The sequence below is a fragment of the Ignavibacteriales bacterium genome, assembly GCA_026390575.1.
Taxonomy (GTDB): Bacteria; Bacteroidota; Ignavibacteria; order UBA10030; family UBA10030; genus Fen-1298.
Genome location: JAPLFR010000016.1, coordinates 576,437 through 634,107, shown reverse-complemented (window position 1 = coordinate 634,107; position 57,671 = coordinate 576,437). Strand labels below are relative to the sequence as shown.

Annotated in this window: 52 protein-coding genes (2 of these 52 running past the window's edge); 14 read left to right on the top strand and 38 right to left on the bottom strand. The window is 43.2% G+C overall.

What is annotated here, in order from left to right; genetic code table 11:
* The 3 genes in view from pyrF to NTX44_15610 are tightly spaced (at most 5 nt apart) and all read right to left on the bottom strand, a layout consistent with a single transcriptional unit that may run on beyond the window.
* Positions 1–460 carry the 5' portion of an orotidine-5'-phosphate decarboxylase gene (gene pyrF, locus NTX44_15620; protein ID MCX6123041.1) on the bottom strand. 362 nt of this gene lie to the left of the window's left edge, so the window shows 460 of its 822 coding nt (coding positions 1–460); the start codon lies at positions 458–460; its stop codon lies off the left edge, out of view.
* A gap of 5 nt (positions 461–465) precedes the next feature.
* Positions 466–852: a DUF1634 domain-containing protein gene (locus NTX44_15615; protein ID MCX6123040.1), complete on the bottom strand. Its 387-nt coding sequence runs from the start codon at positions 850–852 to the stop codon at positions 466–468.
* 4 nt (positions 853–856) lie between these two features.
* Positions 857–1,669 carry a sulfite exporter TauE/SafE family protein gene (locus NTX44_15610; GenBank protein MCX6123039.1) on the bottom strand — a complete coding sequence of 271 codons (813 nt, stop codon included), beginning with the start codon at positions 1,667–1,669 and terminating at the stop codon, positions 857–859.
* Between the two features lie 250 nt (positions 1,670–1,919).
* On the opposite strand from NTX44_15610, the gene NTX44_15605 reads away from it, so the two are divergent.
* From NTX44_15605 to NTX44_15580, 6 genes are all read left to right on the top strand, one after another.
* The gene (locus tag NTX44_15605; GenBank protein ID MCX6123038.1) at positions 1,920–2,693 is read left to right on the top strand and encodes a class I SAM-dependent methyltransferase; all 774 of its coding nucleotides are present in this window, start codon (positions 1,920–1,922) and stop codon (positions 2,691–2,693) included.
* A gap of 15 nt (positions 2,694–2,708) precedes the next feature.
* Positions 2,709–4,010, top strand: a complete 1,302-nt coding sequence (locus NTX44_15600) for a CBS domain-containing protein (protein MCX6123037.1) — start codon at positions 2,709–2,711, stop codon at positions 4,008–4,010.
* Between the two features lies 1 nt (position 4,011).
* Complete coding sequence (locus NTX44_15595) at positions 4,012–5,268, top strand: Nramp family divalent metal transporter (protein ID MCX6123036.1); 1,257 nt, start codon at positions 4,012–4,014, stop codon at positions 5,266–5,268.
* 66 nt (positions 5,269–5,334) lie between these two features.
* The gene (locus NTX44_15590; GenBank protein ID MCX6123035.1) at positions 5,335–6,762 is read left to right on the top strand and encodes a M64 family metallo-endopeptidase; all 1,428 of its coding nucleotides are present in this window, start codon (positions 5,335–5,337) and stop codon (positions 6,760–6,762) included.
* A 42-nt stretch (positions 6,763–6,804) separates the two neighbouring features.
* The gene (locus tag NTX44_15585; GenBank protein MCX6123034.1) at positions 6,805–7,596 is read left to right on the top strand and encodes an SDR family oxidoreductase; all 792 of its coding nucleotides are present in this window, start codon (positions 6,805–6,807) and stop codon (positions 7,594–7,596) included.
* 152 nt (positions 7,597–7,748) lie between these two features.
* Positions 7,749–8,639, top strand: a complete 891-nt coding sequence (locus NTX44_15580; GenBank protein ID MCX6123033.1) for a DMT family transporter — start codon at positions 7,749–7,751, stop codon at positions 8,637–8,639.
* Here the strand turns inward: NTX44_15580 and NTX44_15575 are convergent.
* On the bottom strand, positions 8,625–10,358 hold the full coding sequence (locus tag NTX44_15575) for a PAS domain S-box protein (GenBank protein ID MCX6123032.1): 1,734 nt from the start codon (positions 10,356–10,358) through the stop codon (positions 8,625–8,627). The two genes, NTX44_15580 and NTX44_15575, sit on opposite strands and share 15 nt — an antisense overlap.
* A 264-nt stretch (positions 10,359–10,622) precedes the next feature.
* Positions 10,623–12,104 (bottom strand): tetratricopeptide repeat protein, encoded by a 1,482-nt coding sequence (locus NTX44_15570; protein MCX6123031.1) that lies wholly within the window; start codon positions 12,102–12,104, stop codon positions 10,623–10,625.
* 127 nt (positions 12,105–12,231) lie between these two features.
* Between NTX44_15570 and NTX44_15565 the strand changes: the two genes are divergently transcribed.
* On the top strand, positions 12,232–12,915 hold the full coding sequence (locus tag NTX44_15565; protein MCX6123030.1) for a phosphoribosylanthranilate isomerase: 684 nt from the start codon (positions 12,232–12,234) through the stop codon (positions 12,913–12,915).
* 7 nt (positions 12,916–12,922) lie between these two features.
* On the top strand, positions 12,923–14,596 hold the full coding sequence (ettA, locus tag NTX44_15560) for an energy-dependent translational throttle protein EttA (GenBank protein ID MCX6123029.1): 1,674 nt from the start codon (positions 12,923–12,925) through the stop codon (positions 14,594–14,596).
* A 96-nt stretch (positions 14,597–14,692) separates the two neighbouring features.
* Here the strand turns inward: ettA and NTX44_15555 are convergent, their stop codons facing one another.
* The 10 genes from NTX44_15555 to NTX44_15510 form a co-directional block, all read right to left on the bottom strand.
* Positions 14,693–15,076 carry a MerR family transcriptional regulator gene (locus tag NTX44_15555; GenBank protein ID MCX6123028.1) on the bottom strand — a complete coding sequence of 128 codons (384 nt, stop codon included), beginning with the start codon at positions 15,074–15,076 and terminating at the stop codon, positions 14,693–14,695.
* 131 nt (positions 15,077–15,207) lie between these two features.
* A complete protein-coding gene (gene hpnD / locus NTX44_15550) occupies positions 15,208–16,092 on the bottom strand; it encodes a presqualene diphosphate synthase HpnD (GenBank protein ID MCX6123027.1) in 885 nt (294 codons plus the stop codon).
* A 9-nt stretch (positions 16,093–16,101) separates the two neighbouring features.
* On the bottom strand, positions 16,102–16,980 hold the full coding sequence (hpnC, locus tag NTX44_15545; protein MCX6123026.1) for a squalene synthase HpnC: 879 nt from the start codon (positions 16,978–16,980) through the stop codon (positions 16,102–16,104).
* A 72-nt stretch (positions 16,981–17,052) separates the two neighbouring features.
* A complete protein-coding gene (locus tag NTX44_15540) occupies positions 17,053–18,999 on the bottom strand; it encodes an adenylate/guanylate cyclase domain-containing protein (GenBank protein ID MCX6123025.1) in 1,947 nt (648 codons plus the stop codon).
* A 22-nt stretch (positions 19,000–19,021) separates the two neighbouring features.
* The gene (locus NTX44_15535; GenBank protein MCX6123024.1) at positions 19,022–19,717 is read right to left on the bottom strand and encodes a DUF4384 domain-containing protein; all 696 of its coding nucleotides are present in this window, start codon (positions 19,715–19,717) and stop codon (positions 19,022–19,024) included.
* Positions 19,718–19,741: 24 nt separating this feature from the next.
* Positions 19,742–22,144, bottom strand: a complete 2,403-nt coding sequence (locus NTX44_15530; protein MCX6123023.1) for a caspase family protein — start codon at positions 22,142–22,144, stop codon at positions 19,742–19,744.
* Between the two features lie 275 nt (positions 22,145–22,419).
* On the bottom strand, positions 22,420–22,695 hold the full coding sequence (locus NTX44_15525) for a hypothetical protein (GenBank protein MCX6123022.1): 276 nt from the start codon (positions 22,693–22,695) through the stop codon (positions 22,420–22,422).
* 3 nt (positions 22,696–22,698) lie between these two features.
* Positions 22,699–24,024, bottom strand: a complete 1,326-nt coding sequence (locus NTX44_15520) for a replication-associated recombination protein A (GenBank protein MCX6123021.1) — start codon at positions 24,022–24,024, stop codon at positions 22,699–22,701.
* A gap of 108 nt (positions 24,025–24,132) precedes the next feature.
* Positions 24,133–24,477 carry a septum formation initiator family protein gene (locus NTX44_15515; protein MCX6123020.1) on the bottom strand — a complete coding sequence of 115 codons (345 nt, stop codon included), beginning with the start codon at positions 24,475–24,477 and terminating at the stop codon, positions 24,133–24,135.
* Between the two features lie 11 nt (positions 24,478–24,488).
* Positions 24,489–25,673, bottom strand: coding sequence for a D-alanine--D-alanine ligase (locus NTX44_15510; protein MCX6123019.1), 1,185 nt, complete (start codon positions 25,671–25,673; stop codon positions 24,489–24,491).
* 136 nt (positions 25,674–25,809) lie between these two features.
* On the opposite strand from NTX44_15510, the gene NTX44_15505 reads away from it, so the two are divergent.
* The 5 genes from NTX44_15505 (at position 25,810) to NTX44_15485 (ending at position 31,125) form a co-directional block, all read left to right on the top strand.
* Positions 25,810–26,169: a hypothetical protein gene (locus tag NTX44_15505; protein ID MCX6123018.1), complete on the top strand. Its 360-nt coding sequence runs from the start codon at positions 25,810–25,812 to the stop codon at positions 26,167–26,169.
* 294 nt (positions 26,170–26,463) lie between these two features.
* Positions 26,464–27,990, top strand: coding sequence for an amino acid permease (locus tag NTX44_15500; GenBank protein MCX6123017.1), 1,527 nt, complete (start codon positions 26,464–26,466; stop codon positions 27,988–27,990).
* A 174-nt stretch (positions 27,991–28,164) separates the two neighbouring features.
* Positions 28,165–28,683, top strand: coding sequence for an ATP-binding protein (locus NTX44_15495; GenBank protein ID MCX6123016.1), 519 nt, complete (start codon positions 28,165–28,167; stop codon positions 28,681–28,683).
* Between the two features lie 108 nt (positions 28,684–28,791).
* Positions 28,792–29,634 carry a hypothetical protein gene (locus NTX44_15490; GenBank protein MCX6123015.1) on the top strand — a complete coding sequence of 281 codons (843 nt, stop codon included), beginning with the start codon at positions 28,792–28,794 and terminating at the stop codon, positions 29,632–29,634.
* 18 nt (positions 29,635–29,652) lie between these two features.
* Positions 29,653–31,125, top strand: a complete 1,473-nt coding sequence (locus NTX44_15485) for an amino acid permease (GenBank protein MCX6123014.1) — start codon at positions 29,653–29,655, stop codon at positions 31,123–31,125.
* A gap of 122 nt (positions 31,126–31,247) precedes the next feature.
* On the opposite strand, the gene NTX44_15480 is transcribed toward NTX44_15485, so the two are convergent.
* The 11 genes from NTX44_15480 to argC form a co-directional block, all read right to left on the bottom strand.
* Complete coding sequence (locus NTX44_15480; protein MCX6123013.1) at positions 31,248–32,003, bottom strand: LytTR family DNA-binding domain-containing protein; 756 nt, start codon at positions 32,001–32,003, stop codon at positions 31,248–31,250.
* Entirely contained in the window at positions 32,003–33,061 is a 1,059-nt protein-coding gene (locus NTX44_15475; GenBank protein MCX6123012.1) for a histidine kinase, read from the bottom strand. The genes NTX44_15480 and NTX44_15475 overlap by 1 nt, the downstream gene beginning before the upstream one ends.
* A 90-nt stretch (positions 33,062–33,151) precedes the next feature.
* Complete coding sequence (locus NTX44_15470; GenBank protein MCX6123011.1) at positions 33,152–33,997, bottom strand: hypothetical protein; 846 nt, start codon at positions 33,995–33,997, stop codon at positions 33,152–33,154.
* A gap of 408 nt (positions 33,998–34,405) precedes the next feature.
* Positions 34,406–35,797 carry an argininosuccinate lyase gene (gene argH, locus NTX44_15465; protein ID MCX6123010.1) on the bottom strand — a complete coding sequence of 464 codons (1,392 nt, stop codon included), beginning with the start codon at positions 35,795–35,797 and terminating at the stop codon, positions 34,406–34,408.
* A 126-nt stretch (positions 35,798–35,923) separates the two neighbouring features.
* A complete protein-coding gene (locus NTX44_15460; GenBank protein MCX6123009.1) occupies positions 35,924–37,747 on the bottom strand; it encodes an N-acetylmuramoyl-L-alanine amidase in 1,824 nt (607 codons plus the stop codon).
* 135 nt (positions 37,748–37,882) lie between these two features.
* The gene (locus tag NTX44_15455; GenBank protein MCX6123008.1) at positions 37,883–39,100 is read right to left on the bottom strand and encodes an argininosuccinate synthase; all 1,218 of its coding nucleotides are present in this window, start codon (positions 39,098–39,100) and stop codon (positions 37,883–37,885) included.
* A gap of 191 nt (positions 39,101–39,291) precedes the next feature.
* The gene (locus NTX44_15450) at positions 39,292–39,630 is read right to left on the bottom strand and encodes a hypothetical protein (protein MCX6123007.1); all 339 of its coding nucleotides are present in this window, start codon (positions 39,628–39,630) and stop codon (positions 39,292–39,294) included.
* A 40-nt stretch (positions 39,631–39,670) separates the two neighbouring features.
* Positions 39,671–40,126 (bottom strand): hypothetical protein, encoded by a 456-nt coding sequence (locus NTX44_15445; GenBank protein MCX6123006.1) that lies wholly within the window; start codon positions 40,124–40,126, stop codon positions 39,671–39,673.
* Between the two features lie 11 nt (positions 40,127–40,137).
* A complete protein-coding gene (gene argB, locus NTX44_15440; GenBank protein MCX6123005.1) occupies positions 40,138–40,986 on the bottom strand; it encodes an acetylglutamate kinase in 849 nt (282 codons plus the stop codon).
* Between the two features lie 56 nt (positions 40,987–41,042).
* On the bottom strand, positions 41,043–42,260 hold the full coding sequence (argJ, locus tag NTX44_15435; GenBank protein ID MCX6123004.1) for a bifunctional glutamate N-acetyltransferase/amino-acid acetyltransferase ArgJ: 1,218 nt from the start codon (positions 42,258–42,260) through the stop codon (positions 41,043–41,045).
* A complete protein-coding gene (gene argC / locus NTX44_15430; GenBank protein MCX6123003.1) occupies positions 42,260–43,276 on the bottom strand; it encodes an N-acetyl-gamma-glutamyl-phosphate reductase in 1,017 nt (338 codons plus the stop codon). Before argC ends, argJ begins: the two co-directional genes overlap by 1 nt.
* A gap of 149 nt (positions 43,277–43,425) precedes the next feature.
* Here argC and ychF point away from each other — a divergent pair, with 149 nt between their 5' ends.
* The gene (gene ychF / locus NTX44_15425) at positions 43,426–44,523 is read left to right on the top strand and encodes a redox-regulated ATPase YchF (GenBank protein MCX6123002.1); all 1,098 of its coding nucleotides are present in this window, start codon (positions 43,426–43,428) and stop codon (positions 44,521–44,523) included.
* A gap of 139 nt (positions 44,524–44,662) precedes the next feature.
* On the opposite strand, the gene NTX44_15420 is transcribed toward ychF, so the two are convergent.
* From NTX44_15420 to NTX44_15365, 12 genes are all read right to left on the bottom strand, one after another.
* Positions 44,663–45,574: a phosphatase PAP2 family protein gene (locus NTX44_15420; protein MCX6123001.1), complete on the bottom strand. Its 912-nt coding sequence runs from the start codon at positions 45,572–45,574 to the stop codon at positions 44,663–44,665.
* Between the two features lie 9 nt (positions 45,575–45,583).
* Positions 45,584–46,381 (bottom strand): phosphatase PAP2 family protein, encoded by a 798-nt coding sequence (locus NTX44_15415; protein MCX6123000.1) that lies wholly within the window; start codon positions 46,379–46,381, stop codon positions 45,584–45,586.
* Positions 46,382–46,492: 111 nt separating this feature from the next.
* The gene (locus tag NTX44_15410; protein ID MCX6122999.1) at positions 46,493–49,009 is read right to left on the bottom strand and encodes a carboxypeptidase-like regulatory domain-containing protein; all 2,517 of its coding nucleotides are present in this window, start codon (positions 49,007–49,009) and stop codon (positions 46,493–46,495) included.
* Positions 49,010–49,345: 336 nt separating this feature from the next.
* Entirely contained in the window at positions 49,346–50,059 is a 714-nt protein-coding gene (locus NTX44_15405) for a type 1 glutamine amidotransferase (protein ID MCX6122998.1), read from the bottom strand.
* 16 nt (positions 50,060–50,075) lie between these two features.
* A complete protein-coding gene (locus tag NTX44_15400; protein ID MCX6122997.1) occupies positions 50,076–50,513 on the bottom strand; it encodes a thioesterase family protein in 438 nt (145 codons plus the stop codon).
* A gap of 128 nt (positions 50,514–50,641) precedes the next feature.
* Positions 50,642–52,300, bottom strand: a complete 1,659-nt coding sequence (locus NTX44_15395) for an AMP-binding protein (GenBank protein MCX6122996.1) — start codon at positions 52,298–52,300, stop codon at positions 50,642–50,644.
* Positions 52,301–52,323: 23 nt separating this feature from the next.
* Positions 52,324–52,878 carry a cupin domain-containing protein gene (locus NTX44_15390; GenBank protein MCX6122995.1) on the bottom strand — a complete coding sequence of 185 codons (555 nt, stop codon included), beginning with the start codon at positions 52,876–52,878 and terminating at the stop codon, positions 52,324–52,326.
* A gap of 224 nt (positions 52,879–53,102) precedes the next feature.
* Positions 53,103–53,714: a GrpB family protein gene (locus tag NTX44_15385; protein ID MCX6122994.1), complete on the bottom strand. Its 612-nt coding sequence runs from the start codon at positions 53,712–53,714 to the stop codon at positions 53,103–53,105.
* 20 nt (positions 53,715–53,734) lie between these two features.
* Entirely contained in the window at positions 53,735–55,045 is a 1,311-nt protein-coding gene (locus NTX44_15380) for an asparagine synthetase B (GenBank protein MCX6122993.1), read from the bottom strand.
* A 151-nt stretch (positions 55,046–55,196) separates the two neighbouring features.
* Positions 55,197–56,462 (bottom strand): M48 family metallopeptidase, encoded by a 1,266-nt coding sequence (locus NTX44_15375; GenBank protein MCX6122992.1) that lies wholly within the window; start codon positions 56,460–56,462, stop codon positions 55,197–55,199.
* Between the two features lie 4 nt (positions 56,463–56,466).
* Positions 56,467–57,453, bottom strand: coding sequence for a M48 family metallopeptidase (locus tag NTX44_15370; GenBank protein MCX6122991.1), 987 nt, complete (start codon positions 57,451–57,453; stop codon positions 56,467–56,469).
* 72 nt (positions 57,454–57,525) lie between these two features.
* On the bottom strand, positions 57,526–57,671 hold the 3' portion of the coding sequence (locus tag NTX44_15365; GenBank protein MCX6122990.1) for a LemA family protein. The gene runs 418 nt beyond the window's last position; only the last 146 of its 564 coding nucleotides appear in the window; its start codon lies beyond the right edge, outside the window; its stop codon occupies positions 57,526–57,528.

The following is a 57,671-nucleotide window of genomic DNA, read 5'->3' as shown; positions in this document are numbered from 1 at the left end:
AATCCTTAGAACCAGCATTGGAAGTAAGCGCAAGAATAAAAACTCCTTTTTCTGGATCCGCGAGAAAAGGTGCAATAGAATCAAACCCCATGTACGGATTTACTGTCGCCGAATCAAAGCCGAAATCACTAAAAAGCGATTGAGCATATCGCTCTGCTGTATTTCCAATATCACCACGCTTTCCATCACCGATAGTAAGAACAGATTTAGGAATGATCTTCAGGGTCTCTCGCAACGCAGTAATTCCACTTTCACCCGTCGCTTCGTAGAAGGCAAGATTCGGCTTATATGCGCAGACGAGGTCATGTGTCGCTTCAATAATCCGGCGATTGAACTCCAGCACAGGATTCCTCATAGATTGTATATGCGCTGGAATTTTATTCTCATCTACATCAAGACCGATGCATAAAAGAGAATTTTGATTAATTTGAACTTCGCGCAGACGCTGTGTAAACGACATCGATTTTAACCTTTCAAAAAAATTGAATATACAATTTCTCCTATCAACATCAAAAGAACAATGGATGAGACAAACACAAAGCGCCAATCTCGTTCGACGGCGAAACCGAAAACTGCAGTGATGACGCGAAGAATTGGCGTAAACATAAGTAACACAAGCCCGGCAAACATTACAGTTACCGGATCAAATGTATTAGAAAACATCTGCTCCGCCAAATTGCTCAACGAAGGATTTGTGGAAAGGGGAACGATTAACGATGGAGAAATTGTTGCAAGGAGCAATCCAAAAATCATTAAACTAGCGCTCACCCAAACACCAAGCCGAAGAACGCGGCTTGTCCAGCGTTCAGCAGCGTGATGTGAATCGTTTGATATGAAATTAATGTCTGGCATATCTCTATCTTAAATATAATTGAATAGAAATCCCCAACAAAGCTAGCGCAAATACCCATGTCAGTACTTTGCTTTGAATTTTACGGCTTATGCGCACACCTGTCATAGAACCGGCAAGGACACCAAGTGCAGCTGTAGAAGCGACAAATGGATTTAGATGTCCATGTGCAAAATAAATGAACGCACTAGCTGCTGCGGTCACGCCAATCATAAAATTGCTTGTGGCTGTTGCTGCTTTCATTGGAATACCGGAAAGAATATGCATCGCAGGTACTTTGAAAATCCCTCCGCCAACGCCAAGCAAACCAGAAACATTACCTGCAACGAGCGAAATCAGCATCGCAACAGGCACTTTCTTTACCGTATAATGGACAGTCGTCCCAGTGGCATCATCGGTAAAAGTACCGGGAAGAATACCATCGGTATGGAGTATCTCTTGGCCGTTATGTTGACGTATCCGCCAAAGCATTATGATTGCAACGAAAAATAGTAATCCTGAAAAGAGTTTTGCAAGGATGGTTGCGCTTAAATAGTTTGCTGTAATCCCTCCAAGTATTGCACCGGTGACCGTAGCGATTTCCAGAAGCATTCCGAGCCGCATATGAACTGTGCGGCGTTCAAGGTTCATTGCGGCGCCAGCGCTCGATGTGGCAATAACAGCAATAATACTGGTCGCAATCGCTTGGTGCATCGGAATATTGAGAACCATCACCAGAAATGGAATAAGCAGCACCCCGCCGCCGAGTCCGAGCAGTGCGCCAAAAGTGCCGGCAATGAATCCACCAGCGAAAAGAAAAATAAAAGAGAGTATTGACAAGAGAATTTCCTGCAGTACGTGTGTGTCAGACACTTCGATGGTACGAAAAAGAAAGATGAGTTTCAAATGAGTAAGCAGTGTGTTGTCGGTGTTCGGGAATCAGTCTATGAGTTAAAGAAAAAAGGAATATTTTTCGTGATTAAGTGTTTATTTCTAAAAAAGAATTCTTATTTTAATCGGAGATGATAAACTCTTTTAGTTTAAACATCGGACAATGCAAATTCTTCATGGAAATTCGGGAGTTTATGACATGAAACAATGGTACGAAATATTATTTCAGAATTATGCCCGAACCTATGACAAAGAGACGTTCACACAGGGGACTATTCAAGAAGTTGATTTTATTGAAGGAGAACTTCACGGTGATCGGACAAAACGGATTCTGGATATCGGCTGCGGTACGGGAAGACATTCTATAGAATTAGCGAAACGCGGATACAAAGTTACCGGAATCGATTTTTCCGAATCCCAGCTGAGACGAGCTCGAGAGAAAGCATTAGAAGCACAGACCGTTGTGGAGTTTATTCATACAGATGCACGAGATCTCAAGCTCTCCCATGAATTTGATGTTGCCATTATGTTGTGTGAAGGTGGATTTCCATTGATGGAAACCGACGAGATGAACTTTGCTATCTTGCAAGGAGCGGCGAGAGCATTGAAATCCGGCGGTACATTTATTTTGACAACACTCAATGCACTTTTTCCGCTGGCTCATTCTATTGAAGAATTTCTGAATTCAAACACCGTTGAAGGAACGAGCAGCGGACACGTATTCAATGCAATGACATTGCGTGATAGTTCTAGATTCGAAGTTACAGACGATGACGGTCAGGTGCTGACCCTTCAATGCAATGAGCGTTATTATATGCCATCAGAAATTACGTGGATGTTGAAATCACTTCATTTTTCAACGATTGAAATTTTTGGATGCCAAGTAGGAAATTTCAGCCGTACCATGCCGCTGACACCAAATGATTATGAAATGCTTATTATAGCAAAAATTGTACGAGAGAAGTTAATATAACGTGGAAAACTATTTATGGCTCTTGAGGTAGTAAAATTTTCCTATCTTAGCGAATTTGTTAATTTACCGGTACTAAGAATCAGTGATAACAAACGAATCGGTAAGTTAGTAGACCTTGCTGCCACGACCATGCAGGTTTATCCGCGTGTCACAGGACTCATGGTGCGAACACATCGCGGTAAACAGCCAATCTACATTCCATGGAGCAATGTCAAACGCATGGTGTTTAAAGAACACATTGCAGTGGAGTACCCCGCAAATGGTGGTGAGCAGCAAGTAAAAGCAGCAGAAAATGAAATTCTTATCTGTAAAACATTTTTAGACAAGCAAATCATTTCGACAGAAGGATATAAAATCGTTCGTGTGAACGATCTGCAATTGCTCATCGAAGACAAGGCGAAAGAAAGTACCAACCTCTGGGTAGTACATATCGACATCGGCTTGAAAGGAATTTTGCGCAGAATTGGAATTCTGCACGTGGTAAACGGCGCCTTCCGCTGGGTAACGGACCGCGATATCAAAGATGAGTTTGTTTCATGGAAGTATGTACAGCCTACTGCCACGTCTTCTGTCTACGCGTCAGTACAATTAAAGACGGATGCATCGAAGTTATCCGAGATTCATCCCGCCGATCTTGCAGATATTCTCGAAGATCTCGGAACCGACGAACGTATCGCTCTCATTGAGTCACTCGACAACTTTACCGCTGCTCAAACGCTTCAGGAAATGCAATTCAAGAATCGTCTACAAATTGTTGAATCAATGGAGCCGCTCAGGCTTGCACCGATCATCAACGAAATGCAGATGGACGAAGCAGTGGATTTGCTGGAAGCATGCGATACACAGAAACGCCAGGCGGTGTATACACTTCTGACGCCGGAAAAAGTAACAGAATTAAAAGAGCTTTCTACTCTTTCAATGTACAGCGTCGGCAGTATTATGAACACCGACTTCGTTACCGCTAAACCAACAGAGACCGCGGGGATGGTTCTTAAACGTATTATTGTTGAATGTGAAAAGTCTGAGATGTATCGATACGCGTATGTGCTTGATCATGACGAACGGCTTCTCGGCGTAGTGAGTTTACGAAATCTTCTTATGAGTGACGCAGACCTCTTGATTGCCGATATTATGATTGAACAGGCTGTTTCGGTGCAAATTGATACGCGTATTCGTCGCGTGGCAAAACTCTTTTTCAAATATAATTTTGAAGCTATTCCTGTTGTAGACGACAACGATAAACTTCAAGGACTTGTATCTTTCCGCGACGCTCTCGCATCAGTGTTCCCGGAAATTAAAGAAGAGGAAACAGTGTGACATGAGTTTTTTCAAACGAATCAAAGATAATCCTGCTCTGCGGCAGCTCTTAATCTTCATGAGCATCTTGGGACCTGGAATCGTCACAGGCAGCGTTGATAACGATGCCGGTGGAATTACCACGTACTCTGTTGCAGGTGCACTGTACGGGTACAAACTGCTCTGGACACTTATTCCTTCGTTCATAGCGCTCTTGGCTGTACAGGAAATGAATGCGCGCATGGGTATTGTCACCGGTAAAGGACTGGCGGATTTGATACGCGAAAGCTTTGGCGTGCGCATCACGTTCTATATGTTTATTTTTCTTTTAGTCGCCGATGTGGGAAATACTGCAACAGAGTTTGCAGGTGTTGCAGGCAGTATGAATATCTTCGGTGTAAGCAAATATATTTCAGTTCCGCTTGCAGCTATTGCGGTTTGGGTGCTTGTGCTGAAAGGCAATTATAAATTTGCAGAAAGAGTATTCCTCCTTTTCAGCGTATTTCTCCTTTCGTATGTCGTTTCAGCCGTTATTGCAGGTCCCGACTGGAGTGTCATTGGCAAAGCAATGATTACACCAACGGTGCAATTCGATAGTGAATATATCACCACCGTTCTTGGTATTATCGGCACGACCGTTGCACCATGGATGCAATTTTACATGCAATCGGCTGTAATTGAAAAAGGACTAAAAATCAGCGATTATAAATACACAATTTGGGATGTCGTACTCGGATGCATTGCTACCGTCGTTGTTGCGTTCTTTATCATTGTAGCCTGTGCCGCGACGCTTCACGTGAACGGTATTAAAATCAACGAAGCAGCAGATGCAGCAATGGCCTTGCAGCCGTTAGCCGGCGCTTTGGCTGGTCAATTATTTGCATTCGGATTATTTGTTGCATCGATTTTTTCCGCAGCGATTCTTCCACTGGCAACAGCATTCTATGTCTGCGAAGCTTTCGGATTTGAAGCAGGTATAGACAAAAAATTTAGCGAAGCTCCACAATTCTATTCGCTTTTTACTATCATCATTCTCATCGGTTCCGGCATTATTTTGATTCCGGGGGCCCCGCTCATTGCTATTACTATTTGGACGCAGGTGCTGAATGCCATTCTGCTTCCCATGGTGCTTGTTTGTATGATGATCATTGTGAACAATAAAGAAATCATGGAAGAATATACCAACAACCGGCTGCAAAATACAATCGGTTGGACAACGACGATAATCTTAATCATACTTAGTGCATTCCTGCTTTTCTCGGGCATAGGCGTTGGATAGAAATAAGTTCGATATCAATGTATCCGGCTTATTGCCTCAACTGTCTTATTGTATAGGAATTTAAACATGAAAACACTGTTCCTACTTTTCTTCACAATTTCAGTGTGCTTATCGCAGAGCTATGATAATAATTTTACCAATGCCACCATGCGTGTGGATTACTATCACATTGGGACGAAAGGACAAGAGCAAATTACCTTAGACAAGGTGTATGAAGAAAATACCTGGCCCGGCAGTAAAGTGAATTTGCTCGACACGCTCAATCTTGGTGATTGTTTTGTAAAGGTGAGCGATCTTCAAACCAACCTGCTTCTTTATTCACGCGGTTATTCAACGGTGTTTGGTGAATGGCAAACAACGGAAGAGGCAATAAGCGGAACATGGCGGACATTTCAGGAAACCGTTCGCTTTCCTTTTCCAAAACGAAAAGTCATTGTCAGTTTTAATCGCCGCGACAAATTTGTTGGCGCCGGCGAAGTGATGGCGTTTAGAGAAGTTTTCTCTACCGTTATTAATCCAAACAATTCGACCGTTGTAAATCGTGAGAAACAGGAAAGTAAATTCGCAATGTTTGATGTGATGGTCAATGGTCCGACCGACAAGAAGGTAGACATTCTCATCCTTGGTGATGGGTACGCAAAAAATGACATGGAGAAATTTAGGAAGGACGCAAGACATTTTACCGATCAGCTTTTCTCGTATCAACCGTTCAAAAAGCATAAAAACGATTTTAATGTTCGTGCGATGGAAGTAATCTCAGACGATTCCGGCATCGATATGCCCGATCAGAATGTCTGGAAACATACGGCACTTGGTACGATGTACAACACATTCGGTTCTGCCCGCTATGTGCTGACGGAAGAGAATCGGGCAATGCGTGATATTGCCGATACAGCACCTTATGATTTTATTACAATTCTTGTAAATGACAACCGTTATGGCGGTGGTGGAATCTTTAATCTTTACACAACATGTTTTACTAAACCGGCAAAAGCTGGTCAAGAATGGGAAATGGATTATGTCTATGTGCATGAGTTTGGCCATTGTTTTGGCGGCTTAGGGGATGAATATTACAGCTCACAAGTTTCGTATGTTGATTTCTATCCGAAGGGTGTTGAACCGTGGGAACCAAACGTGACGCGCACGAATTCAAAGGAAAATTTAAAATGGCGCAATATCACGTTATTGAATACTCCGATTCCAACACCTTGGCAGAAAGCAAAGTACGATAGTATAGAAATATTGCGGGGTAAATTAGACCGACTTGCTTCCGATTACTATGATAAGCGTGAAGGATTGTTGAAGAGTGGAAAAGAAATTCTTAAAGATCCCAAATGGATTGGCATTGTAGGTGCGTTTGAGGGTTCGGGGTACACGTCAAAAGATATGTATCGCCCTGCAATAGACTGCAAGATGTTTACATTCAACCCGGTGGATTTTGATCCTGTCTGCGCTGCAGCGATTGAACGGATAATAGAAATGTATATCAAGTAGCAAGTAAACGAGTAAAAAGCAATTGTTAGAAAATAAAAGTTAATGAAAACAAATCCCATCGCACTTATTACCGGCGCCTCAAACGGCATTGGATTGGAACTTGCAAAAATTTTTGCAAGGGAAAGTCATGATCTTGCCCTTGTTGCGCGCAGTCATGACAAACTTAAATACATTGCAGAAGATCTGCAGCAAACATACGGTGTGCAGGTAAAATACTACGCAAAAGATTTGTCTATTTCTTCAACGCCGGAAGAAATTTTTGAGGTACTTCAAAGTGAAGGTGGAAACATTGATGTGCTTGTCAACAATGCTGGCTTCGGGTGGCGCGGCGAGTTTTCCCAAATGGAACTTACAGATGTCCTCGGAATGATTCAGGTGAACATCACAGCACTGACACATCTCACGCGGCTTTTCTTGCCAGGAATGATCGAGCGAAGACGTGGAAAAATATTAAACATGGCATCAACAGCCGCCTTTCAACCTGGTCCGATGATGGCGACATACTACGCATCAAAAGCTTATGTGTTAAGTTTCTCAGAAGCACTGTCGGAAGAATTGAAGGGAACAGGTGTAACGGCTACAGCATTTTGCCCCGGACCGACAGCTACCGGCTTTGGAAAGAGAGCTGGTTTTGTAAATGAAAAAATCTTTGGCGATCTGCTCTCGATGGATTCACACACAGTTGCGCTTGAAGGGTATAAAGGATTGATGAAAAGAAAACCGCTTGTTATTTCCGGGTGGAAAAATTGGCTTGGAACTCAACTCGTCCGATTTATACCGAGACCACTTCCAGCGAGGCTGATAAAAAAAGTCCAACAAAAGAGAGGAGGTTGAGAAACACTATTTGTAAATCACACCTTCCGCTGGAAAAAAAATTCAACGAATTTTCAAACCCAATTGATTTGTGGTCACCTGCTTTTCGCTGAAGAATTTCCTACCTTACATAAACATTTTAAACAAGCACTACTTAAGAAATTGTTACTCTCATGCCATACGCCGGTGAATTAAGTGCTCTCGCAACAGCTGTGATGTGGACGGGAAGCGCGCTTGCTTTTGCGGCTGCAACCACACGCGTTGGTTCTGTGTATGTGAATGTCGTGCGGCTTGTTGCAGCAGTTGTTTTTTTATTTGTGACTATCGTTGTTTTCGGTATTCAGGTAAATGTATCTGCCATACAAATACTATTTCTTTCACTGAGTGGTTTTGGCGGATTCGTTTTCGGTGATACCTTCCTTTTCAAGTCTTTCGAATACAACAACGCCCGGATTAGCACACTTATGATGTCGACGGCTCCAGCGATGACGGCACTCATGGCATTCCTCTTCTTGAATGAAACGCTTTCGCTCACCGGAATATTTGGCATGATAATAACACTTGCCGGTATTGCGCTGGTTGTGTTAGAGCGCAAGGAATCGTCATCGCACCGTATTCCTATATCTATGGCGGGAGTGTTGTATGCATTATTGGGAGCTTTAGGACAGGCAGGGGGGATGATTTTGGCAAAGAGCGCATTTGCACAAGGTCCAATCAACGGATTTGTTGCAACATTTATACGTGCATTTGCTGCTACATTGGTTCTGGCGCCATTAAATTACTTCGCGGGCCGATTTACAAAACCAAGAGAAGTATTCTCAAATGATCGTAAAGCATTTCGTTTCACAATGCTTGGTTCGTTTCTTGGTCCTTATCTTGGAGTGACATTTAGTCTCATCGCTATTTCACTCACCGACGTTGCCATCGCGGCTACAATTATTGCGCTTGTTCCAATTATCATGCTGCCAATGGTATGGATTTTATTTCGCGAGAAACTTTCCTGGCGTGCTGTTGCTGGAGCTTGTGTTGCTGTCGCCGGAGTTGGGATTTTATTCCTTCGGTAAATCTGTTGGAGGAGCTTGCGGAGCGGTATTCTCCCGCTGTTTCTTTAGTTGTGCATAATATTTTCCGTATAACTTTTCTGCACAATCCGGACAGACACCATGACTAAATTTTGCTTGTGAGTGTTCCTGTAAATATCCTTCGAGTTGTGTCCAATATCCTTTGTCATCACGGATCTTCTTGCAATTTGAGCAGATCGGTACCAGTCCGCGCAATGTCTTGACCTCGGCAAGGGTACTCTGAAGTTCCGTGATAAGTCGTTCGCGTTCAACTTCTGCCCGTTTGCGGTCGGTAATGTCAACGATCGTCCCGATGATCGCAGGCTGGCCGCGGGAGATCGTCGCCGATCCGTACACTTCGATGTCGATAATCTCTTGCGCCTTCGTTACTGCACGGTAGAAATAATGGGTGGATTTGACATTCCCCTTGATACTCGAGTGGATTTGATTATGTGTGCTTAGCCAGCCGTCGGGATGAGTGAGGTCACCGGGCCCGAGCCTGTCCGTAAGCTCATCGACGGAGTACTTGAATATGTTGGCGAACCGGGGATTAACATAGCGGAAGACACCATCCTGAATGAGATAAATGCCGACCAGCGATTTTTCGGCGAGCGTGCGGAACAGCTCCTCCGATTCCTGGAGCGCCTTCTGCTGCTGGTCCAATTCCGCGACCATGGTATTGAAAGCTCGGGACAGCGTCCCGATCTCGTCGTCCGCTTTGAGTTGGATCAGTTTGTCCCCGCCCTGCTTGTGGGAAAGCTCTGCGACATGCCGAGTGAGATAAAGGAGTGGTCCGGTGTAACGCCGAATAAGGAATGAGATCATAAAAAAGACGAACGTCACGGTTACCGCACTCGCTCCTAGGAGGTACAATCTCATCTGCCTGATCGACGCATACGCCTCGGCTTGCGGATAATTGGCGAGCATAATCCAGTCGTTCACCGTCATACGCTTGAAGGAAGTCAACATGGGGATCCCGACAGTCGTCACCGTCTCGTCTGTTCCCTCGAATCCTTCTACAGCAGCGTCGAACATCCTATTCCCAAGAGGAATCGGCTTCAGGATCCTGTTCTTATCGGGATGCATGATCATGACTCGGTCCGCTGTGGTGAGTGACAAATACCCCGTTTGCCCAATCTTGATCTTTGCGATGTCTCCCAGGATGTTGTCGCCCATAAGGTCGATGCTGCCCACAAGGATGCTGATTATCAGGCCTTTGCTATTGAAGATCGGGGCAGTCATCATAATCGCCGGATGGTTATGTTTCTGCGAGGAGAAATAGGGGTCGGATATGATGGGTTTCCGCGTCTCGAGCGTTTTTTTGACATAGGCTCGAAAAGAATAATCCCTTCCTCGCCTATTTGGAGTAAAAGGCGCTTCGGCAATGGATTTACCAGCAGCAGACAAGAGGGTGTAATGGTTATTGAAAAAGCTTGTGAGATAAGCTTTGCTATCGAGGAATCGCTGGGCTGCTTCTGGGTCGTGCAACGCTGCGGAGGGTAATTCCTGAGAAGCGAGGATAAGCTGCTGGCTTGCAATCAGCAGCTTCGTATCGATCTCACTTGCCACCGCCGAGGCCATCAGGAACTGATTCCTAACGATGGTGGCCTTCAACTGCTTTTCGAAGTAGGAGGTCGCGAAATATGCAGCCATGGACAAGGAGAGAATAACGGCGGCGGATACGCCGATGGTCATTTTTGTCTTCAGGTCTAACGATCTCATGAAGTTCTCCGAAATCCTGACGACTCATATTGGGCAATCCACTGTCCAGCCAGGTGTTTGCCACTCGTGAAACTGAGCACAAGCACAATATCTTAGATTACTAAATTTATATACATTTGTCAATTTTCCCTGACAGATCCTACGCACATGGCGCCCCACTATTTCATGCTTGGTTATCCTTTTTAACGAATTGAATGTACCGCTTGGCAACTCTTGAAGCAAGATGAATAAAAGGCGAGTTTATTGTTGTTGTGATGGGGAGCGCTAATCGGTCATTTGAAAATCTTTATCCGGCGGGCGGATCTCATCATGCATCCTGCGAAGAGCAAGAAAGGCTGTCTCGCTTCCTCTCAGTATCGATTTATGGAAGATGCGGTACGCTTCACCCTTATTCTGTGTCAATCCAATTCCAGTTTCATAGCAATGTGCCAGCGTGAGATCTGAAAGCAGTGATCCTTCTTTTGCCGTGCTGCGAAGAATAGCGAGTGCTGCGCTTAAAGTTTGTGTATGTATTTGATCTAGTATATTTGCCGTCGCAAGACGGATGTCTGCTTCAAGACTTCCTAATGCGGAAGCTTGGTTCCACAATTCAACCGCTTTGTCGCGATTTTGCTGCGTCCAGCGTCCGGTAAAATAACATGATCCTAACTCAACAATTGCAGGCACATGTCCCAGCGATGCTGCACGTTGGAGCAAATCAAAGGCCTGTTTTTCATTTAACATCTTACTAAAACCGATGGATGTTAACCCAGACCATGTATAAAGTGCATCCGGGTCATTTTTTGCAGACCGCAATTCAAGTTCCCGTGCAAAATCTTCCGTATTCATCAGTTTCCAAAGCAATGCCGGTGCTCGATTTGAGTTTAGAATAAACGCACGCAGGTAGTACACGCTTGCAAGAATAATGTCTTTCCGAACATTGAGTCCGCGTTCGTAGCAGCGCCCAAGCAGGCAGAGTGCCTCCGGATTTCCTGACTTTGCTGCTTGCGACAATGAGGATTGAACGCTTGAGTCCATATTCACTGTTGTGGTCTTCTCCGTGAGTGTCGCATGAGAGAGTGTGTCAATTCCTTGGTACGCTTCGTGAATAAGAGTTGTATCTTCGATTGTTGAAGTTGTGTCTGTGTGGAAATCAATAAAGAGGAGACTGAATCCTGTGTCGATCGGTGCCGACCGAGTTGCATTGCTGTTTGAATGTTCCTTTGGGGCATTCACAATATTTGTTGTGTCAGTCTTATCCAGTCCACGTCGTTCCATTTCTTTCTTTGTCAACTTTGCTGCATCTGATCCGAGTTCAGATGCTTTTTTAAAGAAGCCGTACGCTTTTGGCCAGCTCCGCGGCACAATAAGTTTTTCGGTGTACATTAATCCCATCACGTACAATGCTTCCGGATTTTCCTGCTCTGCTGCAGCACGAAAGGTTTCAAACGCTTTAAATGGATTCCATTCAACCCCGCGGCCATTCATCAAGAGAATACCCAAATTGAACTGCGCAAGCGGCAGATGTTGATCTGCAGCCTTTTGAATCCAATACGCTGCTTTTGCGGTATCAGCTGGAAATCCTTTGCCGAACAAGTAGCGTAATCCCAATTCGTGCTGTGCCGGCGATTCACCGGCATTTGCTTTCTGCATCAGGACGAATGCTTCGAGTAACTGAAGATCAAGTGTGGAGGGAAGTACCAGTGGCACCGAAACCGATTCGTAACTTCGAAATGCCTGTGGTTTCTTTTGCTCCTGTGCAGACAAGTTACATCGAATAGCGGATAATAAAAATACGGCAATTAGTATTGTAGTGTAAATCCTTTTTTGAATTGTAAACCTCAATTTAGTTACTCACACCACAATTTCGTATATTGTCATCGAAATTGCCACAATGAAAAGCAGATTTATTTTGAAGAAAATGGAATATCAAAAACCGCGAGTAAAAATCTGTTGCATCGGCAGTATTGAAGAAGCACTAACAGCAATTCGTTTTGGCGCGTCGGCGATTGGCTTAGTATCTGAAATGCCAAGCGGCCCGGGCGTGATTTCGGAAGAACTCATAAGAGAGATTGCGCTGAATGTTCCAACCGGTATAGACACTTTTCTTCTTACCTGTAAGCAAAAACCGGAAGCTGTTATCGCACAACAGCAAAAAACATTTGTTAATACAATTCAATTAGTAGATGCCTTTCCACTCTCCGGTTACGCAATACTTCGACAAGCGTTGTCGGGTATTCGTATTGTTCAGGTGATCCATGTCAGCGGAGATACATCAATACAGGAGGCTGCTGTCATTGCTCCATATGTAGATGCGGTTCTTTTAGATTCAGGTAATCCATCGCTGGCGACGAAAGAACTTGGAGGTACCGGTCGCACACATGATTGGTCTGTTAGCAGGCGTATCTGCGAACGTGTTCATATTCCGATTTACCTTGCCGGCGGGTTGAAACCGGATAACGTGCATGATGCAGTCGAGCAAGTTCATCCTTATGCTCTCGATGTATGCAGCGGTGTTCGTACCAATGGTCATCTTGATACGCAAAAGCTTGCCGCTTTGTTCTCAAACATTCAATGAAAACACTATGAGCGACAACAAAATCATTTTTTCTATGATTGGCGTCGGTAAAGTAGTTAAACCGAATCGCCAGATTTTAAAAGATATTTACCTTTCTTTCTTCTATGGTGCAAAGATTGGTGTACTCGGATTGAACGGTGCCGGTAAGAGTACGCTTCTGCGCATCATCGCCGGGATTGACAAGGATTATCTTGGTGAGATCACGGCGCAAAAGGGAATTACATTTGGTTTTCTTTCGCAAGAACCGGAACTTGATCCAACAAAAACTGTGAAGGACATTGTTGAAGAGGGTGTTCAAGAAATTGTAAATCTTGTAAAAGACTACGAAGCCGTTAATCTCCAGCTTGCAGAACCGGAGGCTGATTATGATACGTTACTGGAAAAACAATCCAAGCTTCAAGAAAAAATTGATCATTTCAACGCATGGGATTTAGACAGCAAACTGGAACAAGCAATGGATGCACTGCGCTGTCCGCCGCCAGAAACGTCGATAAATATTCTTTCCGGCGGTGAACGGAGACGCGTGGCGCTCTGCCGTCTGTTATTACAAGAACCGGATGTGTTGTTACTCGACGAACCGACCAACCACCTCGATGCTGAATCTGTCGCATGGCTGGAGCACCATTTGGGTTTATACAAAGGCACTGTCATCGCGGTGACCCATGATCGCTACTTCCTCGACAATGTAGCCGGATGGATATTAGAGCTCGATCGCGGTGAAGGTATTCCATTTGAAGGCAACTACTCTTCGTGGCTGGATCAAAAGAAACGCCGGTTGGAAGTGGAAGAGAAGCAGGAATCCAAGCGTCAGCGGGTTCTCCAGCGCGAATTAGAATGGGTGCGCTTGAATCCGAAGGGCCGCCACGCCAAGAGCAAAGCACGCATCGCGTCGTATGAAAAGATGCTTGCTGAACAAACTGATAAGCGCGATGAAGAGATGGAAATATATATTCCGCCCGGTCCACGTTTGGGCGACGTTGTCATCGAAGCTCATGGCGTTTCGAAAGCATTCGGTGAGAGATTACTATTTGAAAACATGGAATTTGCTCTTCCACCCGGCGGTATTATTGGTATTATTGGCCCAAACGGAGCCGGCAAAACCACACTGTTCAAGCTCATCACGGGAGAAGAACAGACAGATACCGGTGATATCAAAATTGGCGATACTGTAAAGCTCGCTTACGTCGATCAGATGAGGCCGCTCGATCCCGATAAAACAATCTGGGAGGAAATCTCAGGAGGAGAAGATCTTATTATGCTCGGTAATCGCGAGGTGAACTCACGCGGTTATGTAGCACGATTCAATTTCAGCGGGACCGATCAGCAGAAACCAGTTGGCAAACTCTCCGGTGGAGAGCGTAATCGTGTACATCTTGCTAAAGTACTAAAAGAAGGAGCGAACGTACTCCTGCTTGATGAACCGACGAACGATCTTGATGTGAACACATTGCGTGCGTTGGAAGAAGCGCTTAGTAATTTTGCCGGCTGTGCTGTCGTCATTTCGCATGACCGCTGGTTCCTCGACCGTGTTGCAACACATATTCTTGCGTTTGAAGGAGACAGCAGTGTCGTGTGGTTCGACGGAAATTATTCTGAATACGAAGAGTACCGCAAAAAACAACTCGGCATTGATGCCGACCAGCCGCATAGGATTAAGTACAAACGATTAACAAGAGGTTGATGGGAAAGATTTCGAAAATAGGTGCTTGCAGATTGAGATGAAGATTTTGGATTCTATTCTTATAGTTCCCCATACGTGATCACAGAACACTGACAACTACTTTTCCAACCTGACCAGTATCTCTTCTAAAAATTCTTTTACTTCGACCATTTCTTTTTTTATTTCATCATCCTGAATTTTTTTCTTTTGCGGAACGTTGAGAAGTTCGAGCTGTTCTCCTGTATCCGGCTCCGGTGTGAATTCTTTCATGACCTGCTTTGCGCCTTCAATGGTGTACTTCTCATCGCGCAGCAATTGCTTGATGTGCATGATAAGTTTAATATCTTTGTTTGTGTAAATACGGTTGCCGGCGCGGTTTTTCGCCGGCTTCAGTTCGGGAAATTCTGTTTCCCAATAGCGTAAAACATATTGCTCTAATCCTGTAATTCTGCTGACTTCGCTAATGGAATAGTAAAGTTTTTTGATGCTCGTATTCTTCATGGACGCCTCGTTCATAGGTCGGTTATTCGATAGAAAAGTAGTAAATGTTGCGTTGAGTTGCAATCTTGAAACTCTTCGAGAGCCATCGTAGAGTTATTCTCAGAGAACTTTCGAATTGTCCTCACCTCGGTTTATGCAGGCAGTTCCGTGTGCACATAACGGTGAAAGTTTTTTGGAAACTTTTTCCGCAGCTGCAGAACCATCGCGACGAGAATCTTAAGCGGTGATGATAATCGAATGCGCTTGGAAAACACATCATACTGTGCACGCTCAATTCTGAGAAGAAGCAAATAATAGATATTCCCCATGGTGCGAGCGGCAGTGAAAAGCGGTTTGTCTTCTTCGGCGAGGCATGCCTTCGCGCGGTGGAAATATTCATGAGCGCGTTCACACTCAAACTTCATCAGCTCGATAAATCGTTCGTTGTATGTAAGGTTCAATAAATCCTCTTCGGAATAATCGAACTTTCTCAAATCTTCAAGCGGCAAATATATACGTCCGCGTTTAGCGTCAGATTTTATATCCCGCAATATATTTGTTAACTGTAATGCAATACCAAGGTTGATGGCATACTGCTTCGTTTTCTCGTTCTTATAACCAAATACTTCCGCACAAATCAATCCCACCGTCGAAGCAGCGCGGTAGCAGTATTGTTCTAATTCGGAGAACGTACCATAGCGCTTGTTTAACAAATCCATTTCCATTCCTTTAATCAACTCATAAAAATGTTCAATAGGAATATGGAATCGCTGGATAGTGGCAGAAAGTTTGTTCAGCAGTGAATAGTGCGAGATTCCGTAGAGCGAGCGCCGCAACTCTTCTGTCCACTGCAGGAGCAGCGCATACTTTTCTTTCTCGTCTCCCGCTTCATCTACAATGTCGTCGGTGAATCGGCAAAAGGCATAAATGGTTTCAATGGCGTCGCGTTTCGGGCGCGGTAAAATGAGGAAGGAGTAATAGAAACTACTCTTCCGATTCTGCGAGAAATCCGGTATGACGGAGGTTGCTGTTTGCACGTGTTTAAGTTACGATAAAAATGAATGAAAGAGAATACTTAGTTTGTCTAACGCCGAAAGTGCCGGGCGTTTCGTCAGTACGTCATACTTCTGACTATGAATCTTTTGTAAAATTTTCATGCCGCCGTTCCACGTAAGTTTCAATTCCATCGATAAATCCTTGCCAACCATAGGTAAGAGCGGTTTTCCTTCAACAAAAAGATCAGCTGTGCGCCGTACTTGAAATGCCACTAAATTACGAAAGCGATCATCCACCGTTTGATTGAATAAATCTTGTTCGGAATATTCAAATTCTGTCAATTCTTCTAAGGGAAGGTAAATACGATCTTTCTGTAAATCCACCGAAATATCCTGCCAAAAATTTGTCAATTGTAATGCTGTGCATATTGAATCTGAAAGCTGCATCATTGTTTCACTGCGATAATTGAACAGCAGCAAGAGCAATCTTCCGATAGGATTGGCGGAGTTGCGGCAATATGCAAGTACATCTTCATACGTTTCATAACGGTTCACGGTTACATCTGCGCGGAAGGCAGAAAGAAGATTCTGGAAAAGTTCACGCGGAATTTGAAATCGTTCCACCGTTTCAGCAAGTGCAGCAAACACGCGGTGCGTAGGATTGCCGTTATAACATTCATTAAGCTCCTGCTCCCATTGATTTAAGTTATCCATTCGTTCGGCGAGAGTAAAACCAGGCTCATCGGCATAATCGTCTGCAATGCGGGCAAAGGCGTAAATTGTCCAGACATACTTACGTATTTCTTTTGAAACAAAGCGCGAGGCAACAGGAAAATTTTCATAGTGGCTGCGAGCAATTGTTTCACAGTAACGGAAGCCGTCTTCCGCCGACCAGTATTTGTCCTTGATATGAAGTTTTGGATTGTTCATTTTTAGGAGATCGATGAAATGCGCAGAACACATACATCTACTGAATCAATATGAAGAATGGCAGTGGGAAAATCAAGCGTTTGGTGGAACTACTTCATCCACCGGAACAGTATACACTTCAATGGGCGTATCAAGTCCTTTGACGAGAACAGGCTCGTGCGGAACTGTTGGTATAAAATCTTTTACGAATTCATAGGTACGCCGGGATATCATAATCCCCTCAACAGGCGCATTTGATTCGAGGCGATTGGCGAGGTTGACATCGGAGCCAAGAACGGTGTACGCAAGTTTTTTCCGCGTGCCCATATTTCCTACCACAACCTCGCCCGTATTGATGCCGACACGAATTTTTAGTGGAAACAATCCTTCCTTTACCCACTTCTCTTTCAACTCGCGGCATTTTATCTGCATCTCGATTCCTGCTTTTACAGCGCGTACGGCATGGTCCAACTGCGGTTCGGGAGCGCCGAAGAACACCATGAGCCCATCTCCGATGTATTTGTCTACGGTGCCTTCATATTTGAAAACTATTTGAACCATTGCATCAAAATATTCAGCAAGAAAATTTTGAATTTGATCCGGCGTCATTGTAGAAGAATAGGTTGTAAAACTCTTAATATCGGTAAACATGATCGTAAGTTCTTTCTTCTGAACCTCGAAGATAGATTCCGGATGTGCCAACTGGCGTTTGACTACCGATGGCGGCAAATATGCTTCAAACGATCTTTGTGTTGCTTCTTTTTCCCGTTCTTCATTGATAAATCGATAGACAAGCACACAAAATACAGCTGTGCCCGTGATAAGAATAGGCCGCACCAAATTAACGATAAGATTGCCATACAGAAATGCCGTTGTGACAAGTATAATATATCCTATAAGCAAAAGTACAGCGCCGACCCAGAGACCGCGTGAAGAGAATTTTACTGCTAAAACACCAATGATTACCAGAAGAAGAATTTCAACACCTATTTTTTCAATGGGATTCGCTTCCTTCAAGAAATTTTCAGTCAGGATTGTGTGCATCACATTTGCATGCAATCCACCTAAGGGATACGCGTTATCTCCCGGCACGTTTTGGATGTCTGAAGCACCGGTCGATGCCGAATTTACTACTACAATCTTATCTTTAAATAATGGCTTCCAATCGTATTCCATCATATCCTGATCTTGAGACACATTATAAATCTGAACCATCTTATAGTCTATCATTGTACCCCATGGACCGACATAATTCACGATAATATTACATCGATCATCAACTGGTATAATTATGTCATGGGGATGTTGACCGGGGCGGAAAGCACCTGTGAGCGTAATGCTTTTCCCCGGTTGCAGGATAACCTGTTCCGGTTTTACATGCAGGTAATCGCAAATTGTACGAAATGGAAAACTTGGATAAAATCCATCTTCATATCTTATTAAGAGGGGGGCACGGCGAATCACACCATCGGGATCATGGCGGTAGGTCAGGTAGCCTAATCCCCGAGATGCAAATGCGACTTCTTTGAATGTCATTAAAGGATTCTCACCGAAGTACATTCTGCTGATATCACCGTCTACTTTTACTTTCCATTTGGTCTTTGAAAGATATTCCCAATAAAACGCAGGACGTGGTGGTTTTTGCATAAGAGGCTTGTCTTTGAAATCGAGCATCATTCCATAATAAACATTTCCCGCCGATTTGATACAAGCAATGTAGAACGAATCTTCTTCTGTCGGTTTTAGTCCAAGAACAATATAATCCCAAATTTGGGCAGCAGCCTGCATATCGCCAATATTCTTTATGATTTGTCCATACTGGCGGCGTGAAATATATGTGCCACCCGACAGCACTTGAATACTACTGTCTGTTTCACTGACGTGAATAATTGTATTGTCGTACGGAATGCGGGACAAAAAGTATTTCGTTCGAAGTACAAACATCTGGTCGAACGCCTGTGAGTTCCATGTTTCAAAGACATTCGGCAGTAACCAAAAGATAAGATGTCCAAACACGAGAGAAGACACGATGATAAACATCGTGTCCCTCAGGGGTCGCTTTTTACTGGTGGTCAATGGTGATGGTTTTGCTGTAGAAGTTGTTCGCGGTTATATGTGTAGCAATGTCCGCCACATCGGGACGTCGTGCACCTTCCACTTTTTCTGTTCCCCGTATGTTGCCTCCGATTGTCACTGGCTTTTCGGCAAGCGTCGAAAATATTGAGTAGCGCTTCCTCACACTGCGGATTTCCGATACAATATCACTCGCCATTGTTAATTTCTTCGATGTATCAGCAGAAAAATAATTACCAAGTTTTATTTCCAGATCAAGTAAACGCTCTGTGGAAGCGATAAGAAAGAAAACTTCTTTGCCGGTATTTTTATCAAAGGCACTCCAACCGCGGCCTTTGGGAATGTAGTAATTTTTATTAACTGCATAGTCGGTTTTGAACTGTTGTATCTTGGAAGGAAAGAGTAATTCTATCTCGCCTTTTGAATCCTGGTGAACCAAATAAACAAAACAATCCTTTGTCAGCTTCACCATCATTTTTATTTCTTCCCCGCTTTTCAGTGTTGTGTCGTGTGTAATGGGGACCATGGTCTTGCTTTTACCGACAAGTGCGCCAAACGCCCATTCAAACCCTATATTGGCTTCGGTTTGTTGAATGAGGGGTACAGCTGGCGCCGGTTGTTCACTGGATCGAAATCCAACTGCGAAACAACCTAACAAAACTGCAAGAAGAATAAAGTATCGCATATGTAAGATCCTTTCTTCAAATTTTCAATGAGGGACAGTCGAAATAGTCAGCTCTTTGTCGTATTCAGTCTGACTGCGAGTCGGATTCTGAGCGCCGTGCGTTTTGCGCTTCACTTGCTCTTCTACGTACTGCATCAATTCATTAATAGTTACCGTGTAATCGTTGTTAAAGTCTGCTTTTCCTTCTAAACCTTCGAGCAGATAAAACGTGAATGCGCCATGACCCATGTCCGGGAATTCCTGCGATACTTCGCCTGCGGCACTCGCAGTAAATATTACAATACCTTCTTTTGTTTTCGATAGATCTGCGAGATATTGGTTCACCAAATTAGGTTCCGAATCTGCCAAGCCGCGCGTGGTAAAGTTCACACTAATAGCACCACTATGGCAGGCATCGCTGAATACGACGACACGCTTTGCGCTGATGTACCGCTTTAAAACAGTTTCTATATCCCACATAGGAAAAGCCGATGTTCCAAGAGAGTTTGGATCAGTGTCATAGGTGAGTAGATACGTATTAGAAGGCTTCGCCGGTTCTGGTGCACCGTGCCCGGCGAAATAGATAATAACCAGGTCCATATCTATCGCCTGGTTCAAAAAGGTAATGAGTGCAGCCTTCAAATTTGTGAGTGTTGCATCTTTATTGAGGAGTACTTGCATATGATCAGAATCATATCCACCGCCTTCCGGTCGGCGAAGGAAATCTGCAAGCGCTTCAGCATCCTTGTCGGCATATTTTAAACTTGGAATGCCTGGATTTTTATATTCTGAAACACCTACTACCACCGCCCAATGTTGCGGGCCGGAACCTTTAACACGTTCTTTTTTTGCACCGGAAGAAACGATTGGAGCATCTCCTAGAACAGATGCTTTTCTATTAATACCGATTGTTTTGGAAAATTTATCGCCGCTTTTACTCATAATAGAAAGTTGAATCTGATTGTATCCCGCTACCAACGGCACTTCATCTGCAATGACATCTCCCGCTACTTTGAATTCTGGTATTTGACCATTTACAATATCAACCATGTTTACTGAGATCGAGTATGAGGCGACATCGAACCATGTCTTGAATTTTACCGGAACAGACATCGATTCTGTTTCTGAATTAATAAGCGGAGATTCGACTTCCACCGCCTGATCATTTGAAAGGCGTTGAACAAATCTTCTCTCGCTCACGGAATGGTTCGCGTTGTCTGCAACTTTGATTTCAAATGGAATCATACCTACCGAATCCAATTTCAATACCGTGCTGAAGTGCTTGAAGGCTTTCATTCCTGCCGGAATCTTGACTGTGTCATTTGTTGTGAGCGCTGACAGCATAAGCGGCTTTCCGTTGAACATGGCTTCTTTCAACTCTGAATCATCAAACACTACGCCATGGATTTCATACTCTCGGCCATACACTTTAGCGATAGTCGTATCGGCCGTATGCTCCAGAACAATCCTCGGATTTGTCGTATCAGGCGGAATTGACGTAATTTTCCAGCTCTTCAATTTACCAGTACTTGTGCTGGTGAGAAGTATTTCATCGTTCAAGAATGCTGCATACGTAGTACAACCATCACGGTCAATCATTGTCTTAACAGCAGAGAGCGTTGTAAGATCATAGAATTTGAGCGAACTGTCTGCTGCTGTAGAAATAAGCCAGCGTGATTTCGGATCGAATGCAACGGAGCTGATCAAACCTCTCTGAGTATACTTTAGTTTTAAATCGCTTGTTTGTGTATCCCAAAGGTAGACAGTCCCATCGATAGCGCCAGCGGCAAGAAATTTTCCATCAGCACTATAACAGATCGTTGAAATTTTATCTTTACCGGTGACTAAGGTTTTCTGCAACTCTAATTTTGCAACGGCATACACTTGAATCTTACCGGAAGACAAACCAACTGTAAAATGCTTTGCGCCTGGATGAACAGCTATTGCGGTTACATCTTCTTGAAAATCCGGTAAGGATCCTAGTTCGGTTCCATTCACCACATCCGTAACAATCACCTTTTTATCAACGCCGGTGGAAAACAACCAATTCTCACCAAGAAATGCTATCGATGTGATTCCGAGTGAATGAGGAGATAATTTTTTGAGATCGGTCGGAGCATTTATATTGAACACGTATGCATTTCCATCCGTAGCTCCGAGTACCAGGGTTTGTCCCGAACCGGAAAATGACAAGGTGTTCACATGTAACGGTACGGAGGTAAGTATCGTTTTCTCTTTGAGTGCTGGAATATCATAGAGTTTGACACCACCTCCCGACGAAATAACTCCGAGCATGTTCGTTTTTAATGAAACCGCACAAAGATCAATAGAATTTTTAACGGCATCGATAGATTGAAGCTGCTCAACATATATTCCCTGTTGGGAGTACGAAACTGATGCGGCGATTATTCCCGCCCATAATATACCGAGAACCATTCTTCGTTTCATAGCACACCCCTTCTTCATAAACGACACTCTATAATAATAATTAACCCAGAATTTTTATGTGTTGCGTATCAAGTGCTAAAATACCGCTCCTTGTTTGTCGAAAAAGCCATTCAGGTGATAAAATTTCGAAACTGAATTTTTATATGCAACAAAAATATTACTAGATATTGTGATAGGAAGTGTTATAGTTCTGAATGAATGTTCGAGATTTTTCGGGTGAATGTCAAGCAGTGTTCACTTCTTGATGAATCCTATCTCTGTCAAACCATTTACAATCAATGCAAGGAGAACCTCATAAATCGATTGAGCAAACGTGCGAGAACGCTTTTATCGTGAAGAGTTACCTCTGGATTGGATTCAAGCCCGTACATGATGTCGTCGATTGACCGGAGGTGAGTTTGCACTTTTAAATTGCGGCGAGAAATATTCCGCAAGCGATTGAGAAATAAAAGCAGTTCATCCGCATGTGCAAGTATTTCAGAATCATCTGCGTTCAATAAGAGCGTTTTAAATTTTGAGGCCTGATGATTAAGCTCACGTTCCGGCAACATTGCTTATCTCTGTTTTTTCTTCCACCACCTATTCAACCGTTCGCGAATATCTTTCTCTCTGCCAATATCGGCTGGTTTGTAATAGAGTCTGTCTTTCAAATTATCTGGGAGAAATTGCTGCTCAATAAAATGACCTGGAAAATCATGACTGTATTTATATTCCTTTCCATAACCAAGCTCATCCATCAGTTTCGTTGGTGCGTTGCGGATGGAAAGAGGCACAGGAAGATTGGGAAGATTCCGCACGTCGGCTAATGCCTGGTCAATAGCAAGATATGATGCATTGCTCTTGGGCGCCGAAGCAAGGTATGCTGCCGTCTGCGCCAGAACAATCCGTGCTTCCGGCATACCGATATAATCGATGGCTGTAAAACAGGAAGTTGCCAGCGTGATGGCGTATGCATCAGCGTTTCCAATGTCTTCCGAGGCAAGTACAATCATTCGGCGAGCAATGAATTTTGGATCTTCACCGCCATCAAGCATTCGCGCCATCCAGTAGATTGCCGCATCAGGGTCGCTGCCACGCACGCTTTTAATAAACGCCGAGATAATATCGTAGTGTTGTTCGCCTTCCTTATCGTAAAGCGTAAATTTTCGCTGGAATGCTTCTTCAATTTTTTGTTTGGTAATGGTGACAGAACCGTCAGAGTTTGGTTTTGTCAGGCGAATTGAGTTTTCCAATCCGTTCAACAGTTTGCGCGCATCGCCTCCGGAAAGGAGCATAAGAAATTCACGGTCGGCAATTTCAAATTTTCGTTTTGATAGTACTAAATCGTTTGCCAATGCCTGATTGAGAATTTTGTTCAGAGCTTCTCTGCCGAGCGATTCCAACACATACACCTGACAGCGGGAAAGCAGTGGAGATATCACTTCGAATGATGGATTCTCAGTTGTTGCACCAATGAGTGTGATCGTTCCCTCTTCAACGGAATGCAGTAGTGCATCCTGCTGTGCTTTATTGAATCGGTGAATCTCATCGATAAAAAGAATAGTGCGTTTATCGAAATGGCTTAAATTTTTCTCGGCGCGGGATATGATTTCACGAACATCTTTGACCCCAGCGGCAACAGCATTGAGTTGATGAAACTCGGCTTTTACATGATTGGCAATAAGCCGTGCAAGCGTCGTTTTGCCGACTCCCGGCGGCCCCCAGAGAATCATCGAACTCACCTCGCCATGCTCCAACATCAAGCGCAGCGGTTTGCCTGGTTGAGTCAGGTGATCCTGCCCGACATATTCTTCCAGCGTCTTTGGACGAATACGTTCCGCTAACGGCGCTGCCGGCGAATGCATATGACGATGATCTTCTTTAAAGAATAAATCGGGCATTTTAAAGATTTATGATATAAGAATGAAGAACTTAAATTTGATGATTTAGTGATTGGGTAATCGATTCATTATTTTTGTTTCTGATAACTGACAACTGATTGCTGATTGCTATTTATCTTTCTTCACCTGATACACCGTTTCACCTTCGCGTGCCATGCCGTATTTTTCACGGGCGGTTTTTTCTATGGTTTTCTTATCACCCTCTAATGCCTTGATCTGTTCCTGCAAGCGCTTGGTTTCACTACTGTCGGATTTTACTTTCTCAATCCATTCGCGATGCTGCGCTTCGAGACGAAGACGCGTAATAATGCCTTTATTGTCGAAGAGAAGATAGAGAAAGAGCAGGAAGAGAATGACGAGGAAAATCGTACGTTTCTTGTTCTTTGCAGCACCTTTGGCAATTTTTTTGAGGAATCGTTCGGGGTGAAGATTTCTATAAAATTGATCTTCCATCAAATCGATACTTATTTATACCAATCATTTTTGGGTTGGTATGTCGTCTTGAGTTTCGTCTTTGCTTCGTGACGTTCCAAGGCAAGTTGAATCAATTTATCCAGCAAGGCAGAATATGATATTCCCGACGCCTGCCAGAGTTTTGGGTACATACTGATAGAAGTAAAGCCGGGAATGGTGTTGATCTCATTCAAAAAAATACGATTTGTCTTTTTAGTCACCAGAAAATCAACGCGTGCCATACCGGCGCAATCCAAAACACGAAATGCAGTAAGCGCATACTGCTGTATCTTTTTCACAACAGCGTTTGGCAGCTTTGCCGGAATGATAGCATCCGATTTATCGTCCACATACTTGGCATCGTAGTCATAGAATTCGTTTGAAGGAACAATTTCACCCGGCACAGAAGCGACAGGCCGGTCGTTGCCAAGAACACCGCATTCGATCTCGCGTGCATTGTTAATTCCCTGTTCCACTAAAATCTTTCTATCAAACTGTGCGGCGACATCTATTGAGAGCAGCAGTTCTTTGCGATTATGCGCTTTGTTAATACCAATGCTTGAACCGGAGTTTGAGGGTTTAACAAAAAGCGGATACTTCAACGTTCGTTCAATCTCTGTAACTATTTTTTTATGCCGCGTTTTGTACTCTTCAAGTGAAAACCAGATACTCGGTGCAGTTGGAATCTTTGCCCGGATCAATAATTCTTTCTGAATTACCTTGTCCATCCCCACTGCCGAGCCAAGCACTCCAGGACCAACATAGGGGATATCGGCAAGTTCTAATAAACCCTGCAGCGCTCCATCTTCACCGAATTTACCATGCACGACAGGAAATATGACATCGAGTGCTTTTCCAACACTGCCGCCATCCTTGATGGCAACCAAAGATTGCTTGCGCGGATCCGGGACAAGCCATTGTTCCTGTTCAAGTTCAATTGGTTGTTTTTCTTTCAGCAGACGTAGTGTTTCGTTGGAGCTGAGCCATTGCCCTGTTGATGCAATACCGATAGGAATAACTTCGTACTTATCTTTATCAAGGGCATTGATAACAGAAGCCGCTGAAACGAGCGAAACCTCGTGCTCTACTGATCGTCCGCCGAAAATTACACCAACACGAATGCGTTGAGAAATTAATGATTGCTGATGAGTGTTTGGTATCTTGTTATTCGTCATGAGTAATTTGTCACTCGTCATTCAGAACAAGTTGTTCATGTTTTTCATGGAATATGATATGGAAAAGAGAGGAGAGGTGCAATGAACACAAATCCGCATCTCCTTCAGTTTTATCATTGCGTTTCGATGGAAAACTCGGTAGTTTTTCGTAATTCTCATGAGAAAGAATAATCATTATATCGTCCGGCTGCGGCACAATCGTGCTCTTTGCTCTCTCAATATTATACTTCTTTGGATAGCAATGATCATTTCGATTCCTGCAATGGATATTGACGCTACGCCTGCATCTTCTCCAACACAAAGAATCCTGCCTATCAATCCAGTTCCATCAGCTTCTCCAAGGATTCTTTCTAAGTCGGCACCGGAATATTCAGAAATCCTTACAATTCTTATCCATGAACCAGTATTCGAAAAACATGTTCGAATCTTTACAACACTTGAACATTCTTCTTTGGCGTATGCGCGAATACTGACACATTCGTTACTCTATACACAAACAACGTCTTCATATCTGTGAATCTCCTTGACACATGTACCATCCCTTTACCCGTGAACAATGCGTTCTTCGGACAAGGGCTATTTTATGCGGAACAAGGAAGAGATATCCGGCTTCCACACAAACATGGTATTCAAAATATTAAGAACAGGAGATTCATAATGAACGATCAGCAACAGCTTCAACCGGAACAATCAGGCAAACAAGTTGCCCTTGGAATTATCGGATTTATAGTCGGAACAATAGTTCTCCTCTATATACTTAAGGTGTTACTATTTTAATATCACTTCTTACTAACCCGTGGAGGAAGATTTCATGAGTAGTTCCTTCTTTGCCAAGAAACCATTATCACTCCTCCTCGAAGAGATGAAAGGAGAAAATCGCCTGCGCCGCGTACTAGGTCCGGTAACACTGACGAGTCTCGGTGTCGGAGCTATTATCGGTACAGGCATTTTCGTTCTCACAGGTGTCGGCGCCCATGATAAAGCCGGTCCTGCACTGATTCTCTCGTTTGCGGCATCAGGTGTGGCATGCATTTTTGCCGCGCTTTGTTATGCGGAATTTGCTTCGATGGCTCCTGTCGCCGGTTCTGCATATACATACGCTTATGCGACGCTTGGTGAATTATTTGCGTGGATCATCGGTTGGGATTTAGTTCTCGAATATGCTGTCGCTTCAGCAGCGGTGGCGCATGGATGGTCTGCTCATTTTCAGGATCTTCTCAAAAGTTTCGGTATAGTTATTCCATTTTCACTTTCTACCGCGCCGATTGATTTTGATACAGCAACAAATCATTTCTTTGCTACTGGATCGTATTTTGACCTCACGGCTATCATCATTACAGCAATCATCACACTCATTTTAATAAAAGGAATCAGAGAAAGTGCTGTCTTCAATACAACGATGGTTGCGGTCAAATTAGTCATTGTATTGTTTGTGATTGTCGTTGGTGTATTTTATATCGATCCAAATAATTGGAAACCGTTTGCTCCATTCGGTTATACAGGAATCAGTTTCTTTGGCCATACGTTGTTCGGACAAACCAGCGCAGATGGTGTTCCACTCGGGATGCTTGCCGGCGCAGCAATAATCTTTTTTGCATACATTGGTTTCGATTCGGTTTCCACACACGCAGAAGAAGCGCGAAATCCGCAACGCGATGTCCCTATCGGTATTATCACATCGCTCCTTATTTGCACTGTGTTGTATATTGCCGTGAGTGCAGTTCTGACAGGAATGGTTCCTTACGACAAAATCGATATTAACGCACCGGTTGCCAATGCATTCGCACAAAAAGGATTGCCGATGGCGCAACGTCTTATTGATATAGGTGCGATCACCGGTATAACATCTGTCTTGTTAGTGATGATGCTCAGCCAGCCGCGGGTTCTCTTGGCAATGGCGCGTGATGGAATGGTGCCGGAAAGCTTTTTTGGTGCAGTGCATCCGAAATTCCGGACACCATGGAAATCAACGATTCTCACTGGACTCTTTGTAGCCGCGATGGCGACATTGCTTCCACTTCGCATACTTGCCGAGTTGACCAACATCGGGACACTCCTTGCGTTTGTTATTGTCTGCACGGCGGTACTGATCATGCGGAAAACACATCCAAACGCCGAACGGCCCTTCCGCGCACCCTGGTCCCCTTTCGTACCAATCGCCGGTATTATCTGCTGTCTCATCCTGATGTTTTCTCTCCCTGTTGAAAATTGGTGGCGTTTGTTTATTTGGCTGGGAATTGGATTTCTTATCTACTTCAGCTATGGAAGACGCCATTGCGTGACGGCACGGATACGTAGAGGAGAAGTAGTAGTACCGGAAGCAGAAGCCATTAAGTAAGAAAAACGAATGTCTTAATAATAATTACTTATGAAAAAATCGTCAAAATGCCTATATTTTTATGAAGTTATAATTTCTATATATCACTTATGTAACACTTGGAGATAATTTCGTAAGAATACCTAATTATTGCTATACCAAACACACCATTTCTTATGTAATGGTTATGTAACAATGGACAATTACGAAACCGCTAAAATATGGGAAAAAAGGGCAATCGGATTACTTGAAAAGAGTTTAATTCCAATTCCACAAGAACTTAATGAAATTGATTGGAAAACTACCCTTTCTGACAAATCTGAAAGAGTTGCTGAACACATCTCTTCTTTAGCTAATTATGCGGATGGTGGATTCATTGTGTTTGGTGTTAATAACGACGGGAAGTTATCTGGTGTAGAGCAAGACATTACAACGGAAATAATAAAAAAACTCGGGAATATCGCTCGCCAAAATGTCGAGCCCTCTGTCACCATTGATCATGCAATTATTACTGTGCAAAAAATCCCTCTTTTATTCGTTTATATTGAAGAAAGTAAAGAGAAACCCATACATTTACGGGGAAAATCACCATTCGAATCGTTTATACGATCAGCTGGTCAGACACGTAAAATGTCAAAATCAGAAGTAGCACGTTGTATCTCATCTTCTTCTCATGAAAAGTTCGAGGATGAAGAAGCGACGAATCTCTTATAAGAAAACGAAATCTTAGAATGGATAGATCATATATCTTTCTTCAAGTTATTAGGTCGTAGTTTACCGCAAACTCAGGATAGTATTTTAGATGGATTACTATCTGAAAAAATGATTAAAAGAGATGGAATTAAATTTCGTGTCACTAACCTTGGAGCAATTCTTTTTGCTACAGATATAGAACGATTTGATAAATTGAAAAGAAAATCAATTCGCGTAATACAATATCAAGGAAACAATAGACTTCAAACGAAGAAAGAACAGATTGGAAAGAAGGGTTATGCGAGTGGCTTTGAAGGATTAATAAAATATATCAACGATCAATTACCTTCCAACGAAGTAATTAGACAAGCATTAAGAGAAGAAGTTAAAGTTTACCCAGAAATTGCTATTCGAGAACTAGTAGCAAACGCTCTCATACATCAAGATTTTTATGTTACAGGAACAGGACCAATAGTTGAAATTTTTTCTGATAGAATTGAAATAACTAATCCAGGCCGCCCTCTAATTAGTACAATGAGGTTTATAGACTATCCCCCAAAGTCAAGAAACGAAGTCCTTGCTTCATTTATGCGAAGAATAAAAATGTGTGAAGAACGAGGAAGCGGTATCGACAAAGTAGTTGCATATTCCGAAATATTTCAATTACCTGCACCAGATTTTTTAGGTGAAACAGAAGATTATCTAAAAGCCGTACTATACGCCCCTAAACCATTTTCAGAAATGGGTAAAGAAGATAAAATTCGTGCTTGTTATCAACACTGTGTATTGAAATATGTTTCAAATCAAAAAATGAGCAATCAAACTATTAGAGAACGATTTAAAATTTCGGATCAAAATTATCCTATTGCGTCTAGAATTATTTCAGATACAATTAAAGCAAAATTTATAAAGTTATTAGATCCCGATAGTGCCTCTAAAAAGTATGCCTATTATATACCATATTGGGCATAATTTTTCCTATATAATACAATGATAACATCTGAACCTTTCCATCAATTCCAGCGCGGACTGGGATTACTCGATTCGACAATGATTGTCATCGGTTCAATGATTGGCTCCGGTATCTTTATCGTCAGTGCTGATATCGGGCGCATCGTCGGAGCCCCGGGATATCTGTTATTGGTTTGGTTCATTACGGGCGTGATGACCGTGATCGCAGCACTCAGTTACGGTGAGCTTGCCGGCATGATGCCTCATGTCGGCGGACAGTATGCGTATCTTCGTGAAGCGTACAATCCTTTTATAGCATTTCTTTACGGATGGACGTTATTCCTCGTCATTCAAACCGGTACTATTGCCGCGGTGGCCGTCGCTTTTGCAAAATTCACCGGTGTGCTCATTCCGTGGTTCAGCGAACAACACATTCTTCTTTCTCTTGGCACGTTTCATATTACAGCTGCACAGATTCTCGCTATTGCAAGCGTTGTTCTGCTCACGTTTGTAAATATGCGCGGTTTGCAGGAAGGGAAAATTGTACAGAATATTTTCACGGCTACAAAAATCTTAGCGCTTCTTGGATTTATTCTCCTCGCACTTTTCATCGGTCGAAATACTTCTGCACTTGCAGCAAACGTCGGCAGCTTCTGGAATGCAACTTGGACTCAAATTGCAGATGGCAAGATCGTTTCTCTAACACCACTTTCCGGTTGGATGTTGTTATCCGCGATCGGGGTTGCAATGGTCGGTTCTCTTTTTTCTGCGGATGCTTGGAATAATATTACATTTACTGCCGGTGAGGTGAGCAACCCGAAGAAAAATATCCCGCTCAGTCTCGCATTGGGGACAGGAACAGTAATTCTCATATATCTTCTTGCAAATATCGGATACTTGCTGGTCCTGCCGTTAACAGGTTCTCCGGAAGCGACAGACGCTGTAGGAAAGGGAATTCAATTTGCTGCGAGCGATCGTGTTGGTACAGCTGCCGCATCGGTTATCTTTGGAGACAGTGCTGCAGTGATCATGGCAATTATGATTATGATCTCCACATTCGGGTGTAATAATGGATTGATACTCGCTGGTGCACGTGTCTATTTTGCAATGGCACAAGATGGATTGTTTTTTAAAAAAGCAGGAGTGCTCAACAATAAATCTGTCCCTGGTACGTCGTTGATAGTGCAGTGTGTGTGGACCTGTCTCCTGTGTCTCTCTGGCACCTACGGTGATCTACTCGACTATGTTGTCTTCGCTGTGTTGCTGTTTTACATCTTAACGATTGTCGGAATATTTATTCTTAGGAAAAAGCAACCACATGCAGAACGGCCGTATAAAGCATTCGGCTATCCGATTATTCCCGCTTTGTATATCCTTCTTGCAGCTGCTATCTCGATAGATCTTCTGATATTTAAACCCAACTACACGTGGCCGGGATTGATTATCGTCCTGCTGGGAATTCCGGTGTATTTTATATGGAAGAAGTCGTCAACTGTATATGAGAATGACTAAATGTAAAAAACTTCGCAACTGGCATCATGAAATGACTGGATCCTCAACTGAATTGATTTGCCATAAATTATGAAGAAACGGACAGCGATCTTTTAAGCCATCATTTTGAATCATACAATATATTATCTGTCTAACCATTCCTTAAACGCCGTCACCTTCTCACGGCTCACCAAAAGTTCTCCGACTTTATCTTCATTGGCTATTTTTATTTTTAACCTGTTCGAAGAAAAACTGATGATGTCGGTAATCGCGCTGATGTTGATGATCGTATGCCTGTTTATCCTGAAGAACCGTTGCGGATCTATTAATTTCTCAAGTTGCTCTAATGAATAATTCACGTCGTAGCATTTTCCCGAAGATGTCATGAAGAACGTACAGCGTTCCACGATGTAGAAGCAGGCAATCTCATTCGTCGATATTGATCGGCAATGCTCGCCAACCTTTACAAAAAAACGTGTCTTATGTTGTGCTCCCAATTGCTCATAGATATGATTGATCTTTTCATTGTTGAAGGTTTGAACAGGGAAAAGAGTTCTCAATTTTTCTATTGCAGACGCTAATGATTCTTTTGTTATCGGCTTTAAAAGGTAATCGACACTGTTGACTTTAAATGCCCTGATGGCATACTCATCATATGCAGTCGTAAAAATAATTGGACTCTTAATTTTCACAGATTCAAATATCTCAAAGCAAATGCCATCGTCAAGCTGAATGTCCATCAAGATCAGATCAGGGGCATCATTTTTGAGCAGCCAGTCTACTGAATGTTCGACCGATTCCAATATTCCAACAACCGAAATAGTTGGATCGATGCTCCTTAAAAGCCGTTGCAATTTATCAGCTGCTGGCTTTTCATTTTCAATAATTAATATATTCATTATATGAGAGGCACTTTAACCAAATAATCAGTCTTTGTTTCCTCAATAACAAGTTCTTTACCCGTCATCAACCTTATACGTTCACCGAGGTTTTTTAGTCCTGTTTTAGTCGACTTTAGTTGCGTTGCCATTTTCTGTAAGTTGTTTTTCACAACAACGTATTGATCTTCAAGATAGATAATAATTATCAACGGATTCTCGCGTGTGGCCATGTTATGCTTTATAGCATTTTCAATCAACAACTGCAGGGAAACAGGCAATATTTCAAATTTATCAGCATCTTTTATATCTATAGTAAGTTGTATTTTGTCTTCATCCCGTATCTTATAGAGGTAGAAATAATCGTTGATAAATGTTAATTCAGACTGCAGAGGAATTTTATCCTTCGGGCTATTCTCCAAAATATATCGGTATATCGATGATAACCGGTTGATAAAAAGTTCAGCTATTTCGGTTTGTGTAGTTACTAACGACGAAAGGGTATTTAAGCTATTAAAGAGGAAATGGGGGTTTATCTGATCTTTTAACGTTTGATTTTGAAAAATCAGATTTTCCTCTCTTAGTTTTTGCTCACGCAATATAGATTGGCGCCATAAAATGTAGAAGAAAATAATGGTGAATATAAGTAAAAAATCCGGTAACTCGGGCTTGACAAAAACTTTTTCGACATTGAGTAAGTATGAGATAAAACCACTTAAATCTAATCCTTGTATTAGGAACCAAATAAAATCACCGATACTAATCACTGTATTCGAGACTATATACCAGGCAACATAAAATAAAATAATTGCCGGGATCATTTGTTTCACTAATTGTTGAGAAGATTTATTTGAGAAATACTTCATCATTCGCCAAGCAAGGACCATCATGATAAATCCCGCAACGAACATGACAGCAAACACCAAAATAGTTTCCGGAACAAAGAATTTTCCTGTTTGCTCCCATTTAAAATATATCGCAGTGATAGCGCAAGAAATAATGGCTAAAAGAAACGTGAGCAATGGTTGTTGTGATATTTTCTTTGGGGTTTTCATAATGGTAACTTTCATAATTGCCATAGTAATCTTTTATCTGATTTGTTCTACTGTTGTGCGTCAATAATAATCCAGAATAGTTTATGTCTTCATTTGGATAAATATACTGCGAGATTAGTTGGTTTTCTCAAATACCACCTCACGTTGAAGATCTAATTTTTGTTCATATTTATTTGCTGTTAAGATCATCTTAAATATGACATCCTCATTCATTGTGGCATATTCAATATGTTTATTGGTCAATGAAATCCAAATATCGCCCCAGTATGTTGATCGACCATGCAGTTTCATAACATCAGTATTTGCATCAATGGGATTATGCATTGATTGATAATGAATAATCGCGCACATTTCATTGTTCATTTTTGATATACTTGTCCAGCAGAGACTCAGCCCCTGACTCGTAAAATTAACGTAGTTTTCCATTTTGATTCTTTGATTCTTAAAGAAATTCGGATAAAAGACTTGATTGAACTTTAAACTATCAAAATACATCCACCCATAGACTTCAATGCCAACAGCATCTTGGACCAACCATCGTATTATATCAATGTCCATACCTTCTTTAGGAAAACTATCATAAAACTCTTTTTTTGTGAAATTGTCACCGATAATTTTGTATGTTAACCCATTCAGCTCTGTCAATTGATTCTCATATTGGGCTGTGTCTCGGATATTCGTCAATCGTACATCTTCCCATCTGACAAAGCCATTTTCAAATCCTCTCGCATATTTCGCTTTCACAATATTATTATTGATCAGGTTCCCATCTAAGTCCCTGTTTATCCAATGTATAGAAACGTTGTAGGTCTGAGGACGATTATTATCCAATTTTAAGTTTTTTGGTAACTCGGTCAAATATTTAACAATTGCAGCCTGTTGACAGAAAGAAACACTGGAGGTTGTTATAAGTAATAGTCCTAAAATAGATTTTATATTTACGACACTTGAGTTTTTCATCTGATTACTCCTTTATGTTAATGATTGATGTTGTTATTTCGCTATGAAAAATCAATCACAAGGTAACCTCAGAAGGTTGTTTTCCCAAAATTAAGTTGCAGAACGAAGGATTAAGGATGGTAAATTGGTGTTTTAGACTGTTGAATCGCTTTGAATTATCGCCGTTATCAAACTCTTCATTTCAAAGGCGATGTAAAAAAAACTTCGCAATACACCACACCGGGATTGATTATCGTCCTGCTGGAAATTCCCGTGTATTTTGTATGGGAGCAGATTGGAGTAAGAATAAAAACATAGATTGTTGTTTCAATCATGAGAATGCAGCATCCATTTTGGACAGGAAGCCACATTTTTCTCTCTCTATGATCATCGAGACGGCATTCCCGTTTTCATACAACGACGGAAAACTTACACTCTTCGTTTTCCCAGCACGCGCCGCCATGAAGCAATTTGTTTTTTCACTTCATGCGGATTTGTACTGCCAGCCGATTGCTTTTGGTTCACGCTGTTCTGCGGCAGGATAAAGTCAAACACATCGCCGTTGAACTTAGCAGAGAATTGTTGCAACGTTTCAATATCAAGATTGCCAAAGTACATTTTTCGGCCGATGCAGTATGCCACTACTTTGCCGGTAATCTCATGTGCTTCCCGGAACGGCAATCCTTTGCGCACCAAATAATCTGCCATATCTGTAGCCGAAAGGAAATCTGTACGAAGTTCTTCTTCCAAATGCGCTTTGTTGAAAGTTGTATGAACGAGCACATGCGCAAAAATGAAGAGGCATTGCCGCACAGTTGTCACGACATCGAACATCGGCTTCTTGTCTTCCTGCATATCGCGGTTGTACGCAAGAGGCAATCCTTTCATCATGGTGAGAAGACTCACAAGCGCGCCATACACGCGGCCGGTTTTGCCACGCACAAGCTCTGCCATATCAGGATTTTTTTTCTGCGGCATAATACTGCTGCCTGTGGTGTAGGAATCGCTGATTTGAGCGAAACCGAATTCTTTCGTCGTCCACAGCACCAATTCTTCTGCAAACCGGCTTAAGTGCATCGTAAGAATACTGCATGCGGCAGTAAATTCAATGAGATAATCTCTATCGCTCACGGCATCGATGCTGTTCTCGACAATCCCGTCGAAGTGCAGTTTCTTTGCCACCATTGCGCGGTCAATGGGAAATGATGTTCCGGCAAACGCTGCGGCCCCCAGCGGTGATTTGTTCAGACGCTTGCTGCAATCCTGCAACCGCTCAAAGTCGCGCTCCAGCATGGAAATATACGCCAGGAGATGATGAGAGAGCAAAATCGGTTGTGCGCGCTGCGTATGTGTGTACCCCGGCATCAATACGCCAAAAACTTTTTCGGATTTATAAAGCAGTACGCGCTGGAGATTGATGACAAGTTTGCTGATTTCGCGAATTGCAGTGCGGAGGAATAACCGTTCGTCAAGTGCAATCTGATCGTTGCGGCTTCGTGCCGTGTGCAGTTTTCCGCCGAGCGCTCCGATTTTTTGTGTCAGCCGCTGTTCGATTGCCATGTGTACGTCTTCGTATTCGGCAGTTAAATCAAACTTACCGGTTTCAATTTCTTTCTGGATTGATTTCAGGGCTGTACGGATACGCCGCATCTCAGTTGCCGTCAGTACTTTGCACGCTGCAAGCATTTCCACATGTGCGATGCTTCCGGCAATATCTTCCTCGTAGAGTATTTTGTCGAACTCTATGGAAGAAGAAAATTTTAGTGCGATTTCAGCAAGAGGTTCTTTAAACCTTCCGCCCCAAAGCGTTTGAGTAGGCATGATCGATATCCGAGTAATAATGATTGATATAAGAGAACTGCTTCATTCAATTTACTTAAAAATAGGGGAGGGAGCAATGAAAGCAAGGAAAAAGTGAAAAGGTGCAACAGCTTTATGTTTCCAATATCATTTCACTTCCGTATAAGTTCTGACAAACTCTTCCAATCCCTTTACTATCTGCTCTGCCACTTTCTTCCGAAATCCATCATCCAGTAGAAGCATTTCATCTTCAGGATTGGAAAGAAACGCCGTTTCCACCAATACATTTGGCAGCTGCGTCAGCGAGTTGAGCGTAAAGTTGAAACCGCCCACCTCGCCAAATGGTTTCAATCCGAGTGCAAGCATCTTATCATACATAATATCGGCAAGCGGTTTGAATCCAAGAGACCGGTAATACGTGCTGACGCCTCTGAGCGCAATTGGATCGGATGCATCGCCTGCAGAGTTACAGTGAATGCTTACAAGCAAACGTGCATTGGAACGAATAATTTTATCAATACGTTCGGACATCGCCGGAACGTCGTTCTCTGTACGCGTGAGCACAACCTGAACGCCCTTAGAAGTGAGGATTGTTTCAAGATGACGAGCCATCAAAATATTCACATCTTTTTCAAGCACTCCGGTTGCACCGATAGAACCATGACTGTCGCCGCCGTGTCCCGCATCGACAGCAATCATGAGTCCTGAAAGGACTGAATCAGGCGAAGCAACCACAGGAGGCCTGCGGATTTTTATTCGCAGTGAACTGCCCGTATAATCAATATCGTACCCCCAGTGCGGATAGAGCAGGTCGATAATCATGCGGTACTGATTGGCGGCAACCTGTTTCCATGTAATGCTCTCGATTCCTTTTACGAAACGAGACTGTGAAATCCAATTTGTGTTCGATGTTGCACCATAGACATCGACAGCAAGTGCATTGGGGTGAACGAACAATTCACTGGTGTAGGGAAGTTTTTCGGAAAGTGGAAGTGTGACAATGTCTTCCGGGCCGTTGCTTGTTGCAGAAATGGCTCCGGCGAGCACGCGCGGCAGCGGTGTATCAGACGGTAAAAGTTTTGCGAATTCTTCCGGCAGCCATGCTTCCATAGATGCAGAAAGTTTAACACGATATTGGGAGCCGATCTTACCGTTGATTTCTACTCGAACCCCCTCTTGAAGAAAACCCAGCTTCGAACCGCCAAGCCGATCTTCGCCGAGCCCGGCATTGAGATATGGACGCTTGCCCACAACTTCTGCAATGCGCGGCAAATCTTTTTGTAGTATTGATATTTTTGCCTTCGATAAAGCCTTTTCGCTGCTCCAAAAACTTTTCTTGAGACGAAATTTAATTTGCACGTCTCGTGCTTCATCTGCCGGCTTCACGATATACCGGCCAATGTAGATCCCGGCAAATCCGCCGCCTTCGGCGGGCGACAGTTCTCGCATGGGAATACCTGATTCAACATCCGGTATATCAAACGATGCTTCCCACCCCGGACTTCCTTTAAACTTCACTTCCAATACATCGCCGGATGTAAGCCAACTATCTTCCGCAGGCTCCATCATCGCTTGTTCGATGACGAGCGTATCATGCGGGGAATTCTTCATCGGCTGCGGACGGATGATGACGAATTCTTTCCACAGCGAATCTCCTGTGGCAGATTTTACTGTGAAACGAAAAGTATTAGTATCGACACGTATCGGCAGGAGATCAACAAAAGCGCCGCTTGCATACACTTTTGTCTGCTTACTGTTGATGAATGCTTTCGCATCAGGTCGTGTGCAGGCGGCTATCCGATAACGAGGGGCAAATGTCCGTACGGTATCCTTGTCCGGACGCTGGACCTGTAGAAACAAAGTATCCTTGTTTGTATAGAGCGGAACAGATTTTTGCAGGACAGAATCGATTTTGACCTGAGCTATAATGCTCGAAGTGAAAAGAAGTATTGTGAAAAATGAACGAAGCACGAAATTTCCTGATATTGATATGGATGTTTGGTAGTAATCAGGCAAGAAATGCGGTGAAATTCAAGTTCTGTTTGGAATAAAAAAGCCGATGTCTATGACTATCGGCTTTTGAGTGAATGCAATGTAATTTATGTTCTACTTTTTCTTCTTCAGTAAGCCTTTATTCACCTGATAAAATGTTTTTATCGGCAAGCCATAGATTTTGATAAAGCCGACACTCGCTTTATGGTCGAACGAATCTTCCTCTGTGTACGTCGCCAGCTTCGTATCGTAGAGTGAAGAAGGCGAAGTGCGCCCAGCAATATCGAGATTGCCTTTATAGAGTTTCACTTTCACCAATCCGGACACTACTTTTTGTGTTTCATTCACAAACGCATCCATTGCAACCCGAAGAGGTGTGAACCACAATCCGTTATAAATCATGTCGGCGTAATCGTTGGCAAGTTTGGCTTTAAAGTGTGCGGTGTCTTTGTCCAGCACAAGCCGTTCAAGCTCGCGATGGGCAAAGTGAAGAACTGTCGCCGCGGGAGCTTCATACACTTCGCGGGACTTAATACCGACAAGGCGATTCTCAACAAGATCAAGTCTGCCGACTCCGTTTGCCCCCGCAATGTCATTAAGACGGTCGATCAATTCTGCACCGCTCATTTTCTTGCCGTTCAATGTAATGGGAACACCAAACTTGAATTCAATAGTGACGTACGTTGGTTCATCCGGCGCCATGTTCGCTGGTACTGTTCGTTGATACGCATCGGCCGGCGGTTCGACCATCGGATCTTCCAATACGCCGCACTCGATCGCAGTGCCCCACAGATTTTCATCGATTGAATAGGGATTCTTCTTCGTTGCGGAAACTGGAATGCCATACTTCTCGCAGTACGCAATTTCTTCTTCACGCGATTTAAATTCCCACTCACGCACCGGCGCAAGCACTTTTAATTCCGGGGCGAGCGCCGCAACGGCAACTTCAAAACGAACCTGATCGTTTCCTTTCCCTGTGCAGCCATGCGCAACCGCGGAACATCCTTCTTTCAAAGCGACTTCCACTAAGGATTTTGCAAGCAACGGGCGGCCAATTGCTGTTGCCATCGGATAGTTAAACTCGTAGATCGCACCGGCTTTGAGCACCGGCCAAATATATTCTTCCACAAATTCTTTTCGCAAATCCAGAACGTATGCTTTCTTTGCACCGGTCTTGAGCGCTTTTTCTTTCACGCCTGCAAGTTCCTTCTTCTGTCCCAAATTTCCGGTAACAGTAATAATCTCTGCATTGTATTTTTCCTGCAGCCATTTCACAATGACCGATGTATCAAGGCCGCCGGAGTACGCGACGGCAATTCGTTCTTTTTTCAAGTGTATTCTCCTGATTATTATATTCTCTCAATAGTTCAATTACTAATTGATATTACGCAGAATGCAACAAAATATTGCCACGACCTTTGGCAACGCCATCCCTTCGGGACAGGTCGTGGCTATAAATCAACTGACATTGTGTAACATCACTTACTAATATTTTCAGCGACTACTCTCAACTACTCAAACAATTATTTTATCCAAATTAACGTCATGCCAGGATTTGACGCACCAAGGTCCACATCCGCTACCTGACCGCATTGTTTTCGCATTTCTTGTGTTCTTGTATCTACAATATTGTATTCTTCTCCAGGAATGACCGCCTTCAGATGCTTTCGATTGCGATACGCCCAGTTATAAACAACTTGTTTCAATACTGCAGGACGATCGTTTATCCCATGACCATGGATTACTTTCAGCACGCGCCATTTTTGTGTGAAACGGACATGGATCACTTCATCATCAAGCACTTCCTCGGCGATCTCGGATGTAAGCGGCGGATGGGCAATATCAATCGTGTGGAAATACATTGCTCATTATTCAATTTTATTTCAAGAGTAAGGCCTGTGTTTATACTTGTTTGTTTTTTTCAAGAACGCCGCGAAGCGCACTGATGGTTTCTTTGATCTTCTTAATCGAACGCGGAAGAATAAATACTGTGTTGTCGCCTGCAAGCGTACCAAGAACAGATGGGAGACGAAGATGGTCTATTATTTCTGCAACACCCTGTGCCCGACCGGGCAGAGTCTTAATGACTACAATGCTTTCATTTGCATCAATCTGTTCAATTTCAAAACCGATGAGCGTGGTCATACGTTCTTCTTCCTGTTCCGGGCTGAGCATATATTTTGCGCCGCTCGGTGTATAGACCCATGCAATGCCAAGCTCTTTCATGTCTCGCGAGAGAGTCGCTTGCGTAGTCTTAAAACCTTCCTTCCGCATCGCGGATGCCAATTCGCTTTGCGTCGTTATTGTACGGCTGGCGAGAATTTGTTTGATTGTAAGATGACGTCGCTGTTTTTCCATATTCGTATTCCCTATGATGGATGTATCATTTGGGTCCCGACACCTTCGTCGGTGAAAATTTCCAGAAGAAGTGAATGCTTAATGCGCCCATCAATAATGTGAACTTTATTGACACCAGCATCGAGCGTGGTAAAAGCTGAGCGTACTTTCGGAATCATTCCGCTGTGAATTGCCCCGCGTTCAATGAGCGATTCTGCTTCCGCATATGTCAGAGATGAAATTAACTGCTTATCCACCAGCACGCCTTCGATATCGCTCAGATAGACAAGTTTTTCTGCTTTCAATGCGATTGCTATGGCGCTCGCCGCCAGATCGGCATTGATGTTCAGTATTTTGTTGTCTTCTCCTACAGCAAGGGGAGCAATGACCGGCATCATTCCATTATTTAAAAGGAGATTTAAAAAGGCCGTGTTCACAAAACTCACATCACCAACCAAACCGAGATCTTTTTCTGTAATGCGCTGTGCCTTGAGCAATCCATTATCCATACCGCAAAGACCAACGGCATTGCCGCCGTTTGTATTGATGAGATTGACAATTTCTTTATTCAGTTTTCCTGCCAGCACCATGAGAACTACATCAACCATTTTTTCGTCGGTATAACGCTGTCCGTCGACGAAACGAGTCGGAATGTTCAATGCGGAAGCGAGATCGGTAATATCTCTTCCACCTCCGTGCACAATGATGATGTTGATGCCGATCTTGCGGAGAATTGTTACATCCTGGGCAAAAGAGGCTTTGAGTCGTTCGTCTCTCATTGCCGCGCCGCCATATTTGATGACGAATGTTTTACCTTCGTACGTTTGAATGTACGGCAACGCTTCAATAAGAACGTCTTCTTTAGTTTGGGTGTGTGGCATGCAAGTTCTCAGTAATCAGTTTTCAGTTGTCAGGAGTAATTGTAGTTCATTCGCAATTATGAACGATAACTTGCGTTGATGTGAATATATTCTTTTGTTAAGTCGCACGTCCAGAAGCGCGCTTCCGCAGAGCCTTGGTGCAGATGAATCTGCACTGTGACAGTATCCTGTGAGAGCGTCGCCTTTGCCTTTTCTTCATCAAGAACAATTTCGTAATTCGGTTTCAACACGGGCAAATTGTTAAAGCCAATCGACACATGTGCCGGATCGAAATCAATGCCGGAGTAACCGACAGCGCAAAGAATACGTCCCCAGTTTGCATCAGCGCCGTGAAGCGCAGTCTTGACGAGATTGGAATTTGCTACAGCTCGTGCAGCTCGTACAGCTTCGTCTTCCGTTCCCGCTCCGCTCACGACAACTTCTATGAATTTTGTAGCGCCTTCACCGTCGCGAGCAATCATCTTTGCAAGTTTGATGAGAACGTATTCGAGTGCGGCAAGAAACCGGTAAAACGCAGGAGTGTTTTCCTTAATCTCTTCGTTCTTCGCTAATCCATTAGCAAGCACGAGCAGCATGTCGTTCGTGCTCATATCTCCATCGACGGTAATGCGATTGAAAGAATGATTGTTTGCAATGCGCAGCGCCGACTGCAACGCTGATGGCGTGATGAAAGCGTCGGTGGTAACAAACGCAAGCATTGTTGCCATGTTCGGCGCAATCATGCCGGAACCTTTCGCCATTCCGCCAATTGTGATAACAGAAGAACCGATGGAATACCGCAAAGCGCATTCCTTAGGAAAAATATCCGTTGTCATGATCGCTTCCGCGGCATCTTTATTTCCATCTGTAGTAAGTTTTGTTGAAAGATCGTGGATGCCATTCAAGACATTTTCCATTGGAAGATATTGTCCGATGACACCGGTGGAAGAGACGAGCACTTGCTCACGCGGCAGATGAAGAACCTCGGCGGTTGTATTGACCATTGTCCACGCGTCTTGCATTCCCTGCTCACCCGTGCATGCGTTGGCATTGCCGCTGTTGACAACGACCGCTGAGCAGATATTTGAATTCTTGAGCTGAATTTTATCAACCAACAGAGGTGCAGCAACGACCTTGTTCAGTGTAAAAACACCGGCAACCACTGCCGGTTTCTCCGACTGCACAATAGCGAGATCCTTTTTTGCTTTACGAATACCGCAATAAATTCCGCCGGCAATAAATCCTTGTGCAGCTGTTACACCGCCGGTGCATTCTTGAGATGCATCAATTTCCATTATTGTAACCCTTCTGTTTCATTGAGTCCAAACATGATATTCATGTTTTGCACAGCTTGTCCCGCTGCGCCTTTTATGAGATTGTCGATCGTAGAAAGAACAATGAGCTGTCCATCTTCTTGATTGATACGGAAACCTATATCGATGAAATTGGTGTGCGTAACATTTTTAATCTCCGGAATTGCCGATGCCGAGTAGCGAACGAAAGGCGCTGTTGCGTAATATTTTTCATAGACCGCAAGAATTGTCTGTTCCTGCACGGGCTTTTTCAATGTTGCATACGATGAAGTAAAAATGCCGCGTGTGATGGGAAGAAGATGAGGCACAAACGAGAACTTCACTTGCGTGTTGGAAAGTGATTCCAATACCGTTTTAATTTCCGGAATGTGTTGATGCGTGCCGACTTTGTATGCACGTACCGATTCGTTCACCTCACCAAACGACATCTCGATTGAGGAACTGCGTCCGGCGCCGGAGACACCCGAGAGGGAACTGACAGCAATGCCAGTTGGTTCAATTATGCCTTCTTTCAACAAAGGAGCAAGCGGAAGGATGGCGCTTGTTGGATAGCACCCTGGATTAGCGATAAGAGATGCCGATTTGATCTGTGGAGAATTCCATTCCGGCAATCCGTACACAGATTGTTGTAAAATTGCGCTTGCGGAGTGGGTTCGTTTATAGTACCGTTCGTACAATAATGTATCTTGTAAGCGGAAGTCGCCGCCGAGGTCAATGACCCGTTTTCCTGCAGAAAGCATCGCCGGCACAAGATTCATCGCTTCGCCTGATGGAAGTGCGACAAAAATGAGATCGTTCTTTAATATTTTATCAATAGAGTACGGCTCAAGCACTCTGTCTAATGTTTTACTGAACACGGGTACGACATCGGCAAGAAGTTTGCCTGCGGAAGAATTTGCAAAGAGTTTGTCTATCCGCACGCCGGGATGCCGAGCGAGGATCTTTAAAAGTTCAATACCCGAATACCCTGATGCACCAACAACAGAAACAGAAATCATATATTCACTCTACCTCATTCATTTTAGAATTGTATGAATATACCGTAAAATGGATAATTATGCAAGTGAAAAATTATTCACATTTCAGAACCCCTCTTGGTTTGCAGGAAACCGTTGGCTATCTTTTATTTGTCACGAGGAACAAAAACATGGGATTTACATGTGGAATAGTGGGACTGCCGAACGTTGGCAAGTCAACATTGTTTAACGCAATCACAGCGGCTGGTGCTCATGTTGCCAACTATCCATTTTGTACCATAGACCCAAATGTCGGAGTAGTTCCTGTGCCTGATCGCCGATTGGAGCAATTAGCGGAAATTTATACACCGCAAAAAGTTGTTCCAACAACGCTTGAGTTTCTCGATATTGCCGGTCTTGTGAAGGGTGCAAGCAAAGGCGAAGGATTAGGCAACCAGTTCCTCTCGCATATCAGGATGGTAGATGCTGTCGTGCATGTTGTCCGATGTTTCGATGATCCAAATATCATTCATGTCAACGGTGCGATTAATCCAAAATACGATATTGAAGTTATCGAAACAGAATTGATTTTGAAAGATGTTGAGACCGTTGAGAAAAAACTAGCAGATGCTGAAAAGCGTACAAAAACCGGTGATAAGAAAGTAAAGGCAGAAGAAGAATTTTGTACGGCGGTCAAAAATCATCTGCTTGCCGGAAGACTTGCGCGATACATCACGCCGAGGAGCGAGGAGGAGTCTTTGTATCTCCATGATATGCACCTCCTGACCAATAAACCGGTCATGTATCTTTGCAACGTCCATGAGAAGGAATTGACTGCCGACAATACGTACGTGAATCAAGTCCGCGAAGTTGCCGCAATAGAAAATGCTAAAGTTGTGATTGCGAGTGCGGCAGTAGAAGCAGAAATCTCGCAGTTGCCTGAAAGCGACCGGCAAGCGTTTCTTGCTGAACTTGGACTGCAGGAATCCGGATTGAGCAAGGTTATCCACGAAGGGTACGAGTTATTGCACCTGATTACATTCTTTACTGCCGGTACGAAAGAAGTACACGCATGGACTATGAAACAAGGCGTAACCGCGCCGCAAGCGGCGGGAGAAATTCATAGTGACTTTGAACAGGGCTTTATTCGAGCAGAAATTATTAAATGTGCAGATTTGGATCGGCTCGGCTCTGAAGCTGTCATTCGAGATGCTGGTCTTCTTCATGTTGAAGGGCGGGATTATATAATAGAAGATGGAGATGTTATGTTTGTGCGGTTTAATGTGTAAGGAAAAAAGGAATCAGTCGTCAGTAGTCAGTAATCAGTTGTAAGTAATCAGTAATCAGCAATCAGTTATCAGCTAATAACGGAAAGTTTTTGTAACATCAATTCAATTCACGTTAGATGTTATCCTTTTGATTCCCCTATCAAAAACTCATAGTCAGGCTGACACCTGTTCCGAGTGGTGTGATATTTGGAAGGATATGCACTTTTAGTTTTCCATCTCCGGAATCCATGACCGGCATTCCTTCCGGGTGTGCGGCAAGCATTCCAAAATAATATCCAATGAACAATCCGAGAGGGTAATCACTCACCCAGTGAATGCCGTTGCTGAGCATACCAAGTCCAACAAGTGTGGTGAATGCATATCCCGCTGGACGAATCCATTTTGCGCCCGGATAATTTTCTGCAATGACAATAACGGTAGCAATAGATGTACAGATATGTCCGGATGGATACGCGTCGAATTGAGGTACCCTGCGATGATAATCAATTTGATTTGGCAGAATTTTCCACACTCCGAACGGTGTCGTGCGTACAAACGGACTTTCGCGGCCGGTAATATGTTTGAGCACTTGTATGACTGCTCCGGAGGCGAGGACGGCCTGTACAATCTGACTGCCTGTGCGCAGCGCTTTCTGATCTTTGAAGAGGAGACCATAAGCACCAAATGATCCGGCAAGCGCAAACTGCGTTGTGCCATCGCCGATGTTCGCACAGAAATCGCTCAGATTTTTTGCTGATGTTGAACTGTGATAAAATTTTTCTGACGGTGTATACGTGATATCATCGGTCAGATACGTTGCAAGCGTTAGCCCTCCGATGAAAAGCCATTCATTGATGCGCTCTTTCCGGAAAGAAACATCATACCAGCGCTCCCAGTCGCGCGGAATGTTCGCAAACATTGTATACCATTGAACATTTTCTAAATCAACTTTATTGAACATGGACATTGAATCGGGCGTAGAGAAATTTTGTGTTTCTTGTGCTTGGCTCTTGCGGGAACTAAAGATGACTACACTGAGAAAAAGAATTGCGGGAAAAAGAAATTGCTTCATACTATCCTTCTAAAACTTCACGCTAAGGAGTAATCCGTATTGGTGTTCATCTGCTTGCGGTAAAAGTGTGATACTGCCGGAACCATAATTTAATTTCTCAACCAATTTTGTGCCATAGTGCCCAATGAGTGCTCCAACAAAGCAATCACTCAACCAATGTGTACTTTCCATCACTCTGCTAATAGCAACGAATGAAGCGAGGGAATAACATGTGTAAGAAACCCATGGTTCTGTGTAAAAATCTGAAATAGTCGTGGCAGCAGCAAATCCTGTTACAGTATGTCCGGACGGAAAAGCGTCGAACGAAGAAATTCCTTTACCTCCTTTCGGCTCACGTATATACGAAAATGGCCCATGCCAAAATCCGCCGTCACGTGTTGCAGCACTTGGGCGCTCGCGGCCGCAGAGATGTTTGAACAATTGAACGGTCACGCCGGTAAGAAGAAATGATTCAAGACCGATTTTTCCGACTTCAAAAGCCTTCTTATCCTTGAAGATCAATCCATATCCGACAAATCCTCCGAATAATCCCATCGAAACCGATCCATCACCAAGATCAGTAATAATCGGACTGACCTTTTTTATCGCTGGATTGTTCATCTTCCAACTATACAGATCGTCATAAATCTGCTGATCGTACTGAAACATCACAGCAGTCAAAAGCACAGCACCGCCAATGCCGATGTACATATTCAATTGAGAAGAATGAGAGGAATCTGCCATGATCGGCACTGCGGATTGTGCAAAGGTTGGTGGTGCGAGATACAGCACAAAAAGAACTGCGATTACAAATATTCTGCCGGGCAAACCGATTTCCTGTTTAATGATATTATAGATGAAGCGGCCGACGATTTTTCCACGATCACTTCTATTTTCTCTAATATGGCAGGAAATGTTCTCCCGGTCAAATAGGTTTTTTTAAAATTCTATCTCGATACCTCCGACAGGGAAAAAGCCGAACTGATATGTTACTCCAACAGTACCATCACTGCGGTAATTATAAAAGAAGACATTTTTTGTGTCAAATACATTCATAAGGGCGATATACACATTGATGTTCCAATTCTGCATGTAAAACCGGCTGATCCATTCGATATCCAACCTACTGTAATCAGGGTATCGAGCTGAGTTGATATCGTTCGATGCAAGCCAACTATATTGTGACCACTTGACTCCCCCTTCTCGGTATTGTCTAAAAGTAGTGCGCTCTCGAGGAGTATATGGGCCACCTGTCTGGTACCGATATTTAAAGCTGATTTCCATTTCGTCGGAGAATGGTAAAATGTACGATGGATATTTGATAAAGAATATTTGATTGTCGAGCCATGAGCGAACTCCTTTTACAATCTTGCCTCCGACGAGATTGATAATGACGGGGTAATCATATTGAGAAGGATACGTTCCGCCTTCTTTTCCCAATCGCGGATCATCATCAACTGTTTTCGAAAGTGAAACGCTGACCGTTCCATAGTAATTTGTAACCTGTTTTTTCTGAAGGAGAAATTCTAAACCGTACGAAGTCCTTTTACCGAGTGCAAAGTTCTTATCGGACCAAAAAGTCGAATCGAGAAAAGAACGAATAAAATTTTCCGTGACACCAATATTCTTAAACTTTTTATAGTATGTCTCCACGCTCAACTTTATTCCGTCGTCCAGAATATGCTGAAGGCCGAGCACAATATGATCAGCTTCAGCATTGGCAAGATGTTTATTATATCCGATGTTTCGATAATCACTGTAATAGGGAAGTGGTTGTTCTTGCCAGTATTGTCCGAGCGCAAGCGAGAGCGTTGTCGTTGGAAGAAGTTCATAGGCTATGCAGCCGCGAGGACTAATTTGCCCTTGTTGGGAATAGGAAAAATAATCGTACCGTAATCCAAGTGTAATATACAGCTCGGGTGTAATATGATATTTGTCGCTGATATATGCATATGTTCTGCTTGCATCGCCGAATTTTAAGTCAGTTCCGATAGAACCAGGATAAGTTGTTACTATTGTATCAAAACGGCCGTCCATATTTCTGTCATATCGAATGGTATCTCCGCCGAATTTTGTCATGCCGGTCCAATGGTTAGTTGTCTGAATCTGACCGCCCATCATCAACTCGTGTTTTGGATGGATGCGATAGAATAGTTCATATTTCAGTGCATAGAATGCTTCATCGGAATGATCATCGAATACATCGCGAGAAGAGAGAGTTTTATAATTGACTACCTCGCCTTGTGATCCGTAGGTATGCTGAATAAAATCTTCCCGGACATCTGTATTGTTTTGAGTACCGTTTGTATATAAGGAGAGAATTGAATATCCATCTTTCCCCCACAGACTTTTTAAATTCACACCGAGAACATACTGCTTGCTGTGGACATCGACAAATTCAATACTGGATGAATATGTTTGATTTGCTAAGTATGTTTTTTCCTCCTTTGGATCTCCTTCGATATAGATTTTACTGTCACCATAAAGACCATTCAATGACAATTTATGATTGGGAGAGAGGTCGTACACAATTTTTGTTTGCGCATCCCAATATTTGGGAATAGCTGTTAACGAAATAACGGACATACCAAAAAGTTTATCTATAAATTCCAGTAAACTCTGACGAGCGGAGAAGATCCACGAGCCCCTACCATTGGCTAACCGCCCTTCCATTAAGGTGCCAATTCCGGCCATATTGAATCCGGTATTAGATGCAAAACCTTTTTCCCTGTCTCCTTCACGAATCGTGATATCCATGACAGAAGATGTTTTGTCGCCATACTGGGCCGGAAATCCGCCGGCGGAAAATTGTACATCTTCCACGAGATCGATATTAATCATGTTGATCGGACCCGCGGAATTAAATTCATTGGGATAATGGTTGATGGAGGGGATTTCCATAGATTCCAGAATAGTAAGGTTTTCGCTGGGAGAACCACCTCGAACGATCAATTCATTCATGTTGTCATTTGAACTTGCGACACCGGGTAGATTCTGCACGACACGCTGGACATCCTGCACCGAACCCGGCTGACGCTTCACTTCGGCACGGTCATAATTATTTACACTCAGTGGACTTAATTCATTGTTGCGGCTGAAGTATGTCGCGTTCACTGTTACACCGCCAACTTGTACCGCCTGTTCGTTGAGCTTGATGGAGATTTTTGTGCTGCGTCCGGTGGACACCACAATGTTCGTTACAATGATACCTTCATATCCAACAAGAGTTGCTTTGAGGCTGTATGTGCCGACTTCAATTCCTTTGATAGTGAAATTTCCGGAGGTGTCCGAGACAGTACCAAAGGTTGGTTGTTCCACAATCTGTACGTTGACAACAGGCAAGGGTTCCTGAGTTTTTCCATCTAAAACACGTCCAACGATGTCACCTTTAAACGGTTGTGCGAAGAGTTGGGATACACTAAGGCAGGCGAATATGACAAATGCGATAGATTTCATAATTTTTGGCCGATGTTAGATTCAGTAAAAACACGTTAATAAAATGCAAAAATTCAGCAGGTTCGTTCAGGATTGAATCAAATGCATTTGGTATTGTTACCTAAAACGAACGTTGAGTCGAAAAAGTTACAGTCCCACAGACGGTACAAGAGTGAAATGATATATAGTTACACAAGAGTTGTTTTAATCTTGTTGATCCAACATACATAATAACGAGAAAATAATTTCAGCGATTTCGGTAACTAAGAGAAACGAATCGGTGAATGGAGAATAGAAAAGCAAAAATAATTAATATGTGGTAAATGGTTAAAGTACCATGTTGCGATTTCATAGCAACTATGGTTTGGATTCAAAATTGTTCCAATGATCAAGAAGAGAATCCATGACGCTGTTCATGCGATGAAATCTTGAAGGAACAGAAAGCATCTCGGCAGCGGACTGCACATAACGTCCGGGGACAAGATCGTTCTGACATTGTTCTGTCAACGACTTGATAGTGAGCGGTGTAACTTCAAGATGAAATTGCAATCCCAAAACACGTTCACCGATAGAGAAAGCTTGATTGTCGCAACCTTCGCTCCGTGCAAGGTGAACAGCATGTGCCGGGAGATCAAATGTCTCACCATGCCAATGAAAAACTTCCAAATGCGAAGGAAAAATGTTTTTTAGGTTTGTATTTTTCCTCTGTACTAAAGACTCAATAGGGAACCAGCCAATTTCCCGGTCCCGATTCGGATATACTTTGGCTCCGAGGGCACATGCGATTAACTGGGCACCAAGACACACACCGAGAACATTCTTTCCGTCTGCAATTGCCTCAGCAATGAATTTCTTCTCCGCTCGCAGCCACGGATACGTTTGCTCGTCATTCGCACTCATGGGCCCGCCCATAATGATAAGCCAATCGATTTCGCGAATACTTGGATAAGTGATATCCTTATAAAATTTTGTTATAGAAATTTTGGCGGGCTTCGCCTTCATCCATAGCTCTATGCTTCCCAAGCCTTCGAAGGGAACATGCTGAAAATAATGGACATTCATTCTGTTCATGGTCGTGCTCACTCGTTTATGGCTTTATATCGTACGACACAAGGAGATTTCTTCCGCGTTTCAGTATTGCTTTTGGAAACGGACAAGATTTTCTTTTTCGAGTGTTAAAATGAACGACGGTCATCACCATCACTGCGGCAATTTCACCCGTTGTATCGTTACGCATTTCATGAACAAGCCGTATAACTTTTTCTTTCATTTCAAGAACGCCTGAGCGCACGGTCACCGTGCTTCCGGCGACTATCTCAGATGTATACGTTATGTTCTGCTGAAGGGCGGCAATGCCCATATGTTTTTTTGTAAAATATGAATTATTCAAACCTAGCATTGAAGCAAACTGCCAGGACGCTTCATCAAACTTACTGACGTACCAAACGACATTCATGTGACCCATAATATCGCAATGCCATGGATGAACAACACCGCGATATGTAATTTGCATTTCAGCCATCATTTTACTCCAGAAAAATACAGGTAAGAAAAATTTTTAGAATTTAAATATAATTATAGCCTGGAAATAGCTGTATGAATAGTATGTTGTGTACACTTTCCAGATTTTGAATTGTCTCAACAAAAAAACATTTATTCATTGCTTTCCTCACCGCGTATTTGCACACGTCTTATTTTGCCGCTGATAGTTTTTGGAAGTTCCGTGACAAATTCGACTATCCTGGGATATTTATACGGTGCTGTCACTTTCTTCACATGATTTTGCAACTCGTGCGCCAATGTATCGTTTGGCTGATAGTCTTTTGAAAGAACAACGGTCGCCTTCACGATTTGACCTCGCTCGAGATCCGGAACAGCAGTAATGGCGCATTCCAACACTGCCGGGTGTTCCAATAGAGCGCTCTCCACTTCAAACGGACCAATTCGGTAACCGGAACTTTTTATAATATCGTCAGCTCTGCCGACAAACCAGAAATACCCGTCTTCATCGCGCCACGCTGTATCGCCCGTATAATAGATCCCGTTCTGCCATACTTTTTTTGTTAGCTCTTCATCCCGAAAATAGCCATCGAACATCCCAACGGGTTTTCTTTTCTTCGTATAAATGACGATCTGTCCGATTTCACCCACTTCACACACTTTACCATCTAGATCGATAAGATCGATATCGTACCCTGGTGAAGGTTTTCCCATGGAACCGGGTTTAGGTTCCATCCATGAATACGTTGCTACTGCAACCGTACATTCTGTTTGTCCATATCCCTCCATTAACCGAATGCCTGTCATTTCCAAGAATTGTTTGTACACCTCGGGATTTAACGGTTCACCGGCTACGACACAATAGTGCAGGTGTTTCAAATCATAATGTCTCAAATCTTCTTTTATTAAAAACCTATAGATAGTCGGCGGTGCACAAAACGAGGTTACGTGGTACTTCTCAATAATTTTCATCAGGTGTTTCGGGACGAATTTATCGTAATCATATGTCATGACAGCGCATCCCGAAAGCCATTGACCGTATATTTTTCCCCAAGCAGATTTTGCCCATCCGGTATCCGCAACGGTAAAATGAAGGCCGTTCTCTTGCACGTTTTGCCAATATTTTGCTGTCAATATATGTCCGAGTGGATATGCAAAATTGTGATTCACCATCTTGGGCATTCCTGTTGTGCCGGATGTAAAATACAGAAGCATGGTGTCGTTTATTGTCGTTTTTTCCTCAAGCGATTGCCGGTCAAACGTTTCCGGACTTTTTTCCATTTCTTCCGTTAAGTTCAACCACCCGTCACGCGCTGCACCGATTAAAGCTTTATGCCGTAACGTTGGTGATTTCGCTTCTGCTTCTTCTACATGCTTAACAACATCGGGATCCTGCACACAGACAATCATTTTTATGTCTGCAGCATTATTTCTATAGACAATATCTTTTGTGCTCAAAAGATGCGTCGCAGGGATAGTAATCGCACCGATTTTATTTAACGCAAGTGTGCAGAACCAATATTCATAACGACGTTTCAAGATCAGCATCACAGGATCCCCTTTGCAGATGCCTGTTGATCTGAAGAAATTTGCTGCTTTATCACTAAAGCGCTTCATTTGTCCAAATGTAAATGTTGCTTCTCCTCCTTTGTCATCACACCACACCATCGCAATTTTATCGGGAGTGTGAAGGGCAATCTCATCGACCACATCGAATGCAAAGTTAAAGTGTTCTGGTATTCGGATCTCGAATGCATCAATGAATTCTTGATAGGAACTGAAGTCTGTTTGTGAAAGATAGTTATTAAGCATTATTATTCTCTTTATTCTAATATTTATAAAACGATTGCAAGCAGTTTCACCGGTGCTTGATTCATCGCTTTCACCGCATGTTTATACGTTGAATCAAAATAGATAGAATCGCCTGTATTCAGAATAATCTCATGAGTATCAATGACGATCTTCATCGTCCCTTCGATAACATAATTGAATTCCTGGCCGGGATGCGAATTAAATTCCGCGGGAGTAAGTTCTATATCCGGGTCAATTTTGACAATGAACGGTTCTGCTTTTTTATTGATAAAATTAAATGCGAGACTTTCATATTTGTACTGCTTTCTTCTTTCCACACTCAATCCTTTGTCTTTATGCACGACGCAATAGACATGAAGTCTGGGGTTTTCTCCGGTAAGGATTGCTGTCAGTTCTATGCCGAATTTATGTGCCACCTTATAAAGGAATCCAACAGGAATATCAACCGTCCCGCTTTCGTATTGGGTCATGACATCTAGTGAAATTCCAAGTTCTTGCGCCAGTGAAGCCGCGGAAATTCCGGAAATTTCTCTCAATTCCTTTATCCGCTCAGCGATGAATTGTATTTTTTCTTTCATAGAAATAATTTCTTTCTCGTTCGTTCTTTTTGATGAACGGTACCGGTAGAATGGATTATCGTTTCACGCGCTATAGGACAAAGTTCTTAAATGCATGCTCTCCGAAAATTTAGTCGATAATATAAATAAAATCAATTTACACAAATATCTTACAGTGGTCGTAAGAATTTCTTCATCTTCAATATCAGTGATCGCATCCAGATCTGACAATCCTACTTTCCTTGTCACGAGTGATTTTTCATTTTATAATATTCCTTTGCCGACAGAGTAGTCTTCACAATGAATTTTGTTTTCGCAGTAGTATACGCGACTCTATCGTGTGTAAAACTTTTCGCCAACTGTATTTTCAGCTGTTGATATTCTTTTATAAGACACGGATGTTCAATCAGATAATCTCGAAAGAACAATCTATCCCAGTGCTCGAAGCCACGTTCTATCATATGAATATGATGCGTGCGAAGTCCGTGCACATCTCGTTTGATGAACCATGCATAAAATGGCAGACCGTCATCGCCATGCGTCGGCCGCCAAAAGTAATCATATCCTTGCGTAGTTAATATAGGCACAACAACCTTCTTGGTTTCTTCAAGAGAAGTCACCTCCACCAAGATATCAATAATTGGTTTTGCCGATAAATCTGGGATTGCCGTGCTTCCGAAGTGCTCAATTCTCGTAATAATTTCATGCGGCAGGCAGGAGAAAAGATGTTTCTTCTCTTCTTCAAACATCCTTGGCCAATCTGGATTATATGGAACGATAACAACCTCTTCCTGCACAACCCGTTTCATACGATCTTCAAGAGATTCAAAGCTCCTGATTTTATTTACGTCTGCCATGCTTATTTCAACTATTCCACTTACGTTTTCTGCTGTTTCTTCTTCGCCGCAGGAAACAGAACGTTGTTCAATATGAGCCGGTAGCCGGGTGAGTTTTTATGCAGATTCAAATCGGTAGGCGGATCGCCGACGGCATGCTGGTAATCTTCCGGATCGTGTCCACCGTACCATGTAAATGTGCCGCGTCCGAAGTTGCCGTGGATATATTTCACTTCTTCCGTTCCTTCGCGCTCTGCAAGAATTGTGATTGTCTTCTTAATCAAACTTTTCTTGAACGCTGTTGTCTGTCCCATAAATCCTTTGATGATGTTGACGTGGTCTTGTGTCAGCATCGTTGGCACGGGGTCGTACTTCGCTGAGAATTCGAAGAGCGTAAAATAATCCGTATTCGGATCGCGAATGGGCGGGGGGTCGCTTGTTGGGATGTCAATATCTGAATATTCGTAGCGTAGCGGATTCATGTCAAGCGTAAAATTCTCGAATGCCAATGTTTTGCTGAAGTCGAGTTTCGCTTGAACATTGCGATCAGCCGGGTCGCCATCGAACATCACATCGCAAATATCTACGTTCTCTGCGGCGAGTGCGATATCGTAACTGTCGGTTGCCGAGCACATAGCAAACATAAATCCGCCGTTGCCGATAAATTCCTTAATAGAACGTGCAACTGCTTTCTTTGCTTCGGATACTTTCTTATATCCAAGCCGCTTTGCTTCGCGCTCGTACAGCATTTGCTGTTCAATATACCACGACGCATTTCGGAAGTTAGCATAGAACTTTCCATACTGCCCGGTAAAATCTTCATGATGCAAGTGAAGCCAATCGTACTCTGCAAGCTTACCGGAAAGAACCTCTTCATCCCACACTTTCGTATAATGAATTTCTGCATACTCGAGAGCCATCGTAACGGCATCGTCCCATGGTTTAAATCCGGGCGGTGCATAGACGGCAATCTTCGGCGCCTTCTCTAATCGCACAACGTCTTCGTTGTTGTCCTCACGCTGGACTTCGGCATACAGGGAAGCTGCTTCGCTGGCGGCGAGCGGTTCAAAAAAAACTCCACGGACACGGCATTCGTTTGCTAATACACCGCTATAGTCGCAGAGAAATGACCCTCCCCTATAATTGAGAAGCCAATCTACTTCGCCGTTATGTTCCAGCAGCCAAAACGCTATCCCATACGGTTTAAGATGATCGGTTTGTTTCAAATCCATCGGAATGAGAAGCTTGGTTTGAGGATAACTTATAGATGAATAAAGAATTAAAATCAGAATGCAACCAAGTCCGTCAATAACAAATCGGCAGAGCTGCGATGCCAATCCATGTAATTTCATTTGAGAGGTTCTTATTACCATCTTATGCTTTCGACTTCATGAGGAGGAGAGAAGTTCCTTCCGCCAGGACGAACGAAATATACTGATTAATTCTGAATCATTGTTAAGAGAAAGGATAGGTACTCAGTTTTCTTGAAGATAGGTTTTATTGTTACTTCATCATCTCGTAGGCCATAGCATTTAAAAGGATAATACGATTTTTCATCGGCGGGTGGGTTGCGAATAAGTCGGCCCACCATCCTTCTTTCGAATTAATTCTTCTTCCTAAAGGATCAACGACACATAAATGAGCGATACCTTTTTGAAAAGATATCGTAGGTGCATCAGCATTTTCGATTTTCTTTAAAGCATTGGCAAGTGCCTTGGGATTGCGCGTCAATTCTGCGCCACCTGCATCTGCCAAATATTCCCGCTGACGTGATACTGCCATCGCTACGATGCGCGCGATCAAAGGAGCAAAGAGAATTGTGAGAAGCCAACCAATAAACAAGACACCGCGTAACATCCATCCGGCACCGGGCACGCGGCTCCCTGCAAATCCTCCGAGAAAAGCACTCTTCTTCATCCACTCAGAAAGCAAAAGCACTGCGCCAAACAAAACCGTAATGATTGTCAGCAACCGAGTATCGGAATTACGTATGTGGCTCATTTCATGTGCGATGACGCCCTGCAATTCTTCGCGGTTCAACATTGCAATCAATCCAGTAGTGACGACAATCGAGCTCTCCGTCGGGATGGTTCCAATGGTAAAAGCATTGGGATCTGAATCTTTCACGATATACACTTTGGGAGAAGGAATTCCTGCCGCAAGACTTATTTCTTTTACTACATTTAATAACTCCGGCAGAGCCGCAAAGGTTTCATCAGGTTGTTCGGCATGCACAGACCAGAGGACCGAATTCATTCCCCAGCGAAGACTTGTGAGGATGGAGACAATACCGATAATGACGGCTAAAGTTGTTCCAATTGGAAGGTATTGCAAAACAGGGATTTTGGAAATCTCTGAAATATTCTTTAAAAAACCGGAGATCAGATGGTCAACTGGACGAGGATTCATAACATAAAACGGCAGTAGCAGGAATAATATTAGAATTACTATCATTGTAAAAATTATGAGATATAGACTCCACCCGATTATTTTGAACTCGCCGTCGTCATCGGCAAATTTCTTTGACTCTTCCCACAATCCTGATGCTGCCCGCTGCTGAAAATTCCAAATGCCAGAGCCGGCCATCAGAAGAACAAATGGAAGCATAATGAATCGAACCGGAGTGTCGATCGTTAAGAATATATCCAATCCCGCTCCGATCACCGCGATCAGAAGAACGAAAATGATAATGAGGAGCCATGTCATCCGGCGGTTGTGCGCTTGTTGTTCATAAATATTACGCGCGTGAGTTAAGATAGGCTCAGACATGGTCTTACTTTGAGTACTGATATGCCATCGACTTTAACAGCATAATACGCTTTTGTATTGGAGGATGCGTTGCAAAGAGTTCAGCCCAAAATCCTTCTTTCTCATTTACTTTTTTACCCAATGGATCTACGACACACAGATGCGCAATGCCCCGCTTAATAGCAGCAGTTGGTGCTGATGCATTCTCCAGTTTTTGCAGAGCTTTAGCAAGAGCGAGCGGATTTCGCGTGAGCTCGGCAGCGGAAGCATCGGCAAGATATTCGCGTTTACGTGAAATCATCATTGCCATGAGTTGTGTAAGTATGGGAGCGAGGATTACTGTAAGAAGCCAGAGAAGAAGAAATATTATTCCTAAAGGATTTTTCCCTTTCGATCGTAGACCACGGCTTGAAAAAAGTCTGAATCGCATTCCTCGGACAGAAATATCTGCCAATAAAACAATGGCACCGACACATGCTGCGACGAGCGTCATCAAACGGATGTCGTAATATCGAATATGACTCATTTCATGCGCGATCACGCCCTGCAATTCGTCGCGCTCAAGAGTGGTGAGAAGTCCGTGGGTAATGGCAATGTAACTGTGCTGCGGATCCCTTCCCGTCGCAAATGCATTTGGATCATCATCGGGAATAACGTATACCTTTGGTGCCGGTAATCCGGAAGCAAGAGATATTTCTTGAACAACATTGAGAAGCTGGCGTTGATCTGCGTTTGTTGGGTCTGCCGGAACTGCTTGAGCTGATAACAGTACCGCCGAAGCGCCACTCTGAAGACTCCATAATGCAAATATAACACTCAATACCAAAGTAAGGATTGTCACAATCGGAATTCCATTACGAGTGTTAAATATTCCTAGATAAAAGTAATCAACTCCCAACCCGATAACCGCAAAAAGCACAATGATGCATCCCACAATACACCAGGTCATGCGGCGATTATGCGCCTGCTGCTCGTAGATGTTGCGTGATTTTGTTAGAATGGGTTCGGACATTGGTCGCCTCGATAACCTTCGCATGGTCTCATAGATTGTACAGGTAAACCTTGCGAAGGTTTCGCCAGAGAATTATTTTTTCAGCGAGAGGTCCACCGTTGGCACTTCGCGCTCAGCCGCATCTTTTACTTGGAAGAGCGGGAAAAGTTTGAAACCAAACGACGATGCGAATAAATTTGTGGGAAAAATTTCTAATTTTGTATTATAGGTCGTTGTGA

Excerpts from the sequence above, each read along its gene's own strand:
- NTX44_15615 (MCX6123040.1), bottom strand. The coding sequence starts at position 852 with ATGCCAGACATTAATTTCATATCAAACGATTCACATCACGCTGCTGAA.
- NTX44_15605 (MCX6123038.1), top strand. The coding sequence starts at position 1,920 with ATGAAACAATGGTACGAAATATTATTTCAGAATTATGCCCGAACCTAT.
- NTX44_15600 (MCX6123037.1), top strand. The coding sequence starts at position 2,709 with ATGGCTCTTGAGGTAGTAAAATTTTCCTATCTTAGCGAATTTGTTAAT.
- NTX44_15595 (MCX6123036.1), top strand. The coding sequence starts at position 4,012 with ATGAGTTTTTTCAAACGAATCAAAGATAATCCTGCTCTGCGGCAGCTC.
- NTX44_15590 (MCX6123035.1), top strand. The coding sequence starts at position 5,335 with ATGAAAACACTGTTCCTACTTTTCTTCACAATTTCAGTGTGCTTATCG.
- NTX44_15585 (MCX6123034.1), top strand. The coding sequence starts at position 6,805 with ATGAAAACAAATCCCATCGCACTTATTACCGGCGCCTCAAACGGCATT.
- NTX44_15580 (MCX6123033.1), top strand. The coding sequence starts at position 7,749 with ATGCCATACGCCGGTGAATTAAGTGCTCTCGCAACAGCTGTGATGTGG.
- NTX44_15575 (MCX6123032.1), bottom strand. The coding sequence starts at position 10,358 with ATGAGATCGTTAGACCTGAAGACAAAAATGACCATCGGCGTATCCGCC.
- NTX44_15565 (MCX6123030.1), top strand. The coding sequence starts at position 12,232 with ATGAAAAGCAGATTTATTTTGAAGAAAATGGAATATCAAAAACCGCGA.
- ettA (MCX6123029.1), top strand. The coding sequence starts at position 12,923 with ATGAGCGACAACAAAATCATTTTTTCTATGATTGGCGTCGGTAAAGTA.
- NTX44_15555 (MCX6123028.1), bottom strand. The coding sequence starts at position 15,076 with ATGAAGAATACGAGCATCAAAAAACTTTACTATTCCATTAGCGAAGTC.
- hpnC (MCX6123026.1), bottom strand. The coding sequence starts at position 16,980 with ATGAACAATCCAAAACTTCATATCAAGGACAAATACTGGTCGGCGGAA.
- NTX44_15540 (MCX6123025.1), bottom strand. The coding sequence starts at position 18,999 with ATGTTTATCATCGTGTCTTCTCTCGTGTTTGGACATCTTATCTTTTGG.
- NTX44_15535 (MCX6123024.1), bottom strand. The coding sequence starts at position 19,717 with ATGCGATACTTTATTCTTCTTGCAGTTTTGTTAGGTTGTTTCGCAGTT.
- NTX44_15530 (MCX6123023.1), bottom strand. The coding sequence starts at position 22,144 with ATGAAACGAAGAATGGTTCTCGGTATATTATGGGCGGGAATAATCGCC.
- NTX44_15525 (MCX6123022.1), bottom strand. The coding sequence starts at position 22,695 with ATGTTGCCGGAACGTGAGCTTAATCATCAGGCCTCAAAATTTAAAACG.
- NTX44_15520 (MCX6123021.1), bottom strand. The coding sequence starts at position 24,024 with ATGCCCGATTTATTCTTTAAAGAAGATCATCGTCATATGCATTCGCCG.
- NTX44_15515 (MCX6123020.1), bottom strand. The coding sequence starts at position 24,477 with ATGGAAGATCAATTTTATAGAAATCTTCACCCCGAACGATTCCTCAAA.
- NTX44_15510 (MCX6123019.1), bottom strand. The coding sequence starts at position 25,673 with ATGACGAGTGACAAATTACTCATGACGAATAACAAGATACCAAACACT.
- NTX44_15505 (MCX6123018.1), top strand. The coding sequence starts at position 25,810 with ATGAGAAAGAATAATCATTATATCGTCCGGCTGCGGCACAATCGTGCT.
- NTX44_15500 (MCX6123017.1), top strand. The coding sequence starts at position 26,464 with ATGAGTAGTTCCTTCTTTGCCAAGAAACCATTATCACTCCTCCTCGAA.
- NTX44_15495 (MCX6123016.1), top strand. The coding sequence starts at position 28,165 with ATGGACAATTACGAAACCGCTAAAATATGGGAAAAAAGGGCAATCGGA.
- NTX44_15490 (MCX6123015.1), top strand. The coding sequence starts at position 28,792 with ATGATTAAAAGAGATGGAATTAAATTTCGTGTCACTAACCTTGGAGCA.
- NTX44_15485 (MCX6123014.1), top strand. The coding sequence starts at position 29,653 with ATGATAACATCTGAACCTTTCCATCAATTCCAGCGCGGACTGGGATTA.
- NTX44_15480 (MCX6123013.1), bottom strand. The coding sequence starts at position 32,003 with ATGAATATATTAATTATTGAAAATGAAAAGCCAGCAGCTGATAAATTG.
- NTX44_15475 (MCX6123012.1), bottom strand. The coding sequence starts at position 33,061 with ATGGCAATTATGAAAGTTACCATTATGAAAACCCCAAAGAAAATATCA.
- NTX44_15470 (MCX6123011.1), bottom strand. The coding sequence starts at position 33,997 with ATGAAAAACTCAAGTGTCGTAAATATAAAATCTATTTTAGGACTATTA.
- argH (MCX6123010.1), bottom strand. The coding sequence starts at position 35,797 with ATGCCTACTCAAACGCTTTGGGGCGGAAGGTTTAAAGAACCTCTTGCT.
- NTX44_15450 (MCX6123007.1), bottom strand. The coding sequence starts at position 39,630 with ATGTATTTCCACACGATTGATATTGCCCATCCGCCGCTTACATCCGAG.
- NTX44_15445 (MCX6123006.1), bottom strand. The coding sequence starts at position 40,126 with ATGGAAAAACAGCGACGTCATCTTACAATCAAACAAATTCTCGCCAGC.
- argB (MCX6123005.1), bottom strand. The coding sequence starts at position 40,986 with ATGCCACACACCCAAACTAAAGAAGACGTTCTTATTGAAGCGTTGCCG.
- argJ (MCX6123004.1), bottom strand. The coding sequence starts at position 42,260 with ATGGAAATTGATGCATCTCAAGAATGCACCGGCGGTGTAACAGCTGCA.
- argC (MCX6123003.1), bottom strand. The coding sequence starts at position 43,276 with ATGATTTCTGTTTCTGTTGTTGGTGCATCAGGGTATTCGGGTATTGAA.
- ychF (MCX6123002.1), top strand. The coding sequence starts at position 43,426 with ATGGGATTTACATGTGGAATAGTGGGACTGCCGAACGTTGGCAAGTCA.
- NTX44_15420 (MCX6123001.1), bottom strand. The coding sequence starts at position 45,574 with ATGAAGCAATTTCTTTTTCCCGCAATTCTTTTTCTCAGTGTAGTCATC.
- NTX44_15410 (MCX6122999.1), bottom strand. The coding sequence starts at position 49,009 with ATGAAATCTATCGCATTTGTCATATTCGCCTGCCTTAGTGTATCCCAA.
- NTX44_15405 (MCX6122998.1), bottom strand. The coding sequence starts at position 50,059 with ATGAACAGAATGAATGTCCATTATTTTCAGCATGTTCCCTTCGAAGGC.
- NTX44_15400 (MCX6122997.1), bottom strand. The coding sequence starts at position 50,513 with ATGATGGCTGAAATGCAAATTACATATCGCGGTGTTGTTCATCCATGG.
- NTX44_15395 (MCX6122996.1), bottom strand. The coding sequence starts at position 52,300 with ATGCTTAATAACTATCTTTCACAAACAGACTTCAGTTCCTATCAAGAA.
- NTX44_15390 (MCX6122995.1), bottom strand. The coding sequence starts at position 52,878 with ATGAAAGAAAAAATACAATTCATCGCTGAGCGGATAAAGGAATTGAGA.
- NTX44_15385 (MCX6122994.1), bottom strand. The coding sequence starts at position 53,714 with ATGGCAGACGTAAATAAAATCAGGAGCTTTGAATCTCTTGAAGATCGT.
- NTX44_15380 (MCX6122993.1), bottom strand. The coding sequence starts at position 55,045 with ATGAAATTACATGGATTGGCATCGCAGCTCTGCCGATTTGTTATTGAC.
- NTX44_15375 (MCX6122992.1), bottom strand. The coding sequence starts at position 56,462 with ATGTCTGAGCCTATCTTAACTCACGCGCGTAATATTTATGAACAACAA.
- NTX44_15370 (MCX6122991.1), bottom strand. The coding sequence starts at position 57,453 with ATGTCCGAACCCATTCTAACAAAATCACGCAACATCTACGAGCAGCAG.